The organism is Streptomyces ovatisporus, from assembly GCF_042653885.1.
Taxonomy (GTDB): Bacteria; Actinomycetota; Actinomycetes; order Streptomycetales; family Streptomycetaceae; genus Streptomyces; species Streptomyces ovatisporus.
Map to the genome: position 1 here is coordinate 228,606 of NZ_JBHSFH010000004.1, position 57,671 is coordinate 286,276.

The following is a 57,671-nucleotide window of genomic DNA, read 5'->3' on the forward strand; positions in this document are numbered from 1 at the left end:
CAGGCGCTGGGCATGACCAACGGGCAGAACATGCGCCGCATCGTGCTGCCGCAGGCGATGCGGGTCATCGTGCCGCCCACCGGCAACGAGTTCATCAACCTGCTGAAGACGTCCGCGCTCTGCGCCGTGGTGCAGTACGAGGAGGTGCTGCGCAAGTCGCAGAACATCGGCAACAACTCGGGCGCGGTGGTGGAGATGCTGTTCGTGGCGACTCTCTGGTTCCTCGTCATCACCACGGTCTTCAGCATCGGGCAGTTCTACCTGGAGCGTCACTACGCCCGCGGCTCGTCCCGTCAGCTGCCGGCGACACCGTGGCAGCGGGCGCGGCAGCTGGTCTTCACCTTCAGCCGCGGTACGGGATCGGGCTCCGGCTCGGGAGCGGGAGGCGCCGCATGAGCACGAACGGCAACGCGAAGTCGACCGCGATGGTGAAGGCCGAGGCGGTCCACAAGTCCTTCGGCCCGGTCGAGGTGCTCAAGGGCATCGACCTGGAGGTGGCGCCGCGCGAGGTCTTCTGCATCGTCGGGCCCTCGGGCTCGGGGAAGTCGACCTTCCTGCGGTGCATCAACCACCTGGAGAAGATCAACGCGGGCCGGCTCTACGTGGACGGCACCCTCGTCGGGTACCGCGAGCACGGCAACAAGCTCTACGAGCTGCGGGACCGTGAAGTCGCCTCGCAGCGGCGCGACATCGGCATGGTCTTCCAGCGCTTCAACCTCTTCCCGCACATGACAGCGGTGGAGAACGTCATGGAGGCGCCGGTACTGGTCAAGGGCGAGAGCAAGGCGAAGGCGCGGGAACGCGCCCGCGCCCTGCTCGACCGCGTCGGGCTCGCCGACAAGACCGACAGCTACCCCTCGCAGCTCTCGGGCGGCCAGCAGCAGCGCGTCGCCATCGCCCGTGCGCTGGCGATGGAGCCGAAGCTGATGCTCTTCGACGAGCCCACCTCCGCGCTCGACCCGGAGCTCGTCGGCGAGGTGCTCGACGTGATGCGGGACCTCGCCGAGGACGGCATGACGATGATCGTCGTCACCCACGAGATGGGCTTCGCACGCGAGGTCGGCGACTCGCTCGTCTTCATGGACGACGGAGTGGTCGTCGAGTACGGCAACCCCCGGGACGTACTGACGAATCCGCAGCACGAGCGGACGAAGTCCTTCCTGTCCAAGGTGCTCTAGGAGAGCGGGCGCGGGCGCGGCGTTCACGGCACGGCAACCGGTCTTCCGGGCGGTGCCCGAGCCGCGTGCCGCGCCCGCGCTCGTGAGATCTGTCGCTATGGCGGGGCGGGGCCTGGCTGGCCGTCGCCTTCCGGGAGTAGCGTCTGGATCATGTTTGCTGCTTACGCCGCGCGTATCGACAAGGATCAGCCGCTCGACGGCCTGGAGTTGGGCGACCGGCCCGAGCCGGACGTCCCGGCCGGCTGGACGACGGTCGACGTCAAGGCGGCCTCGCTCAACCACCACGACCTGTGGTCGCTGCGGGGGGTCGGCCTCAGCGAGGACCTGCTGCCCATGACCCTTGGCTGCGACGCCGCCGGTGTCGACGCCGACGGCAACGAGGTCGTGCTGCACTCCGTCATCGGCGCCACCGGCCACGGTGTCGGTCCGGCCGAGCGCAGGACCCTCCTCACCGAGAAGTACCAGGGCACCTTCGCCGAGCGGGTCGCCGTCCCCCGGTGGAACGTGCTGCCCAAGCCGGCCGAGCTCTCCTTCGAGGAGGCCGCCTGCCTGCCGACCGCCTGGCTGACCGCGTACCGCATGCTCTTCACGAACGCGGGCGTACGCCCCGGCGACAGCGTCCTGGTGCAGGGAGCCGGCGGCGGCGTCGCCACCGCCGCGATCGTGCTCGGGGCGGCGGCCGGACTCCGGATGTTCGCCACCAGCCGCCACGAGGACAAGCGCAAGCGCGCCGTCGAACTGGGCGCGGAGGCGGCCGTGGAGAGCGGCGCACGGCTGCCCCAGCGCGTCGACGCCGTGCTGGAGACCGTGGGTGCGGCGACCTGGTCGCACTCGCTGAAGTCGCTGAAGCCGGGCGGCACAGTCGTGATCTCCGGTGCGACCAGCGGCCCCAACCCGCCCGCCGCCGAACTCAACCGGGTCTTCTTCCTCGAACTGAAGATCGTCGGCTCCACGATGGGCAGCAAGGAGGAGCTGGCTTCGCTGCTGAGCTTCTGCGCGGCCAAGGGCGTACGTCCGGTCATCGACTCGACGCTGCCGCTGGACCGGGCGCGGGAGGGCTTCGCCAAGATGGCGGAGGGCGACCTGTTCGGCAAGGTCGTGCTCACGGTCTGACCCGGGGCGCGCGCCGGTCGCCCCGTCCTCGTCCGAGATGCAGGAACGTCCCCGGCGGCACGGTGAGATGACGATGCGCCGCGGCAGCCGTGGTAGCCGTCTGCTGATCGGCAGCGAGGCAGAAGAGGGGGCGGAGATGCCAGGGGTCACCCCGGCGTCCCTGCCCCCCGGTGTTCACTCCTTCAGGTGGCCGTAGCCGTCCGGGTCCTTCAGCAGGACCACCAGCCGGGCCGCCGTCGCCGACAAGTGGCGGCGCGCCTCGCGCAGTTGGTCCTCGGTCACGCCGTGGTCGCGGGCGGCGTCGCGTACGTCGTCGCGGAAGTGGTCGAGGAGCCTTTCGAGGTCGCGGCCCGGGTCGACGCTCGAAGTCCCCTTCTCCTCGGCCCAGTCGGGAAGCGGCGGTTCCTCGTCCGCCGTGCTGCTTCCGCCGGCGTCCGGCTCACCCCCCGCGTACGGAAACCAGGGAGTCGTGTAGGCCGAGAGGCGACCCAAGTTGCCCATCTCGCGGGCCAGTTGGGACATCCCGTCGCGGACGGCGCCCGGCCAGTCGCCGGACCTGGCCCGTGACTGGACCTGGTCCTGGACCTCCCTGGCGATGCGCTGAACCTCCTCGACCGCCGCGGCGCGCGCCTCGGCCTCCTTCACTCTGCGGTTGGCCTGCTGCGTCTCCCGCTTCGCGCGGCGGGCCTGTTCCTTCCATTCCTCCTTGGCCCGCTTCATCTCCTCCTTGGCCCTCTGCCACGCCTCCCGGTCGACCCACCCGTTCTCGGTGCGGGAGCCGTTCCCCGCGCCTGTTCCCGTACGGGCGCGCTCGGCCTGGGCGGCCATCTCGCGCCGCAGGTCGCGTGCGGAGCCGCTGACGTCCTCGCGGATCTCGGCGGCCAGGGCCGTCAGCGATTCGCTGATCTCGACTTCGAGCTCGGCCAGCTCGCCCTGTCGCTGCGCGAGTTCCTCACGTCCGGCGTCGGTGATCGAGTAGACCTTGCGGCCCCCGGCCTCCGTGGTGTGGCTCACCAGACCCTCGTCCCGCAGCTTCGCCAGGCGCGGGTAGACGGTGCCCGCGGAGGGCGCGTAGAGGCCCTGGAAGCGCTCCTCCAGCAGCCGGATCACTTCGTAACCGTGCCGTGGTGCCTCGTCGAGCAGCTTGAGCAGATAGAGGCGCAGACGGCCGTGGGCGAAGACGGGAGGCATGTCAGACGTCCTTGCTGAAGTGGGGGGTGTCGTCGTCATGCGGGGTGTGGCGGCGCAGCAGGGCGATGGAGCCGGAGACGCTGTCGGCCTTGAGCCTGCCGGCTCCGGAGCCGAGGGTGCCCGTCGCCTTCTGTGCTCCCCACATCCCTTCGACCTTCAACTCCTCGAAGGCGCTGGAGACTCCGCCGCTCGCGCTGCCCGCCTCGACGACGGCGTGCACGGGGGAGGGGAGCCGGACGGCGACCGATCCGGACACGGTGGCGAGGCCGACGTCCATGCCGGTGCCGGTGCCCTCGACGTCCTCGCCTCTGCCGGTGCCGGCCGGGTCGAGGTCGAGGATCATGTCGCCGCTGACCGAGTCCGCCCTGACCGCGCTTCCGTGACCGTCGATGAGGGTCAGATCGCCGGAGACCGAGTTGAAGTCGAGCTTGCCGGTCAGCCCCTGCGCCTCGATGTCGCCGGAGACCGTGTCCGCCCGTACCGGACCGGTCAGGCCCACGAGGGTGGTGTCGCCGCTGACTCCGCGGATGTCCGTACGTCCGGTGATGCCGGAGACGAACGCACTGGCCCCGACGACGCCGACCGAGAGCCGTACCTGCGCGGGCACGGACACCGACACCACGGCGCGCCTGTTCCAGCCTTTGCGGTCGAGCCACTTGAGGAAGCCCTTCCAGGGCACGTCCTCATAGGCGATGACCAGGGACGGGCCTTCACGCGTCACCACCAGGGGAGGGCCCTGGACCTCGCCGACCTCGACCCGGGCCCCCGGCCCGGCGGTGCCGACGACGTTGACCGTGCCGTTGACCACACGCACTTGGAGGTTCTCGACGGGGTCGTCGAAGTCGAGGGTCTGGGCCTCGGAGATCTGCCACGAGCTTTCTGCGGGCACGGCGGCCTCCTGGATTGACGTGCGACGACATATCGCGTCCGCTGGTAACACGATATGTCGTGTCTACCGGCGAGGCAAGCGCCGGAACCCCGCGAACCGGTCGACCGCCGCAATGGCAGGCCGCCGCACCGGTGGACCGCCGCACCGTGGACCGGCCGGCCCTCAGGGCGTCCGGTCGGTACGTGCTGCCAGGGCGATGAGCGCTGCCGTGGAGTCGAGCGAGGCGGCGTCGCCGGGGAGCCGTGTGATCGCGATGCGGATGTGGGGCGGGTGGTGGGAGGTGGAGAAGTGGCTGCCGGGCGAGGCGGTGGTGCCGCGTGCCGCGAGTGTGACCAGGGCGGAGGTCTCGTCGGCCACCGGGATCCACAGGGAGAGGCCGTCCCGGTTGCGCGTCACGATGCCGTGCTCCGCGAGCCGTTCCGCGAGTCCCTCGCGGCGCAGCCGGTAGTGGCGGACCGCGTTCTCCACGTGCGCGGCGGTGGCGGTGTCGGTCAGCAGGTGGGCGAGGGCGTCCTGGAGGATGCGGCTGGTCCAGCCCGTGCCGTACGTACGCAGGACACGGGCCCGCTCCACGATGCTCCGCGGTCCGCCCAGCACTGCCAGGCGCAGGTCGGGGCCGTACGCCTTGGAGTAGGAGCGCACGACGACGGTGCGGTCGGGGAGGTGGGAGCCGATGCTGTGCGCCGGAGCGGCGGCGAGCGGGCCGAGGCCGTCGTCCTCCACGACGGCCACGTTAGCCGCGGTCTCCAGGACGGCGGCCAGCTCCGCCGCGCGCCGCGCGCCGAGCGACCAGCCGCACGGCGTCTGCCCGCGCGGCTGGAGAAGGAACATCGCGGGGCGTGCGTTCAGTGCCTCGGTGAGGGACCCGGGCAGGGGGCCTTCGTCGTCGCAGGCCACCGGGACGGTACGGACCTCCAGTGCGTCGAGGATGTCCAGCAGCCGCACCGCGGTGGGCTCTTCGACGGCCACGCGGTCACCGGGGACGAGCAGCGCCTGGCACAGCAGGTGCACTCCCTCGAATCCGCCGCCGACGGCAAGCCACGCCTCCGGCGTGAACGGCCAGGTGCCGTCGACGGCTTCGAGCAGGGCGGGTGTGACCGCCGTACGTGAATAGTCGTTGAGGCGGGGCGTTCGGACCCCCGCGAGCAGCGCCGCTTCCAGCGGCGGCAGCAGTGCCGGGTCGGGGGCGGCGATGGCGAGGTCCTGAGTGAGGCGGTCACCCAGGTCTCCGAGTCGTTCGAAGCGGACGGGGTGTGCGATGGCCGGCGGCCCGCTGACCATGCTGCCGCGTCGCCCGAGTGTGGTGATCATGCGGTGCTTCCGCAGCACCCCCCACGCCTCGGCGACGGTTCCGGGGCTGACGCCGAGACGGGCGGCCAGGGCGCGGACTGTCGGCAGCGAGGCGCCCGGGGCGAGTTCGCCGCTGCGTATGAGGTCGGTCATGGCCGCGGCGATGCCGCGGGCGCTGGTCTCGGGCAGCTTGCCGGCGAGTTCGGCGGCCGAAGGTCCCGTCTGTTCCGGGCGGACTGCGGGGCTCTGAACCATGACGCAACTCCTGGTCTCGGTACGCGGCGCTCGCAGCGTAGTCGCCGGATCACCCTGGGAGAAAGCTGTGTTCGGAAACAAAAAGACTCTTGTGCGACGCGTCGGCTGAACAATAGCCTCCGTCACGTCCGGACCTGTACGCCCCAACGCGGCAAGCAGGACGAAAAGGTCACCAGTCCGAGCCGGGCCCGCGAACGTTCGGGCCGGCCCGGAAGCAAGGAGCACCGACGTGTCGCGAACCGCCCTCCGCCTCGCACTGCGCGACTGGGACCACCTCGTCCCGCTGGCGGCCGGCCGGGTCGGCACACCGGACTTCGACCTCCGGATCGACTCGCGGGACACGACGCCCGACGTGCTGGCGGAGCCCGGACTCGACGGCGGCGAGACGTCGTTCAGCCGCTATGTCCAGGCACGCGCCGCGGGCGACGACCGGCTCGTGGGTCTGCCCGCCTTCGTCATGCGCGGCTTCCGGCACCGCTGCGTACTCGTGCGCTCCGACAGCCCGCGCACCGCGCTCGCCGAACTCGCGGGAGCACGGGTGGGGCTGACCGGCTGGCCCGACTCGGGCAACACCTGGACACGGTCGCTGCTCCGGGCCGAAGGCGTCGAACTCGCCGGTGTGGATTGGCGGGTGGGCCCGCTGGTCCCGGGGGAGAGCGGCAAGGAGCGGCTGGGTCCGCGCAGGCCGCCGCCGAACGTCTCCGTCCTGCACGAGGGCGAGTCGCTCGTGGACGAGCTGGCGGCCGGTCGGCTGGACGCGGTACTCACCCCGTTCATGCCGCCGGAACTCTTCACCCGTGACAGCCGGTTCCGGCACCTGCTCGCGGACCACGCCGCCGCGGAGCGTGCCTACTGGGAACAGCACGGCTTCGTCCCCGGCATCCATCTCGTGACCCTGCGGCGGGAAACGGTGGACGCCGCCCCCGAGCTGCCGGGTGTGCTGCTCGCCGCGCTCGAGAAATCCAAACGGCACTGGGTGGCGCGGCGCCGCCTCCTCGCCGACACCACGCCGTGGCTGCTGCGCGAACTCACCGAGTCCGCCCAGCTGTTCGGCGACGACTGGATGCCCTACGGCACCGAGCGCAACGCCGGGATGATCCGCACCTTCTGCACGGAACTCCATCAGCAGGGCATCTGGCCCGATCCGATCGACCCGGGCGTGCTCTTCCCGGACCCCGCCCTCGCCGCTCCCGCCGTCCAGCCCGAAGCCCTGACAGCCCGATAGGGCACCGAAGTTCGGAGAAGTACGCCATGCGCACCGCCGTCGGACAGTTCACCGCCAGCCCCGACTGGAAGGAGAACCTCCTCGCCTGCCAGGACCTCACGGCCCAGGCGGAGCGCGGTGGTGCGGATCTGCTCGTGCTGCCCGAGGGCGTACTCGCGCGTTTCACCGAGGACCGGCACCGCATCCGGGAAGTCGCCCAGCCGCTCGACGGACCCTTCGTCTCGGCTCTGTGCGAGGCGACGGCGGGCGGACACACCACGGTGGTGGCCGGGATCCACGAACCCTCGGGCGACGGACGCGTGTTCAACACGCTGGTGGCGCTCAGGGACGGCCGGCTCGTCGCCCGCTACCGCAAGATCCACCTCTACGACGCCTTCGGCGACCAGGAGTCGGCCCATGTGAGGCCGGCCGACGAGCCCCCCGTGGTCGTCGATGTCGCCGGCACCCAGGTCGGCCTGATGACCTGCTACGACGTCCGCTTCCCCGAGCTGGCCCGGCTGCTGGTCGACGCCGGTGCCGAGGTCCTGGCCCTGCCCGCGGCCTGGGTACGCGGACCCGCGAAGGAACGCCACTGGGAAGTCATGCTCGCCGCGCGGGCGCTGGAGAACACCTGCTGGGTCGCCGCCAGCGGCGAGTGCGGGCCCCGCAACATCGGCAACAGCATGATCGTCGATCCGCTGGGCACCGTACGGGCCCGGCTCTCCCACAGCCCCGGCCTGGCCTGGGCGGAGACCGATCCCGAGACCACCCTCGCCGCCCGACGCACGCTCCCCGTGCTCGCCAACCGCCGCTTCGCCGTCAGCCCCCGACTCCTCGCCCCGGGAGAACTGCCATGAACACCGCTTCCGCTCACCGTCCCCTCACCCGTGCGCTGCTCGCCGGCGCCACCGCCCTCGCCTGCCTCACCCTCGGAGCCTGCGGCAGCAACCCGCCGCAGGCCGACGGCGGCAAGAAGGACTCGTCGGCGAAGGAGAGCAAGCTGCCCGAGCTCCGGAAGGATCCCGAGCTGCACAAGATGCTGCCCGAGAAGATCCGCGACGCGGGGAAGATGACGTCCGTCAACAACGGCTCCTTCCCGCCTTACGAGATCGCCGGCTCCGACGGGCGCAGCCTGACCGGCGCCTCCGCCGACATGGCCACCGCACTCGGTCAGCTCCTCGGCGTCAAGATCGACCACGTGACGGCCGACGGGCTGCCCAGCTCCCTCACCGGCATCAAGGCGGGACGGTACGACCTCGCGCTCGGCCCCGTCGGCGATTTCAAGGACCGCCAGAAGTCCAACGACTTCGTCGACTGGGTACGCGAGTACGTGGTCTTCGCCGTGAAGAAGGGCAACCCGGAGAAGATCGAGTCGCTGGGCGACACATGCGGGCTGCGCATCGCCGTCATGGCCGGCGGCTCGGCCGAGGGCGTCATCAAGGAACAGGCCCGCCGGTGCAAGAAGGACGGCGAGAAGGCCGTACGCGTCCAGTCCTACAAGGACCAGCCGGGCTCCGTGCTCGCCGTGCGCTCGGGACGCGCCGACGCGTTCTTCTCCTCCCAGGCACCGCTGACCTATTTCGTCAAGGAGGCCAAGGGCACACTCGAACTGGCGGGCACCGGCGAGTCCAACGGCTTCGACGACCTGTACCAGGGCGCCGTCGTCCCCAAGGACTCGCCGCTGCGGGACGTGCTCGTCAAGGCCCTGAAGAAGCTGATCGACAACGGCACGTACGGCGCCGTGATGAAGAAGTGGGGCACCAGCGACAACGCCCTGAAGGAGCCGGGGGTCAACCTCGGCGGCGAAGCCTGACCGACGCCCGGGGCGGAGCGTCCCCGGCGGCTTTCCAGCAGTGTCTCCGGCAGTGCTCCGGAGTTCCCGGCATCCGTCCTCCCCCTGCCAGAGCCGGGGGACCGCTGAACCACACAGGAGGTGACCCGACATGGCCACCGCGCACCCACAGGCCACCGAGCGCGACGATCCCGGGGAGGGAAGCGGGACCGCGGCCCCGTCCGGACAGGGCGGGCCGGCGGCCGACGACGTGGACGTGGCCGGCGCCGCCCCCGTACGCCACCCGCTGCGCTGGCTGGCCGTCGCCGTCCTCGCCGTGCTCGGGGCCCAGCTGTGCCACTTCCTCTTCACCAACCCCAACTTCGAATGGGGCACGGTCGGCAGCTACTTCACAGCCGAGATCATCGGCAAGGGCATCGCCACCACCATCGAACTCACCGTCGTCGCCATGGTGATCGGGATCGTCCTCGGCGTACTCGTGGCCGTCGGACGGATGTCGGCGAACCCGGTGCTCAGGTCCGTGTGCGGCGCGTACGTCTGGTTCTTCCGCGGTGTGCCGGTGCTGGTGCAGCTGGTGTTCTGGTACAACCTCTCCGCGCTGCTGCCCCGTATCTCCCTCGGGGTGCCCTTCGGACCGGAGTTCGTCAGCGGCCAGACGAACCACCTGATCACCCCGCTCTTCGCGGCCATCCTCGGCCTCGGTCTCAACGAGGCCGCGTACATGGCGGAGATCGTCCGCGGCGGACTCCTCGGCGTCGACCCCGGTCAGACCGAGGCGTCCGACGCGCTCGGCATGACCCGCGCACGCAGCCTCCGCCGGATCGTGCTGCCCCAGGCGATGCGCTTCATCGTCCCGCCGACCGGCAGCCAGGTCATCAACATGCTCAAGGCCACGTCGCTGGTCAGCGTGATCGCGCTGTCGGACCTGCTCTACACCGTGCAGTCCATCTACAACCGGACCTTCGAGACCATTCCGCTGCTCCTGGTCGCGTGTCTCTGGTACCTGGTCATGACGTCCGTCCTCTACGTCGGCCAGTCCTTCATCGAGCGCTACTACGCCCGTGGCGCCACCCGCAACGCCCCGCAGAGCTTCTGGGACTTCGCTCTCTTCAAGCGCCGCGTCCGTACACCGGCGGCTCCCGGACAGGACCAGGAGCCGGACCCGAAGGAGTCAGCATGAGCCGTCCCCCGGCCGATGAGGCCACCGTCGGCGCCCCGGCGGGCGCCGGAGCCGGGTCCGTCGCGCCCGACGGACCCGAGGGGACCGTCACGGCCGCCACGGCCACCGCGCCCGCCGCTGCCGCCGCCTCGGGGCAGCCGCCGATGCTGCGGGCGCGAGGCGTACGCAAGAGCTTCGGTTCCCTGGAGGTCCTCAAGGGCATCGACATGGACGTGGCCACCGGCGAGGTCGTGGTCCTGCTGGGCCCGTCGGGCTCCGGCAAGTCGACGTTCCTGCGCTGCATCAACCATCTCGAAGCACCCGACGGCGGTTCCATCCGCGTCGCGGGCGAACTCATCGGCTACCGCAGGCACAAGGGCCGTCTCCACCATCTGCGCCCCCGCGAGGTGACGCGTCAGCGCCGCGACATCGGCATGGTCTTCCAGCACTTCAACCTCTTTCCCCACCAGACCGTCCTGCAGAACGTCATCGAGGCGCCCGTCGGTGTGCGGCGCCGTCCGAAGGCGGAAGCGCTGGAGCGGGCGCACGAACTGCTGCACCGCGTGGGCCTGTCCGAGAAGGCCGCGTCCTACCCGCGGCAGCTGTCCGGCGGCCAGCAGCAGCGGGTCGCCATCGCACGGGCCCTGGCCATGCAGCCGAAGCTGATGCTCTTCGACGAGCCGACCTCGGCTCTCGACCCCGAACTGGTCGGGGAAGTGCTGGAGACGATGCGCGACCTGGTCCGCGACGGGCTCACCATGGTCGTGGTGACCCACGAGATCGCCTTCGCCAAGGAGGCCGCCGACCGCGTCGTCTTCATGGACGAGGGCCGCGTCCTGGAGAGCGGTCCCCCGTCCGTCCTGGACCGTCCGTCCAACCCGCGCACGCAGGCGTTCCTGAAGCGCTTCCTCTGACGACGCGACGCGCCCCGGCCCACGCGTGAACGGGCCGGTGCCGTACGGGGGACGGCACCGGCCCTCCCGGCCGTACGCCTGCGGCGCCCCCGGATCACTCGTGCGCGGCCAGCTCCACGGTCGTGGTGACGCGGGCGAGGGAGGGCCGGCGCGGTACGGAGGCGAAACCGAAACGGACGGGCGGATCGACGGGCGCGAGCGGCCCGAGGTCGTCCCCCGCCAGCGAGGCGGAAGCCGCGGTGACGGGCCGCAGGTCGTGTACGCCGTACCACTCCCGGCGCCCCCGGCCGGCGCTTCCGCGGGTCCGCACCCCGGGCAGCACGCGCGCGGGCACGTCCACGAGGGTGATCCAGGCCGGGTGTGCGGCAAGGGCACGCGGGACCGCGTGCAGCAGCAACCCGAGCGGGCCGCGTCCGCCGAGGGTGAAGCACATGCGCAGGTCTGCGGCCTGCACGTCCCACTGCCGGCCCGAGGACCGCACGGTCACCGGTACGACACGTACGTGGTCGAAGGTGTACGTGGCCGCGACGAAGTCGGCGGTCCGGCGGGTCGGGGCGAGCAAGGTGCGCCGCCCGTCGGCACGTTCGAGCATCACGTCGCTGAACGCGCCGAACGGCGAGCGTGACCAGTGGCCCAGCACCAGCCGTGTGCCCGACCCGGTTCCGATGCCGGCGATCACGCCCTCGAACTGCATCTGCGCACGTGTCACCCACCGAGCTTCCCACCCCCGTCCCGAACGGGAGCAGAGGCAGGACCCCGGACGCCGGACGTGGCTCCCCGCGGGCCGTGGGGCGCGGCGCCGGCCGTGCGGAGGGGGCAGGCCGGCGCCGCGCCGGTATCAGGGAGCGGCGTGGGACGCCATGACGTGCTTGACCCGTGTGTAGTCGTCGAAGCCGTAGCGGCTCAGGTCGCGGCCCATGCCCGACTGCTTGTAACCGCCGTGCGGCAGCTCCGGCAGGATCACCTGGTGGCAGTTGAGCCACACGGAGCCGAAGTCGAGCGAGGAGCTCAGCCGCATCGCCCGGCCCAGGTCGGCCGTCCAGACGCTGGAGGCGAGGCCGTAGTCGACGCCGCAGGCCAGCTCCAGGGCCTCCGCCTCCGTCTCGAAGGGCTGGACCGTCACGACGGGCCCGAAGATCTCCCGCTGGACGATCGCGTCGTCCTGGCGTACCCCCGAGACGACGGTCGGCCGGAAGAAGAAGCCGGGCCGCTCCAGCGGAATTCCGCCCGTCTCCAGCACGGCGTGCGCGGGCAGTTCGGAGAGGGCGCCCGCGACGCGGCCCAGATGCGCCTCGCTGTTGAGCGGTCCGAGGAAGGCGTCCTCCTGCGGGCCGCCCACGGGAGTCGCCCGCGCGGCGGCCACCAGTTCCCGCAACAGCGGTTCGTACGCGCCGCGTTCGACGAGCACCCGGGTCACGGCCGTGCAGTCCTGCCCGGCGTTGAAGAAGGCGGCGTCCGCCAGGGCGCGGGCGGTACGTGCCGTGTCGACGTCGGCGAACACCAACGCCGGTGCCTTGCCGCCCAGTTCGAGGTGGACGTTCGTGAGCCGGGCGGCCGCCGACGTCATCACCTCGGAGCCTGCGCGGGTGCTGCCGGTGATGGCCACCATGTCGACGCCGGCGTGCTCGGCCAGGGCCCTGCCCGTCTCGCGGTCGCCGCACACGACGTTGACCACACCCGGCGGGAAGACGCGTGCGGCCAGTTCGCCCAGCAGCACCGTGGAGGCAGGCGTGGTGTCGGAGGGCTTGAGCACCACGGTGTTGCCCGCCGCCAGCGCCGGGGCCAGCTTCCAGACGGCCATCATGAACGGGTAGTTCCACGGCGTGACTTGAGCGACCACACCGACGGGTTCGCGGCGCACGTACGAGGTGTGCCCCTCCGTGTACTCGGTCGCGGCCACGCCCTCCAGCACACGGGCGGCTCCCGCGAAGAAGCGCAACTGGTCGACGCCGCGGTCGATTTCGAGAGTTCTGGTCACTGCCGGCGGCTTGCCGGTCGCGCGGACCTCGGCTGCCAGGAGCCGGTCCGCGTTCGAGGACACCAGATCGGCCAGTTGCAGCAGGGCACGCTGCCGGTCGGCGGGCGTGCTGCGGCGCCAGCCGCCGAAGGCACGGCGGGCCGCCGCCACTGCCGCGTCCACTTCGGCGGTCGAGGAGCGTGGGGCGGTGCCGTAACTCTCGCCCGTGGCAGGGTCGGTGAGATCCATGCGCGACGGTACGGGCACGCTCCCGCCGTCCACGACGTTGTGCAGCTCGACGGGGCCCGGGGCGGGCTCGAGTACGTCAGTCACGCTGGAACTCCTCTCGCAGGGAATCGACCGTCACGCCCGGTGCGAGCCGGCCGTCCGCGGGGCGCACCGCGATCAGAGCGGCTCTTCCCTTCCGGCAGTGGGCAAGGCCGCGGGCCAGCGCCGGAGCGAACTCCTCGGTGCGGCTGACCGTTTCGCCGTGTGCGCCGAACGCCTGGGCATACGCGGCGAAGTCGGGGTTGACCAGGCCGGTGCCGCTGACCCGCCCGGGGTAATGCATCTCCTGGTGCTTGCGGATGGTGCCGTAGGTTCCGTTGTCGACGACCAGGATCAGCGGATTCCCGCCCTCGGCCGCCGCCGTCGCCAGTTCCTGCCCGTTCATGAGGAAGCAGCCGTCGCCGGCGACCGAGACCACCTGACGGCCGGGGTACGTCACGCTTGCGGCGACCGCCGCCGGGATGCCGTAGCCCATCGACCCGTTGCGCGGGGCGAGTTGGCGCATGGCTTCCCGGTAGCCGACGAAGCGCTGTGCCCACAGTGCGTGGTTGCCCGCGCCGAAGGTGACGACGGCGTCGCTCTCCAGACGTTCGTCCAGCTCGGCGAAGACGGCACCCAGGTCGAGCGGTTCGTCGTCGTGGAGGGTGCGGCGGAAGTCGAGGTGGGCGGCGCGGTCGGCAGCGGTGACGTCCTTCCACGGCACCGGCCGCTCGGGCTTCGAGTGGGCGACCGCCCTGCCGAAGGCCCCGGGCGAGGCGAGCAGCGCGAGGTCGGCGCGGTGCTGCGAACCGGGAGGCTGCGGCTCCGGCAGCACGTGGACGATGCGCCGGGCGTCGCCGCCTGCCGCGTCGTGCGGCTCCAGCAGGGTGTAGCCGTCGGTGGCGACGTCGCCGGGGGCCGCACCCACGCAGATCACCAGGTCGGCGCTGTCCAGGCGCCCGGCGAGCGCTTCGGACCGCCCGTACCCCAGGGCGCCGGCGAAGACCTCGCACTCCTCGGGCACCAGGTCCTGGCAGCGGAAGTCGACGGCCAGCGGCAGCGACCAGGCTTCGGCCCACGCCCGTACGTCCGCGCGTGCCGTGTCCGTCCAGCGGCTGCCGCCCAGCAGCACCAGTGGCCGCTCCGCCTGGGCCAGCATCGCGGTCAGCTCGTCGACTTGAGCGGCCGAGACCGCGCCCTCGGGCACCGGCAGCGGAACCGCGTCCGGCACCCGGGCCGTGTCGGTGAGCATGTCCTCGGGCAGGCCCAGCACCACGGGCCCCGGGCGTCCGCCTGCCGCCACGGCGAAGGCACGGGCGACGAACTCCGGCAGCCGGGCCGCGTCGTCGACGGTCTCGACGAGTTTCGCCGTGGCTCCGAACGTCCCCCGCAGGTCGAGTTCCTGGAACGCCTGCCGGTCCCTGTGGCCGCGCGGCACCAGGCCGACGAAGAGCACGAGCGGCGTGGCGTCCTGGCAGGCGGTGTGCAGTGCGACGAGCGCGTTCGATGCGCCCGGTCCCCGGGTGGTGAAGCAGACTCCGGGACGTCCCGTGAGTTTGCCCGACGCCTCGGCCATGTACGCGGCGCCGCCCTCGTGGCGGCACACGACCATCCGCACCGGAGCGTCGTACAGGGCGTCCAGCGCGTCCAGATAACTCTCGCCGGGGACGCCGTAGACGGTCTCCACACCGTGGGCCGTCAACTGGTCGACGAGTATCCGTCCGCCACTGCGGGCGGGCCGCTGGTCCGGGCCCGCGGCAGGTGGTTCCTCGGTCATGCGATGGCCTTCGAGGTCTCGTGCTGCTTGCTGGGGTCGTGTCCGAGGCGGCGGCGCAGCTGCGGCCCCGCGAGGTACGAACCGGCCGTCGTACAGGCCGCGATGAAGATGAGCAGCAGGGCCGCGCTCCACGAGGCGCCGCCGGAGAGCCCGAGCAGCGAGGCGGCGGCCAGCGGTACGAAGCCCGCCAGCACCCCGGCCAGGTTGTAGGACATCGCGACGGCGCTGTAGCGGAAGTTCTCGGGGAACATGCCGGAGACGACGGCCCCGATGGGCGCGTACGGGATGGAGATCGCGCCGATGCCCAGCGAGACGCCGAGGATCACCAGTCCCGTCCGGCCCGTGTCCACGAGCCAGAAGGCGGGGAACGCGGCCAGTACGGAGACGACACCGCCGACGGCGCAGACCTTCCACGGACCGGCCTTGTTGGCGATCTTCCCCGCCACGACGAGTACGGCGATCTCGACGACCGAGCCGACGAGCGTGGCGTTGAGCATCACCGACTTGTCCACGCCGAGCTGTTCGGTGCCGTAGGAGATGATGAACGTCGTCAGCAGGAAGAAGCCGCCGATGCCGAGGAAGGCCGCGGCGATGCCGATGAGGATGCGCCCCCAGGTGCGGCGGAACGCCTCGACGAGAGGCGCGGGCGGAGGTCCGTTCTTCTCGCTGTCCGCCATCATCGCCTTGAAGACGGGCGACTCCTCGATACGCAGCCGCATGTACAGCGCGACGAACAGCAGCACGAAGGCGAACAGGAACGGTATCCGCCAGCCCCAGGAGTAGAAGGCGTCGTCGTCGAGCATCCCCACCAGCGCGAAGGCGCCGCTGGAGAGCAACGTGCCCACGGGAGAGCCGAGTTGGGGTACGGCGGAGTAGCTGCCGTGCTTCTCCTTCGGCGTGTGTTCCAGCGTCAGCAGCATCGCGCCGCTCCACTCGCCGCCCACCGAGATGCCCTGCAGGAACCTCAGCGTCGCCAGCAGCGCCGGCGCCCAGATGCCGATGGTGTCGTAGCCGGGCAGGAGGCCGATGCAGCCGGTGGTGAGGCCCATCAGCACCACGGTCGCGATCAGGGCTGTCTTACGCCCGAGCCTGTCGCCTATGTGACCGAAGATCGCCGCACCGATGGGACGCGCCACGAAGCCCACCGCGAAGGTGATGAACGAGGCGATGGTGCCGACGGCCGGGTCGAGATCGGGGAAGAAGAGCTTGTTGAAGACCAGGGCGGCGGCCGTGCCGTAGAGGAAGTAGTCGTACCACTCCAGTGCGGTGCCGACGAAGGCGGCGGAGAGCAGCCGCTTGATGTCCGCCGGGCGGACCGTGGTCTTCGGAGCGGGTGGAGGTGATTCCTCACCCTTGGTGATCGGTGTCTCGTGGTTCACGAGGTCTCCTCGGGGAACGGCGGCCGCTCACGCGGCGCGGGAGTTCGGGGACAGGGTGCTGACGAGCAGCGGGGACGCGCGCCGCGGACAGGTCCGCGGCGCGGGTGGGGAGTTCCTGCTGCGCTGTTCACCGGCGTTGCACCAGACCGTGCGGGTCGTGGGCGGCCTCACCGCCGACGAGGGTGGCCAGTACGCCGGTCGAGCCGATGCGTTCCGGCCCGGCTGCGAGGGGGTCCGCGTCGAGCACGGCGAGATCGGCGAGCAGCCCGGGCGTGAGGCTGCCTCTGCTCCGCGCGGTGCCGCCGGCGTGCGCCGATCCGACCGTCCAGGCGCGCAGCGCGGTCCGGGCGGCCACCCGTTCGTCCGGAACGAACGGCGTGCCCGAGTCGGTCAGCCGCCGCACCATCGCCTCCATGGCGGGGAGCGGTGCTCCGGGGGCGACGGGACGGTCGGAGGACCCCGGCACGGTCAGTCCCGCGTCCACGAACGAACGCATCCGGTACAGCCGCCCGGCTCGTTCAGGGCCGAGGGCGGCGGCCATCGCGTCGCCGAACGCGGGCAGGAAGTTCAGCTGCGGCACCGGCACGACGCCCAGGTCGGCGAAACGTTCCAGCTGCTCGGGCCGGACGATGCCCGCGTGCTCGACGCGGTGGGTCACGCGCGGACGGGGGTGTTCGCGCTGCGCACGGGCGTACGCGTCGAGGGCGAGGTCGACGGCGCGGTCGCCGATGGCGTGGGCCGCGACGCTCCAGCCGCCGCGGTGGGCGGCGACGACGAGCTCGGTCATGGCGTCCGGGTCGTTCTGGAAGTAGCCGTTGCCGGGGGAGCCCGCACCTGCGTGGCAGCCGCAGAAGGGTTCGGTCACGGCAGCCGTGCGTCCCAGCAGCGAACCGTCGAGGAAGATCTTCACCGGCCCGACCGAGAGCCGGTCGTCGCCCAGGCCCGTTCGCAGGCCGAGGTCGAGGCCCGCGGTGATCCCGTCGTCCGGGTGTGCCGTCAGGGGGTGCAGGGCGTCGGAGGCGACCATCACCTGTGCACGCGCGTGCAGCCTTCCGGTGTCCAGGGCGAGTTGGTAGGCGGCGAGCTCGACGGGCGTCTGGCCGATCCACCCGCCGCCGATCCCGGCCTCGGTGAAGCTGGTGACACCCTCGGCGAGATAACGGCGGGTGGCCGCCTGCAACGCGTCGGCGACGGTCTCGGCGGAGTACGGCAGGACCTGGTCCTGCACGAGTCGCTGAGCGGTCTCCTCCAGCAGCCCGTTGGGACGTCCGTCCGCGTCCCTGGCGACCACACCGCCGGGCGGCGCCTCGAAACCGGGAGCCAGCGCACCGGCCCTCTCCAGTACCTCCGTGCTGACGTAACAGGCGTGTCCGGAGGTGTGCTTGAGCCATACCGGCCGCCCGCCTCCGGCGCGGTCGAGCGCGTCGCGGTGCGGCGGTACGCCCCCCGCCTTGTGATGGTCGAGGCCCGCGCCCACGACCCAGGCGTCCTCGGGGAGGGTGCGCGCGTGGCGGGCCACGGCGTCGTGGACGTCCTGAAGCGAACGGGCCGGGGAGAGGTCGAGCTGGGCGAGGGTGAGTCCGAACCACGCGGTGTGGCAGTGCGCGTCGTTGAACCCCGGCACCACGGTCGCGCCGTCCGCGTGCAGGACATGTTCCGCGTCCAGTCCTTCGATCTCCTCGTCGAGGCCGACGACGCGCCCGTGGAGGACGCCGAGGCTGTGCGCGGCCGGCCGGCGCTCGTCCATCGTGTGGACGTTCGCGTCCCGCACGATCAGATCAAGGCGCATGGGTGACCTCCCCTTGTCGGCTTCACGTCGGCTCCGTCGCCTCCGGTCGGTTGCGGGCACCGGCGCTCACGCCAGGTGGTGGAGCTGGGCCAGCGGAAGACCGGTGGCGGCTTCGGTCGCGGTGGGCGTCCCGTCGACGAGGACGGGGCCCGGGTCACGGGGGACCTCGACCACCGGGGTCGCGGTGTTGTGCAGCATGTCGGCACGGCTGAGCCCGCGGCTGTCCCGTACGGGCGCGTAACGCAGCCCGCGCGGCAGGGAGTTGCGTGCCGCGGAGTCCGAGAGCGCCTCGGCGCCGACGAAGACGCGGGCGAGCTGTGCGGCGGCGTCGCCCAGTGCGCCGTAGTACGGCCGGTAGCGGCGCGGCTGCGTGAGACGGGTCGAGCCCGAGCCGGAACCGGTGTTCCCCCAGGCCACGAAGCCGCTCTTGATGACGAGTTCGGGTTTCGTGCCGAACCAGGCCGGATGCCACAGCACGATGTCCGCGAGCTGACCCGGTGCGACGCTGCCCACCTCGTGGGAGATGCCGTGTGCGACGGCCGGGTTGAGCGTGATCTTGGCCAGGTAGCGCAACACCCGTGCGTTCGCGGAGTGTTCGACGCCGTCCTCACCGCTGCGTACCGCCTGTACGTGCGCGAGCTGCCAGGTGCGGCGGACGGTCTCGGCGATGCGGCCCATGCCCATCGAGTCGGAGTTGACGATGCTGATGGCGCCCTGGTCGTGCAGTGAGTTCTCCGCCGCGATGGCGTGGGCGCGGATGCGTCCCCGGGAGACCTCGACGTCGCTGTCGATGTGGTGGTTCTGACGGTGGACGGTCATCGTCATCGGGAAGAGTTCGTCGACGGTGTTGACCGTGTACGGGATGGTCGGAGTCGTCGAGGAGGGCAGGATGTTGCCCTCGGAGAGGATCTGGAGCAGGTCGGGATGGCCTCCTCCTCCCTCGACGTGGTACGCGTGCACGGTGCGCCCGCGCGTCGCGCCGACGGTGTCGCGCAGATAGCCGGATTCGTTCATCGAGTCGGTGTGCAGCGCGACGGGCAGGTCGGCCTGGTCGGCGGCGTCAAGGCAGGTGTCGACGATGCGCGGGGTCGCTCCGAAGTCCTCGTGGACCTTGAAACCGCCGGCGCCGGCCAGCACGATCTCGTCCAGCTGGCGGCGTGAGCTGGACGAACCACGTGCCAGGAACGCCACGTTGAGAGGCGTCCCCCGCCAGGCGCTCATCAGCGTGTGCAGGTTGTGGGCGGGGTTGCAGCCGATCTCCCACATGCCGCCGAGGCCCATTCCCACCACCGTGGTCACTCCGGAGGAGAGCGCGGCGGGCGCGATCTCGGGGGAGGAGAGGTGCACGTGGCTGTCGACGATGCCGGGGGTGGCCAGCAGCCCCTCGCCCGGCACCATCGAGGTGTGCGAGTCCACGGCGAAGTCGACGGGCATGACGTCCGGGTTGCCCACTCCTCCGACCGCCACGACACGGCCGTCCTTGACGCCGATGTCCGTCTTCCGCACGCCCGAACGCGGGTCGAGCAGCACCACGTTGGTGATCACCAGGTCGAGTGCGGACTCCCGGTCGGAACGGGGTGAGGCCAGCAGCCCGTCCCGTACGGTCTTGCCGCAGCCGCCCAGGAGTTCGTCGCCCGGGCTTCCGTCGTCGTGCTCGACCTCCACCCACAGGCCGGTGTCGCCGAGCCGGATCCTGTCGCCCGTCGTGGGTCCGTAGAGTGCGTTGTACGTGCGCCGGTCGATCTCGCGCGGCGGACGGTCCGCGCTGTTTCCGGGAGCACTCATGGCCGGGCCTCCTTCTCCCCCTGGTCGTACGGGCTGCCTGCCTGCGGCGGCCGCACTCCTTCGTGACGGGCCTCGACCACGTCGACCTCGCGTTCGGTGCCCGGCTCGAAGACGAGGGCGGTACCGGCCGGGACGTCCAGCCGCATGCCCGCGGCGGCCTCGCGGTCGAAGCGGAGCGCCGCGTTGGCCTCGGAGAGCGGGAAGTGCGAGGAGATGTAGACGGCCTGGTCTCCCGTGTTGCGTACGGTCAGGCGCTGCCTGCGGTGGCCCTCGTTGATGCGTACGGGGCCGGGTGCCGTGCGTACCGCGCCCGGTCCGGGCGCCGTGCCCCGGGCCGTGATCGGGTCGTCGACGGCGACGAGCGCCGTCCCGCTCGGGAAGAGGGCCTCGACCTGGACGGTGGGCACCATCGCGGGCACCCCTTCCAGCACGTCGTCCTCGCTGAGCACCGAGCGCCCCACCTGGATGACCTCGTCCATGCCGAGCCCGTCCCAGGCGGCTTCGAGTATTTCGTCGCAGATGAGCGCGATGGCCTCGGGCGCGTTGAGCCGGCGGCCGCGGCTGCGGCGGCGCCGGGCGAGTTCGGCGGCGGTGAACAGTTGAAGCCGCTCGTTCTCGCGGGGAGTCAGATGCACTGTCGGGCCTCCGGGGTCGACCGACTCGGCTGAGGGCACAAAGCGATCGCCCCAGGATTGCGCGACTGAGGAGGCAGACCAACGTTGAAGTATCGCGGACTGAGGGTCCACGATTGTGCAGATGCACACTCAGTCCGCCTCTTCCCTGCCCGGCCCCCGCGCTGCGGAGCTCGCCGTGGAGTGCCTTCAGGAGCTCGACGTCCTCCTCGGCGACTGGATGGAGACCGTCCGGCCGCTGCGCGCCGAGTACGCCGGAGCCGTGCCCGACGAGGACTTCCGGGAGAGCGCGCTCCTGGCCTTCGAACTGCTGCTGCGTACGGTGGCGGAGCTGCCCGTACCGGCGGAGCTGGCGGGCGTCTCGGAACGCATCGGCGAGCGGCGTGCCCGCCAGGGCGTACCGCTGGACTCACTGCTCGCGGCAGCCCGGCTGGACTTCCGGGTGGTCTGGGCCGCACTGGTCGCCAGGGCCGACGACGCGGACAAAGTGCTGCTCGTCGCCTCCGCCTACCACGTGTGGGAGGCCGTGGAAGCCCATGTCACCGGCATCATGACCGCGTACCAGCGGACCGTCCTGGAGATGGGCAGGCAGCGCGAGGACGAGCGCCGGCTGTGGTTCGACCGCCTGCTGGAGACCGGCGGCCGCAACCCGACAGTGGTACGAGACGTGTCCCTCGCGCTCGGCTTCCAGGCCACGGGACGCTTCCTGTGCGTCGCCGCCCTTCCGGAAGCCGGGGCCGCGCTCCACGAGGCGGCCGCCACGCTGCGTTCCGCCGGCGCGACGCTTCAACGGCAGACGGTGTCCTCGGCGTCACTGCTGGTCGTGCAGCTGGCCCGGCGCATGAGCGAGGCGGAGGTCCTGGACATGCTGGGGGGAGTGCCGTGCGGAGTGTCACCCGCGGTGGACGGCCTGGCGGAGGTGCCCCGGGCTGTCGAACTGGCCACCGCGACCGCCCGGGCGCTTCCGGACTCGGCGGCGGGGCCGCTCCGTCTGGCGGACGCGTGGCTCCAGGTACTGGTGCACCGTGCGGAATCCTTCGCCGGGTATCTGGCCGAAGACGTCCTGGGAGGCGTCCGCCGGGACAACGTCCCCGTCGCCGAGACCGAGCGGCTTCTGCAGACGGCACGGGTGCACCTCGCCGGGAGCGGCTCGATCGCCGAGACCGCGGAAGCCCTCTACTGCCACCGCAACACCGTCCAGCAGCGTTTCACCCGTCTCTTCGAACTGACCGGCCGCGACATCCGCCGTCCCGGGGACGCCGCGCTGCTCGCCCTCGCCCTGCACGCACAGGAGCAAGGCGACAGGTAGAGACGGCAGGCGCGACCGGCGGGGACGGACAGGACCGGCGGGGTGCCGGGCGAGCTCAGACGTCGTCCTCGTCCTCGTCGTCGAGCCGCGCGAGCCAGGTCGCCAGCCGCTCGACGGGGACCTCGAAGTCGGGGTTGAGATCCACGAACGCCCGGAGCTGCTCGGCCAGCCACTCGAAGGTGACCTCTTCTTCGCCGCGTCGGCTCGTCAGCTCTTCGATGCCGCGGTCGGTGAAGTACACGGAGCGCTCCTGGGGGACGGTCGACGGTGCGGTCCCCAGAATATGCGGGTGCGGAGGAGCTCTTTCCGCGGGGCGGACAGGTCACGGACAGCGGTCGGCTCCCGGTCGCGCGGCACGGGCGGAGGTACGAAGGGGAGAGACGCGCCCGACGGGAGGCGGATGCGTCTCTCCCCTCAGACGTCGGTCCGGGGGACCGGCGCCGTGCACCGCGAGCCTTCCCGGTCGCCGGCGTGAAGCGGGAGAGACCGCTCAGCCGGGACGACCGCGGACCGCGGAGCTGTCCCACTCCCAGGCGGGAGAGTCACCGGAGCGGAGCGGTCAGGCCCCGTTCCGTCCTGCCATGCCGGCCTTGGTGCCGGAGCCGTTCTCCGCGCTGTCGGCTTCCTCGCCGCCGCCGTTGCCGGCTTCCTCGGGAAGAACGAGGTTCACGTTGATGTCCGGGTTCACGTTGGTGATCGTGTTGCCGATGCCGGTCTGGCAGAAGGTGGCGCGGTGGCCGTTGTTCGCCTGCTCGGCTGCGGCGGCGAGTGCCTCCTCGGCCTCGGCCTCGTTCTCCTGCTGCGTGTTGCCGCAGAAGTTCACCTGATGGGACCCGCCCTCCTCGCCGTGGCCGTATCCGGGGGCGGCCGACGCGGCGGTGGCCGAGGCGCCGAGCATCGCGGCGGCCATGACGGCGAGAGCGGAGACCCTGAGTGATTTGCGCATGTTCTCTCCAATCTGGATTCTCCCCACGGTGGGAGAACTAATGTGACTATTCCTCCGCATACGTGACCGATGCTGCGATGACGCCGACTCGACCCTGACGCGTATGAAAGTCATACAGTCAGAGCAATTGCTTCGACCGGGGCGGGCCGGGCGTCCGGGATGATGCGTTCGTCGGGGCGTGGGCGCACGACTGGAGCAGCAACGGAGGAGTGTGCGGTGGAGCGGGGTATTCAGGAGATCGAGCTGCCGAACGGGGAGACGGTGCTCGCCGCCGTCCGCGTGGTCGCGCCGGAGCAACTGCCGGACGGGAGGGGCGAGGACCCGGACTTCGAGTTCGAGGACACGGGAGCGGCCGACGGCCTCGCGGCACGTGTGGAGCGGCTCAACGAGCTGGTCTCCGGCGTGGGTTCGGCCGTACTGGAGGCGGCGCGGGAGGCGCAGCCCGACGAGGTGAGCGCGACCTTCGGCGTCGAGATCCTGGTCAAGCCGGGCAAGGCCGTCGCACTGCTCGCGGACGGTGAGGTCAAGGGGGCGATCTCGGTCACGCTGACCTGGAAACGGGGGGATCCGGCGCAGCAGCAAGAGCAGTAATCTTGTTGCTCACTTGCCTCACGCGAGGTGGAACCGGGGGGACGGGGTGCGGGTGGTCAGCGTCTCCGGCGGCAGAGCCGGGTTGTCCGCGTGGGCGCAGCGGAGCAGGAGGGCACATGCCGGTCTGCTGCTGTGCGCCGTGCGTGTCTCGTGAGCGCCGTCGAGAGCGCCGTGCGAGCGGCGGTCGTACGGATTGGTGCAGTGGACGAGGGGTATGACGCCCGGTACGAGAGCGGGCACGGGGTCTTCTGGGGAAGCGGCTTCTTCATCGCTCCGGGCTGGGTACTGACCAGTGCGCACGTCGTGGGCAAGGGGAGGGGTGCCGTGTGGAGGGGTGAGCACGTCATCGGCATCACCACTGAGAGCGGTGCGACATTCACCGGTCTGCTCGCCTGCGGGCTCCCGCGCCCCCACGATGCCGAACGTCCTCCCTCTCCCTGGGGCGACCCCGACCTGGCGCTCGTACGCGTGCCGGATGCGGAGGAGGTGAACTGCCTCTGGCTCAGCGACCGTTCGCAGGTCGCCTCCGACCAGGTCGAACTGCACGGGTATTCCTCGGCGTTCGGCGGCGGCGCGGAGGTGTACGTGCACGGTGCGGGCGCGGCGACCGGCGGCCCCGGCGGTCCGCTGATGCTTCAGGGCAGCTACCTGCCCGCGGGATGCTCGGGAGGCCCCGTCGTCGACCGCAACCGGGGCAGCGTCATCGGTGTCAACAAGGGCCGCGCGAAAGGCCGCGGCGAGTCGGCGGCGCTCGCCACGGCCGTCACGGAGCTGCGTCGCTTCTGCGACGACGGGCCGGACGCCGCCGGCGTGTGGTCGCAGGTGCTGCGCGCACACGACCGGCACCATCTCCAGCGCTATCTCAGTCCCGGCTGGAGCTGGCCGCGGGAGCAGTTCGACCTGGAGGCGCAGCGTACGAAGCCTGGGTACTCGAGCGGCTTCACGGCCTACGACCGGGCCGAACTGTACGGACGCTTCGCCGAGTTGCCGCCGCCGCTCAGCACGGGGCAGGTGCTGGAGATGGTCAACGAGGCACGACGTGAGGTGCTTCGCGAGTCCTATCGGCTCGACGTGCACGCGCCCCGCAGCTGGCGGGAGGGCGCGGGGCTGCTGTACTCGCCGCGCGACGGGCGTGCCGACGGCGGTGACACGGGGCGTGACCTGGAGCGGGAAGCGGTGCTGCTGTACGCGGCGAAGGTGTGCGCCGCGCTGTCGGGAGCGGGAACCGGGGCGCGGGCCGCGACCGGGGAGATCCGCGCGGTGCCGCCCGTACAGCGGGAGGCGCCGTCCGGGAAGTGCGCCGAGGCAGAGCCGGACGCGGTGGGCGAGCTGAAGGCATGGGTGAAGAACGCCGCAGTGACCCTGCGCAACGACATCATCCGGCAGCGCGTCCCCGACATCGTGGACGGTCTCGCGACGGCCGCGGCGACCACGCACCCGTCCGGCGCGGTGCGCTCCGTGCATGCCGACGTACTCGTGGAGATCGACCCGGACTTCTACGGTACGCACGCCTGGCGGATCAAACTGATCGATGCCGAGGGCCAGATCACGCCCGTACGCAACAGCGAGATCGGCGTCCCGCGCGCGAAGCTGGAAGGGGACATCCGCGCCGCGCTCGCCGACGCCCTGGACAGGGGAGACATCGGAGAACATCTGGCGGCGCTCGACTTCATGCTGCCCCGCGCGCTGTTCGACGAGCCCGTGGAGACATGGCGGGCCAGGGAGGCAGACCCCGGCGAGGGGTTCAGCGAGCACAGTCTGCCGCTCGGACACCGCCGTACGGTCGCAGTCCGCGATCTGCAACGCAGGTGCAAGGTCACTCCCGAGTGGCGCAGCCGCTGGAGCGGTATCGCGCAGGGACCGCTCTCCGCGATCCCGCTGTGCAGCGACGTGCCCGAGGCCGGACACGAGAGCGCTGCCCCGGAGACCGACATGGCGGCGTACGGGCGGCTGCGCGCCGCGGAGCGCCACGCGGTCCCTGTGCACTGCGCGCGGGCGGGCAGCGGACGCGGCGCGGCGGCTCTGGGCGTGGCGCTGGCGGCGGGACACCCGGCGGCCCTGTGGCGGCGCTGCGACGAACGGCACGACGACTGCGAGGAGTTCTACTCGGGTGCGGCGGATCTGCTGCGCGCGGTGGGCGCCGCCGACGGACCGGACGGACTGCGCGAACTCGTCCTCAACCTGCGCAACCGGATGGTCGATCCCGGCGGCACCGACACCGCTGCGGCCTGGGCAGAACAGCTGATCCTCCTCTACGATCCGCCCGACGGACCCCAGCTCTCCGACCATCCACTGCGCGCACCGCAGCTCCGCCCCTAGACGCCCCTTCCCGAGCGGCAACGACACCACAGGCCCCGCTACATCGCTGAACCGCACCGAGTCACCAGGAGCATGAGGAGCCCACAGTGAGCGATTGGCGCATCTACCGGGGGGCGGGCCTCCCGCACGACGGCGTACGGCAGTTACCGGATCCGCCCCCCTGGCGGGACTTCACTCTCACGCAGACCGCGGACACCGGTGAGGGAGGGGACGGCGACCGCGCAGGTGCATCCGTGGAGGGGGACGCGGCCCGACGGCTGGGCGTGCAGCGCCAGTTGGTGGAGAACCTGCATCCGCGTCCCGAAGAGGTCGAGGCGGTCAACGCCGCGCTGTACCTGCGCCGTCCACTGCTGGTGACCGGCAATCCGGGCACCGGCAAGTCGACGCTCGCACACGCCGTCGCCCACGAGCTCGGTCTCGGCCGGGTGCTGCGATGGCCCATCCTCAGCCGCACCACCCTCCAGGACGGGCTCTACCACTACGACGCCATCGGCAGGCTCCAGGACGTACAGCTGGACCGGGCCGTGGAGGGCGAGCAGGCCGAACGGCCGCCCATCGGCTCGTACATCAGGCTGGGGCCGCTCGGCACGGCGCTGCTGCCCGCGCACGGCGAACAGGAAGCAAGGCCCCGTGTGCTGCTCGTCGACGAGCTGGACAAGAGCGACATCGACCTCCCCAACGACCTCCTCAACGTCCTGGAGGAGGGCGAGTTCACGATCCGGGAGCTGGAGCGCAGCGCCGACCGTGAGCCGGTCACCGACGTGCTCACCGACGACGGGACCAAGGTGCCCGTGACCGGCGGCCGGGTGCACTGCACGACTTTCCCGTTCATCGTCCTCACCTCCAACGGCGAGCGGGACTTCCCGGCCGCGCTGCTGCGACGCTGCATCCAGCTGGAGCTGAAGCCGCCCACCGAGAAGCAGTTGGCGGCGATGGTCAAGGCGCACCTCGGCGAGGAGGCACTCGCGGAGGGCGAGGAGTACATCCAGCGCTTCCTCGCCCGCGATCCCGGCCAGGTCGTCGCCACGGACCAGCTCCTCAACGCCCTGTTCCTCACCCAGCGTGCCGCGGGAGCAGAGCGGGTGACGCGCAGTCGTCTCGCCGAGATGCTGCTGCGGCCGCTGGACCGCCCGAGGTGATGGCTGATGCGCAGCAGGGGGGTTCCGGACCGGCCCGGCCGGCAGCCGGCCCGACCGCACGCGAGTTCCGAGGGCGTGCCGACGAGCACTGAGGCGGGGCTGGACGGCTTCATCGGACGCCTGCGCGAAGCGGGTTTCGACCCGACAGCCGAAGAGGTCGCAGAGGCACTCTGGCTCGCCCGCCGGCAGTCCGTGGCCGCCCAGGGTGCGGCGGCACCGCCCCCCGGCGGGGAAGAGCGAGAGGCCAAGGGGCCCTCACCTCGGCCTCCTTCAGGGTCCGTCCCGCCTCCGGCCCCGGACGGCGGCGACGAGCCGCCCGCCCACGCCGGTGCCGAGCGCTCCGCCCCGGTGTCGCTCTACGCGCCCGGCCGGCACGGCGATGACGCGCCCCCGCGGGCCTTCGCGGTACGGGCCCCGGCCGCGAGCACGCTGCCGGGACTGCTCGGACTGCAGCGCGCGCTGCGCCCCCTGCACGGGTACCGGCCCCAACCGGTCCCTGTGCCGGGCCCGTTGGACGAGGCCGCAACAGCGGAGCTGAGTGCGCGGAGCGCCGCTGTGCTCCCCGTGTTCGGTGCGGGGGCGCGGCCGGACGCCCAGGTGCTGCTGCTGATGGACGCCTCCACGACCACGTCCGTCTGGCAGCTGACGTTCGACCAGCTGCGGCAGACCTGCGAACAACTCGGTGCGTTCCGCGACGTGCAGGCCCTCTACCTGCACTACGCCGCGGACGGTTCACCGCTGATAGGCACCGGCCCCGAGCCCGCTGCGACTCGCTTACGCCCCGCCGACCAGTACCGCGACACCACGGGGCGTCAGCTCACCCTCGTCGTGAGCGACTGCGTGGGGCCGCTCTGGCAGGGCGGCGGAGCACAGCGGCTGCTGCACCGCTGGTCCGGCAGTTCACCGCTGGCAGTGGTGCAGCCGCTGCCGCCGCGGCTGTGGCACCGTACGGCCCTGCCCGCCGAACCGGGGACGCTGGTGCGCGACCGCGGGGCGGGCGGCCGTGTCGAGTTCCAGCCGGACGGATACGGCGCCCCGCAGCCGGACGACGCGCTGCCCGTGCCCGTACTGCTTCCCACGCCCGCCGCGCTGGGGAGCTGGGCGCGCCTCCTGGGCGGCAACGGACGGCGTGCCGTGCGCGGTGCGGCCGCCTGGGTGCGCCCCCGCCACCACGTGATGCCCGCACCCGGCACGCAGGACGGGGCAGGCCCGCGCGAACTGCTCGGCGCCTTCCGCGCCTCGGCCTCGCCCGGAGCGCTGGACCTTGTCGTGCATCTGGCCGCCGTGCCCCTCGTGCTGCCGGTGATCCAGCTCGTACAGGAGGCGATGCTGCCCGACACCGGGCCGATGGAGCTGGCCGAAGTCCTGCTCAGCGGGCTGCTGGAGCGGCTGCCCGACATCGAGGGGTCGCCGGGGCCGCGTTACGCCTTCGCTCCCGGCGTGGCGGAGCTGCTGATGCAGTCCCTCGACCAGGACGCGGCCGTGCTGGTGCTGAAGTACCTCTCCGAGTACGTCACCCGGCACTTCGGGAAGGGCACACGCAACTTCCCCGCGCTCGCCGTCGCCAGACTCTCCGGCCACGACGCGCCGGAAGAGCAGGGCGAGGAGTGGCAGGAGAACCCGGAAACCGTCTCCGACGACCTCTTCGCCCAGGTCCCCGCCCGCGTAGTGCGCTGGTACGACCCGGAGACAGCGGCTCCCGGCGGACTCGCCGAGGCCGAACGGCTGTTGAACCGCTGGCGGGCACTGGGCGATCCGAGGCTGCTGGAGGAGGCACGTGCGCATGCCGAGTCCGCGCTCGCCGCGGCCCGGAGCGACGGCAGCGGCGGCGAGGGTGACGCCGAAGGCGAAGCCGGTGCGACGCGTGCCGCGGACGGTGAGACCGCGGCCACCGAACAGCTGACCCGCACCAAGCTCGTACTCGGCAAGGCGCTGCGCGCACTGACGGCGACCGGTGAGGTTCAGCGTGACCCCGCCCGGGCGCGCGGTCTCCTGCACGAGGCCGGGCGTCAGCTCACCGGCGCCGACCCCGAGACGCGCTTCGAACTCGCGGCGGTCCAGCGTGACTTGTGGCGGGCCGAGAGCGACCCCCGGCATCTGCGGGCCGCGGTGCGGACACTGCGCACCATGGCCGAGGATGCGGACGCGGCAGGCAGCCCGCTGACCGGTCCGCTCGAGGCCAGGCGCAGGCTGTGGCTGGGCCGGCTCCTGCTGGCCCTGGGCCGGCTCGACGGCCGTACGGGCGCCGAGCTGCGCTCCTTCGCGGCGGAGGCCGCCGCCGAACTGCGCGTGGCCGGCGACCTGCTGGCGTCGGCCGGTGCGGACGACCGGCAGCTGTGCGGGGCTCTCCTCGACCTCGGTACGGCACTGCGCACCGCGGGCGCCGGAAGCGACGAACGGCTGGCGAACCTGGACCGTGCCCGGGCCGCCGCGGGGGACGACCCGGCTCTGCGGCTGCGTTGCGCCCGTGCACGCGCCCGGGTCCTGCGCGACGCCGGTGACCGTCAGGGTGCGGACGAGGCGTACGCCGCGGCGGAAGCCTTCGCCGGACGCGACAGCCGGGAGCGCGCCGAACTCCTCGGCGAATGGGGCAGGATGCTGCTGGAGAGCGGCACCGAGGTCACTCGCGCCGAAGGTCTGCTGCGTGAAGCTCTCACCACCGCGCCGTCAGGAGACGTCCTGGCCCACCGCCTCCAGTTGCAGCTCGGCCGGGCCCTGGTGACGCGCTTCGAGCGCGAGGGGTTCCTGCCGGACCTCTACGAGGGATGCCATCTGCTGGAGCAGACCGCCCGTAAGGCAGGGGACGGTGAACTCCGCGCCGAGGCATGGCTGTTGCTGGGCGGCGCCCGTCAGCAGTTCCCGGCCGGGCACGGGCCCGCCGAGCGTGCGCAGGAAGCCTTCACCCGCTCGCTCACCGAGGCGCGGCCGCATGACGACACTCCCGCATCCGTGTCGGCCGCACGCGCCCTGATGGGACGGGGCACGTTCCACGAGCGCTTCGCGCGTCCACGGGAGGCCCTCGAGGACTATCGCGCGGCAGCCGCCGAATGGCAGCGTCTCGCCGGAGAACTGAGGGAGGACATCCCCTGGGACGAGGTCCGTGAGACGCGTGGGCGCATCGCCGCACTGGAGGCCGAATGAGCGGCGGTGTCCATGGGGCTGCCGGGCCGAACGGGTTTCTCGGGCAGGGCACTTGGGAAGAACCCTGCACCGTTGTCGGCCGCCTCCCGCGAGAGGGGGCAGGGAGGAGAACAGCGTGCCGAAGCAGGGCCGTGGCACGTCCGCCGGGGCGGACCTGGACCACGGGGGAAGACCGCCGTTGCCCGATCTCACCGGTGTCGACCTGCGCCTTCTGCGCGTCACGGACGATCCGGCGGTCCATGCCGCGGTCGACGACGTGCTGCGGGGTCCCGAGCGGTTCACCGGCAAGTGGTGGGGGACGGACACCGGCAACGGCGGGTGAACCCTCCCGCGGCACCGGGTGCCCACGACTGGGCGGAGGGGCGGCCGAGCGGCGGATTCGGGCCAATTCCGAGTACGCAGAAGGGGGAACGATGCAGCCTGCGACGGCCTCCTTCGGCATACCCTCCGGAGTCCTGGCCTCGCTGGCCCGGACCCGTCCCGCCCCCGCTGATCTCCGCCTCCTGCACGCCGGCCTGCACAGCAGACGGCTGGTGCTGCTCAGATCTCTTCTCACACGCGCCGAGCGGCACGCCGTGCCGCCGAGCGTGCTGCAACGCCTCGACGAGCACTGGCGGTTACTGGAACGCGCCGAGGCGCGCGACCCGATCGCCGTGCGCCGGGCGCTGGCCTATCCGTCCGTCGGCAACTGGCTCCTGCGGACGCTGAGCACTCCCGGGGGCGACCCGGCGGCCTTCGAGAACTCGCTCGGTGGTCTCGGGGCTCTCGCTGCCGCCGTGGCCCTCCGCACCGGTACGGGCTTCCGTACGACGCTCCCCGCCCCGGGCGGGCGCCTGGCTCTCCCCGGTATCGGCGTGTACGACGCGCACGCCACGCAGGTGCGTGTCGTCGCCGGTCCGCGCAGCCTCCGGCTCACACCGGGAGACCGCCGCTCCGGCACCGTGCTGCACGCTCCCTACACCCGTGCCACCGGGGCGGGTTGGTACGGGCTCCGGTCGCTGCCCGGCAGCGGCGCCGTGCTCGACGACCTCGACCCGTACCGCGCGGGTACCGCTCCCGTCGGCAGGTTCCCGTCCCCCGCCACCACCGGCGGACGGGGCCGGGGCCGGGCGCGGGCCTGGACGGCGCGGTGGGCCGGGGCTCTGATGCTGCTGGGGTCGGCAGACCCGGCCCGGCGGGCGGAGCTCCTCTCGCTGGTGCGTTCCGTGGTGCCGCTGGCCGGAACCCCGGGCGGCACGTGCAGCGGGACACTGCGATCGGCGCCCTGGGCAGTGCTCACCGAACTCCCGGGCAGCGCGACGGAGATGACGACCGTCCTGGTGCACGAGGTCCAGCACAGCAAGCTCGCGGTGCTCTGCGACCTGACGCCTCTGCACCACGCCGAAGGCGCCCCCGTGCACCATGTGCCGTGGCGCGCCGACGCGCGCCCCCTCGACGCCGTGCTCCAGGGAACGTACGCGCATCTCGCGCTCGCCGACCTGTGGTATCGCATCGCCGACCGCAGGGGCGCCGTGCCCGCCACCCGAAGACAGGCCCGCGCACGCTGTGAGGACTACCGCGAACAGGTCGCCCACGCCCTCACCGTGCTGCGGACCTCCGGTGAACTCACCGTCGCAGGTCGAGAGTTCACAGAAGGCATGGCCGGGCATCTGGTGAGCCTGCGCGGCGCGCCCGCACCCTGCCGTCCCGTTCCTCCGCCGCTGGGCAGTGACGTAAAGTAATCACGTCACTGCGCCCCCGGCGCCGGCGGTGACCCGGGACCACCACGAGAACAAGGGAGACGCGTCCATGGTCGAGTTACGGCCCCCGGAGGGGAGTGGCGGCCCGGGCGGCACCGGGCAGCCGTCGCAGCACTTCGTAGTGGCCTTCCCCGGCTACCACCGCTCCTGGGCCACTTGGCTCGCCCATCGGCTGGAGAGCCACGGGCACCGGGCCATACTGCAACGTTGGGGCCCGTCCCGTGAGCAGCCGCTGGAAGAGGCCCTCGGTGATCTGCTGCTGGCCCGGGGCCGGGTACTCCTGGTGCTGAGCGACTGGTTCTTCCAGCTCGGCCCCCGGCCCGAGGGCGAATGGAACGCGGTGCTCCGCGGCTTCGTGAACGAGAACGCGGAATCGTTCGCCGCCGTCAACCTCACCAACCGAACGCTTCTGCCCGCGACGGCCGTTCTGAGGCCCGTCGATCTGTGGGGTGTGGGCGAGGACGAGGCGGAGCGGAGACTCCTGGACAGGCTCGACCTCACCCCGGCGGCCGGGCGTACGCCACCCGCAGGGCCGGGGTCCCGCTACCCGAACGACCCGGTGGCCGTATGGGGTGAAGTGCCCCGGCGCAACAGCCAGTTCACGGGGCGCGACGAGCTGCTCAACGACGTCCAGCAGCGCCTGACCGACGCCGGACCGGGAGCGTCCGCGTGCGCGCTGATCGGCATGTCCGGCATCGGCAAGACCCAGATCGCCGCCGAGTACGCCCACCGCTTCAGCCCCGACTACGACGTGGTCTGGTGGGTCAACTCGGACCAGCGCAACACGCAGAGGGACCGGTTCGGTGAACTGGCCGTCGAACTCGGCCTGACCGAGAGCTCGGAGCCGGGCGAACGTATCCGCGCCGTACGGGACGCCCTCCGGCGCGGCAAGCCCTACAGCCGCTGGCTGCTCGTCTTCGACGGCTGGGAGGAGACCGACGAGATCGCGCAGTATCTTCCCCAGGGCGGCACCGGGCACGTACTGATCACCTCCCGCAACCGCTCCTGGGGCGAGCACACCGAGCACGTGGATGTCGCGGGCTTCCGGCGCGCCGAGTCCACCGGCTACCTGATGCGGAGGGCGCCGCACGTCAGCGCCGCCGAAGCGGACCAGGTCGCGGTCGAGTTCAACGACGTCCCGCTGCAGATGGCACAGGCCGCGGCATGGCTCGGCGAGTCGCGCATGGAGGTCTCCGAGTACCTGCGGATGGTGCGGCAGGGCGGCGCGGGAGGTACGGGCGGGCGTGCGGCGCTCGCGGAGTACCCCGAGTCCTCGCTGACCTCCTGGTCGATACTCATCAACAAGCTCCGGCAGACGGAACCGCACACCGTCGAACTCCTCACCCTGTGCTGTGCGTTCGCACCCGGCCGCATCCCGCTCGGGCTGGTGCGCGGGCTGAACGCCACGGATCTGCCGGACGAACTGCAGTGGATCGCCACCGACCGGCCGGCATGGGCGCGGGCCATCGAGTCCCTGGTCAACTACTCGGTCCTGACGAGGGAATCGCGCGGCAACGCCAACAGCGAGGGCGGCCCGGAACGGGAGTCCGTCCACATGCACCGCGTCGTGCACGGCATCGTCGACGAACTGACCGCTTCCGCCGACCGCGAGGTGTACCGGAAGGTCGTCCGCCGGCTGCTGTCCGCAGCCGATCCCGGCACCCCGAAGGACAGCAGGAGCTGGCCGCAGTACGCCGAACTGCTGCCCCACCTGGCCAGATCGGGCTCGCTGACCAGCAACGAGCCCCGCACACAGCGGCTGTTGCTGAACTGCATGCGCTACTGCCAGTCCGGTGGCGAGTACCGTGCCGGTGCCGAACTGGCCGATCAGATCCGGGAGCAGTGGTCGCAGATCCTGGAGCCCGACGCGGCGCCCGTACTCGAACTCGCCACGATCCAGGGCAACATCCTGCGTGCCGCCGGGCGGTTCCGGGAGGCGTACGACCTGGACAGCAGCCGTCTGGAGCTGCTGCGCGGCGCTCCGGCCGCGGACGAGGAAGCTCTGATGACGGCGACCAGCTGCCTCGCGGCCGATCAGCGTCTCCTCGGGCAGTACGCCGAGGCGCTGCACAAGCAGCGCGAAGTCGTCAGCACGGCCCAGCGGCTGCTGGGCCCCGACGACTGGACCACGCTGCTCGCCCGGAACAACCTCGCCGGTGGGCTCAGGCTGCTGGGCCGTTACGCCGAGGCGTACGAGGTCGACCTCGACACGCTGCGGAAGCGCGAGACACTGCTGCGCAACCGGCACCCCGACACCCTCGGGTCCGTCAACGCCTGCGCCCGCGACCTGCGCCTGATGGGCCGATACCAGGAGGCACTCGCCCGCCAGGAGCTCGGCGTGAGACGGCACGTGCAGGTGCTCGGGCCCCAGCATCCGCAGACCCTGTGGGCCCGGCACAACCTCGTGCTCTGCGAACGCCGGGCGGGGACGTCGAGGCAGGACAGCGGGGTGGTCCTCGCCGAGCTGCTCGAACAGCAGGAACAAGCGTACGGGCGCCGCCACTTCAACACCCTTGCCCTGATCGCCGACTACGGGAACTACCTGCGTGCTCGCGGCGAGCTCACCCGGGCACGGGAGCTGATCACCGAGGCCGAGAACGGCTACCGCAGGCTGCTCGGACAGGCGCACCCGGTACCGACCGGCATGCAGTCCAACGTGGGACTCGTACTTCAGGCGGAGGGTGACCGCGACGGTGCGCTGAACATGTTCGAACAGGCCCTGGTCGGACTGCGCACCCTGCTCGGGGCGGACCACCCCGCGACTCTTGGATGCGCCCTGAACGCCGCCTGCGGACGCAACTTCACCGGACGACTGGACGAGGCCGTGGAGCTCAGCCGGGAGACGCTGCAACGTGCCCGGCGCGCCCTGAGCGACGACCACCCGCTCACCCTTTCCTGCCAGGTCGCCCTGGCGGCGGATCTGCGGGCAGTACGGGAGCGTACGGAGGCGGGCAAGCAGGAGGAGGACGCGCTGCAACGGCTCACCCGCTCGCTGGGCGCCCAGCACCCCCATACCCTCTCGGCCCGTCAACGGGTCCGCCCCTACTGGGACTTCGAGCCCTACCTGGGCTGAGCACATCGGCCACCCGGCCCACGGTCACCGGGTACAGCACGGAGGGCCCGCCGGATACCGGCGGGCCCTCCGTGTACTTCAGCGGCTGAGGCTCAGAGGTCGAAGACCTCCTGGATCAGCAGCTGCTGCTCCTCCTGGTGCCGCTTGCCGGAGCCGACGGCCGGCGAGGAGGACGAGGGCCGGGAGACCCGGCGCAGCCGGTCCGCGTTGGGGACCGGGTCGGAGCCGATGATCAGGTCCAGGTGGTCGACCAGGTTGAGTGCGATGAACGGCCATGCACCCTGGTTGGCCGGCTCCTCCTGGGCCCACAGGAACTTCGAGGCCCCGCTGTACTTCGCCATCTCGGCCTGGATCTCCGTGCCGGGCAGCGGGTAGAGCCGCTCCAGCCGGATGATCGCGGTGTCGGTGAGACCGCGCTTCTGACGCTCGGCGTTCAGGTCGTAGTAGACCTTGCCGGAGCAGAAGACGACCTTGCGGACGTCGCCCGGGTCCACGGAGTCGTCGCCGATGACCGGACGGAATCCACCCGTGGTGAACTCGGAGGCCTTCGACGCCGCCGCCTTCAGCCGGAGCATCGACTTCGGGGTGAAGACGACCAGCGGCTTGTGGTGCGGGTTGTGGACCTGCCAGCGCAGCAGGTGGAAGTAGTTCGACGGCAGGGACGGCATCGCGACCGTCATGCTGTTCTGCGCGCACAGCTGGAGGAACCGTTCGATGCGGGCCGAGGAGTGGTCCGGGCCCTGGCCCTCGTAGCCGTGCGGGAGCAGCAGCGTCACGCCGGACGTCTGGTTCCACTTCTGCTCGGCGGAGGTGATGAACTCGTCGATCACCGTCTGTGCGCCGTTGGCGAAGTCGCCGAACTGCGCCTCCCACATGACCAGCGCCTCGGGGCGGGCGAGGGAGTAGCCGTACTCGAAGCCCATCGCCGCGTACTCGCTCAGCAGCGAGTCGTAGACGTTGTAGCGGGCCTGGTCCTCGGAGAGGTAGAGCAGCGGCGTGTAGTCGTTGCCGGTGTTCTGGTCGAGCAGCACCGCGTGACGCTGACCGAAGGTGCCGCGGCGGGAGTCCTGGCCGGCGAGCCGGACGGGCGTGCCCTCCATCAGCAGCGAGCCGATGGCCAGGGTCTCGCCCATGCCCCAGTCGATGGTGCCGTCCTCGATCATCGCCGCGCGCCGCTGGAGCTGCGGGAGCAGCCGCGGGTGGACGGTGACGTGGTCGGGGATGTTCACCTGCGACTCGGCGATCCGCTTGACGACCTCCTGGCCGACGCCCGTCTCGACGTGGACCGGGAACTCCGGCTCGGGCTGCGGGACTTCGGCCGGGGCGGGGGAGTCGGTGACGTCCCGGACCTCGGTGAAGACCTTCTCCAGCTGACCCTGGAAGTCCTGCAGAGCCTGCTCGGCCTCTTCCAGCGTGATGTCGCCGCGGCCGATCAGGGACTCGGTGTAGAGCTTGCGCACCGAGCGCTTCTTGTCGACCAGGTTGTACATCAGCGGCTGCGTGAACTGCGGGTTGTCGGTCTCGTTGTGCCCGCGGCGCCGGTAGCAGATCAGGTCGATGACGACGTCCTTGTTGAACGCCTGGCGGTACTCGAAGGCCAGCCGCGCGACGCGGACCACGGCCTCCGGGTCGTCACCGTTCACGTGGAAGATCGGAGCCTCGATCATCCGCGCGACGTCCGTGGAGTACATCGACGAGCGCGCCGACTCCGGGGCCGCGGTGAAGCCGACCTGGTTGTTGATGATGATGTGCACCGTGCCGCCGGTGCGGTAGCCGCGCAGCTGCGACATGTTGAGCGTCTCGGCCACCACGCCCTGGCCGGCGAAGGCCGCGTCACCGTGCAGCTGAACGGGCAGGACGGTGAAGTCCGTGCCGCCCTTGCCGATGATGTCCTGCTTGGCGCGTGCGACGCCCTCGACGATCGGGTCGACGGCCTCCAGGTGCGACGGGTTGGCGGTGAGCGTGACCTTGATCTGCTCGCCGTCCAGGCCGGTGAAGGTGCCCTCGTTGCCCAGGTGGTACTTCACGTCGCCGGAGCCGTGCATCGACTTCGGGTCGAGGTTGCCCTCGAACTCGCGGAAGATCTGGGCGTACGACTTGCCGACGATGTTGGCCAGCACGTTCAGCCGGCCGCGGTGGGCCATGCCGATCACGCACTCGTCCAGGCGCGACTCGGCGGCGGCGTCGAGGACCGCGTCCAGCATCGGGATGACGGACTCGCCGCCCTCCAGCGAGAACCGCTTCTGCCCCACGTACTTGGTCTGGAGGAACGTCTCGAAGGCCTCGGCCGCGTTCAGCCTGCGCAGGATCCGCAGCTGCTCGTCACGCTCCGGCTTGGAGTGCGGACGCTCCACGCGGTCCTGGATCCACTTGCGCTCCTTCGGGTCCTGGATGTGCATGTACTCGATGCCGGTGGTGCGGCAGTACGAGTCGCGCAGGACGCCGAGGATGTCGCGCAGCTTCATCATCGACTTGTTGGCGAATCCGCCGACCGCGAACTCCCGCTCGAGGTCCCACAGCGTGAGCCCGTGCTCGGTGATGTCCAGGTCGGGGTGCTTGCGCTGCTTGTACTCCAGCGGGTCGGTGTCGGCCATGATGTGGCCGCGCACCCGGTAGGAGTGGATCAGGTCGAAGACGCGGGCGGCCTTGGTGACGTCGTCGTCGTGGGAGGCGTCGATGTCCTGGTTCCAGCGCACCGGCTCGTACGGGATGCGCAGCGCCTTGAAGATCTCGTCGTAGAACCGCTCCTCGCCGAGCAGCAGCTTGCTGACGACGCGCAGGAACTCGCCGGAGGCGGCACCCTGGATCACGCGGTGGTCGTACGTGCTCGTGAGCGTCATCACCTTCGAGACGCCGAGCCTGTTGAGCGTGTCCTGCGAGGTGCCCTGGAACTCCGCCGGGTACTCCATCGCGCCCACACCCAGGATCAGACCCTGACCGGGCATGAGCCGCGGCACGGAGTGGACGGTGCCGATGCCGCCCGGGTTGGTCAGCGAGCAGGTGACGCCGGAGAAGTCCTCCATCGTCAGCTTGTTCTGCCGGGCGCGGCGGACGATGTCCTCGTACGCCTGCCAGAACTCGAAGAAGGTGAGGGTCTCCGCCTTCTTGATCGCGGCGACGACGAGCTGGCGGTCGCCGTTCGGCTTCACCAGGTCGATGGCCAGACCGAGGTTCACGTGGTCGGGCTTGACCAGCGTCGGCTTGCCGTCCTTCTCCGTGTAGGAGTGGTTCATCGACGGCATCGCCTTCAGCGCCTGCACCATGGCGTAGCCGATCAGGTGCGTGAAGGACACCTTGCCGCCGCGGGCGCGCTTGAGGTGGTTGTTGATGACGATGCGGTTGTCGAAGAGCAGCTTCACCGGGACCGCACGCACCGACGTGGCGGTGGGCAGCTCCAGCGAGGCGTTCATGTTCTTCGCCACGGCGGCGGAGGGGCCGCGCATGGGCACGTACTCCGGACCTGCCGGCTCCTCGGTCCCGGCACCGCCCTCGTCGCCCTTCGCGGCGGCGGCCTTGGCCTGCGACGCCTTCGCGGGTGCGGTGGCGGGCTTCGCGCCGGCCGGCTTGTCCGCGGGCTTCGCCGTGGCGGGCTTCGCGGGCGCCGGCGCCTTGGGCGCGGCCTGGGCGGCACCCGGCTTCGCCGGGGCCTGCTTCGCGCCGCCCGCCGCCGGTCCCGGCGGGGCCGTGGGCGGGGCGGCGGAGGCGGCTCCCGAAGTGCCGGCTGCCGCGGCCGGTGAGGCGGCGGAGTCGGCCGTCGGTGTTCCGACGGCTCCGACGGCCTCGGAGCCCGGCTTGTAATCGGCGAAGAAGTCCCACCAGGCTCGGTCTACCGAGTTCGGGTCCTGGAGGTACTGCTGGTAGATCTCGTCGACGAGCCACTCGTTTGGCCCGAAGACGGCGGCGGGATCCGATCCCTGACCGTCCTGCTGGGTCGAGACGCTCGAGCTGTTGGGGGACTGTGACGACACGGCGGCAACCGCCCTCTTCCGCGTTCCTTAGATGGTGGACAGCGGAAATAAAGGCTACGCCCCTACCGGCGTTACTTGCAGTCCGGCCGGGGTTGTCGTCGTGCAAGTCACATCAAGCGTCCGGTTTCAGCGCAGTATTTGGCGGGAAACAAACAGGGTTTGCCGCGGTAAGGAACCGGCGCTCCCGGTTCCGGCGTCCTACGGCTGCGGGTCTCCGCTGTTCTCCCTGTTCGTTCCTCCCCTGACGCGTCGCCGATGCTTCGAGCGTACGTCAACCCTGCGGAGCTCCCAGGCCCGGAAGGGTGACCTGGATCCGGCAGCCGCGAGGAGATTCGGCCACGCGTATCCAGCCACCGTGCAGATCCACCGCCCAGCGGGCGATCGCCAGGCCCAGGCCCGTACCGCCGTCGCCGCCGGTTCCGCCGCCGCGCTGCGAGGACGCCTCGGAGCTCTTCGTGCGGTTGAAGCGTTCGAACACGCGGGCACGTTCGGACGCGGGGATGCCGGGCCCCTCGTCCAGTACCTCCACCTCCAGGCTCTCCTCGCTCGCACCGGGACGCGCCCGCACCGTCACGCGGCCGTGCGGAGGGCTGTGCTTGACCGCGTTGTCGATGAGGTTCGCGACGACCTGGTGCAGACGCTCGGCGTCCGCGTAGGCCGTCAGTTCGGGCGGGGAGACGTCGAGATGCAGGTGGACGTCCGTGCGGGCGTGCCCCTGGCCCTTGCTCATGTTGGCCTCTTTGAGCACGCCCGCCAGATAGGGCCAGACCTCGAAGCGCCGGGAGTGCAGCGGGACGACACCGTTGTCCAGGCGCGAGAGGTCGAGCAGGGTCGCCACGAGTCTGCCCAGCCGGTCCGTCTGCTGGAGCGCCGTGCGCATCGTCTCCGGATCGGCTTCGGAGACGCCGTCCACCACGTTCTCCAGCACCGCGCGCAGGGCGGCGATGGGCGTGCGCAGTTCGTGCGAGACGTTGGCCACCAGCTCCTTGCGGTGCTGGTCGACGGCTTCCAGGTCGGCGGCCATGCGGTTGAAGGTCTCCGCGAGCTCGCCGAACTCGTCGCGCCGGTCGCCCCGTACACGGCGTGAGTAGTCGCCGTCGGCCATCGCCCTGGCCGCGGCCGTCATCTCGTCGAGCGGCGCCGTGAGCGACTGGGCGACGAACTGGGTGATCAGCAGCGAGGCGATGATCGAGATGATGGTGATCACCCGCAGCTCTGTCGCGGAGTTGACCGCGAAGAGCGCGAGCAGCGTGGTGATCACCACGGAGACGATCACGAGTGCCCCGAGCGCCGCCTTCACCGAGCGGTACGGGTCCAGCGGGCGCAGCCCTTCCCAGATCCTGTCGATCCAGCCCGTCCAGACGGGCTCCCAGCGGCGCCGCAGCCTCCGGTGCAGGCGGACCAGCGCACGCAGGACGAGCCCCAGGAACGTCCTGGCGGTGCGCAGCGCGGCCCTGGCGCGGGCCGCGCGGTCGGTGCGGGGACCCCTGCGGGTATCCCTGCGGGGACCCCTGCGGGAAGAGGCCACCGAAGAGGTGTCAGGCACGTCTGTCACGCCCGGCCGCCACCGTCAGGACCCGTCGAAGGCGGAGGTCGGGGAGCTTCCCGCCGCCGTCGACGACGCAGACGCCGGTGTGGGCCCGTCGCCCGGACCCGACGACGGCGTCTCCAGCGCGTAGCCCACGCCGTGCACCGTACGGATGCGGTCGGCGCCGATCTTGCGGCGGAGCGCCTTGATGTGGCTGTCGACGGTGCGCGTACCGGAGGCGTCCGCCCAGTCCCACACCTCGGCGAGCAGCTGTTCGCGCGAGAGCACCGCGCGGGGGGAGTGCGCGAGGCAGACGAGCAGGTCGAACTCGGTGGGCGTGAGATGCACGTCCTCGCCGGTGACCCGGACGCGGCGCTGCGCGTGGTCGATCTCCAGCTCGCCGAGGCGGAGTATCCCGCTGCGCGGTGTGTGCGCGGCGAGGGTGGCCCGCTCGACGCGGCGCAGCAGTACGTGCACCCGTGCGGCGACCTCGCGCATGGAGAACGGCTTCGTCATGTAGTCGTCCGCGCCGACGCCGAGCCCGACGAGCATGTCCGTCTCGTCGTCGCGTGCCGTCAGCATCAGCACGGGCACCGGCCGCTGGGCCTGGACTCTGCGGCAGACCTCGAGGCCGTCGAAGCCCGGCAGCATGACGTCGAGCACGATCAGATCGGGCTGCCAGGCCTCGGCGGTGTCCACCGCGGCAGGGCCGTCGCCGGCCGTCTGCACCTGGAAGCCCTCGGCCCGGAGGCGCATGGCGATCGCGTCCACGATCGTCGGATCGTCCTCCACGACCAGGATTCGGCGCTGAGCGCCGGGGGTGGTCGCCGCGGAGGCGTTGCTGCTCTGTGCTGGTGTGATGTTCTTCTGGTCCATTCGACCCCGCCCCTGGATGGCACCGTGGCTTGTTTGTATACGTGCTTGCAGAAGCGTAAAGGGCCCGAGTCGGCCTCGGCTATGCCGGTTTGATTGCGAAGTGAACCACGTCGGGGACGCCTCGGACGACGGGGACCTCATGGGTGCGAACCCCCTCGAATCCGGCATTGCGCAACGCATCGTCGAATGTCGGGTCGGCTTGAGCGGACCAGACGGCCAGTACGCCGCCCGGCGCCAGCCGTGCTCCGCAGGCCGCCAGTCCGGCGGGGGAGTAGAGGGACTCGTTGTCCTCCGTGACGGTCCAGCCCGGGCCGTTGTCGATGTCCAGGCAGAGGACGTCGAAGAGGTCGAAGAAGTCGAAGAAGTCGAAGAGGGGGCCGCCGGGGGTGGCGTCGTCCCCGCGCAGGTACTCCACGAGGTCCGCGTGGACGATCTCCGTACGCGGGTCGCGCAGGGCCTCGGCCGACAGCGGGGAGAGGGGGCCGCCGGGGCGGTGCCAGTCGATCACCGCTTCCTCGCGTTCCACGACAGTGATACGGCCCCAGGCCGGTTCGGCCGCCGCCTCGACGAGGGAGAAGCCGACGCCGAGCCCTCCGACGAGCAGGCGCGGGCCCGTGGACGGGCCGTGCCCGAGGCGCCCGGAACCCGGCTCCTGGCCGGAGGTTGCGGCAGTTTCCGGACTCTTCCGCCCTCGTAGCTCCTCCAGTGCCGCCCGTACGAGGAGCCGCTCGGACCGGCCGTCGGAGGTGTCCATCAGGAACGTCCCGTTGGAGATGATCTGCAGCAGCTCGCCGTGGCGCCGCAGTACGACCTCGCCGTGCGGGCCTTCGCGGCGGTCGAGCACGACGGGCGGTTCGGCGGCGGGTGCGACGGGGGATGCGGAGCCGGCTTCCAGGTGCATCCCCTGATTCTGCCGCGTGCCGCGTGCCGCGTGCCGCGTCGGCGGTCCGTCCCGGCGTTCGCTGCCCGTGCGGGGAAGCCCCGAGCGCCCTGCGGGGTTCAACAGAGGGGACTGCGGCCGTCTCACCCGTGCCGTTGCCTGCCGCCCGGTGCCGTCGCATGCCGTCGCGTCCCGCCGGGTCGGCCCGGCGATCGCTGCTGGCGAACAGAGGCTCCGGCGCGGAACATTCCTCGGGGTACATGCATTGAGTGGGCATAGCTCAACTTGCCTGCCTAGGGAGAGATCATGGCGTCGAAGTCCACAACGCTCACCCTGCCCGTGCTGCCCCTCGACGACGAGGTCGTGCTGCCGGGAATGGTGGTGCCAATGGACCTGTCCGACAGCGAGGTGCGGGCTGCGGTCGAGGCCGCGCAGGCCGCCGCCCCCGACGGTGAGAAACCGCGGGTCCTGCTCGTGCCGCGGGTCGGGGGAAGCTACGCGGGCATCGGCGTGCTCGGCCGCGTCGAGCAGGTCGGCCGGCTCGCCGACGGCGATCCCGGCGCCCTGATCCGCGGCCGGCTGCGCGTCCGGATCGGGGCCGGGACGACGGGTCCCGGCGCCGCGCTGTGGGTCGAGGGCACCGTCGTCGAGGAGTCCGCATCCCAGCCGGACGACCAGAGCGACACCGCGGCCGACCTGATGACGGAGTACAAGGCGCTCGCCGCCGACTGGCTCCGCAAGCGAGGTGCATGGCAGGTCGTCGACCGCCTTCAGCAGATCGACGACGTGGGCCAGCTCGCCGACAACGCCGGGTACTCCCCGTTCCTGTCGACCGAGCAGAAGCTGACACTGCTGGAGACCTCCGACCCGGTCGACCGGCTGCGCTTCGCGGTCGCCTCGCTGCGCGACCACCTGGCCGAGCAGAACGTCGCCGAGTCGATCGCGAAGGACGTCCAGGAAGGCGTCGACAAGCAGCAGCGGGAGTTCCTGCTGCGCCGCCAGCTGGAGGCCGTGCGCAAGGAGCTGGCCGAGCTGAACGGCGACCCGGAGGACGAGGGCGAGGACTACCGCGCCCGCGTCGAGGCCGCGGCCCTTCCCGAGCACGTGCACAAGGCGGCGCTCAAGGAGGTCGAGAAGCTGGAGCGCTCCTCCGACCAGTCGCCGGAGGGCAGCTGGATCCGTACCTGGCTCGACACCGTCCTGGAACTGCCCTGGAACGAGCGGACGGAGGACGCCTACGACGTGGCCGGGGCCCAGGCCGTCCTCGACGCCGACCACGCGGGTCTGCAGGACGTGAAGGAGCGCATCACCGAGTACCTCGCGGTGCGCAAGCGCCGCGACGAGCGCGGTCTCGGCGTGGTCGGAGGGCGGCGTGGCGGTGCGGTCCTCGCACTGGTCGGCCCGCCGGGCGTCGGCAAGACCTCCCTCGGCGAATCAGTGGCGAGGGCCATGGGGCGCAAGTTCGTCCGCGTCGCGCTCGGCGGCGTCCGGGACGAGGCGGAGATCCGGGGCCACCGGCGTACGTACGTCGGGGCGCTGCCCGGACGTGTCGTGCGGGCGGTGAAGGAAGCCGGCTCGATGAACCCGGTGGTGCTGCTGGACGAGGTCGACAAGGTCGGCTCCGATTTCCGCGGCGACCCGGCCGCGGCACTGCTCGAAGTGCTCGACCCGGCCCAGAACCACACGTTCCGCGACCACTACCTGGAGGTCGAACTCGACCTGTCGGACGTGGTGTTCCTCGCGACCGCCAACGTCCTCGAAGCGATCCCCGAGGCACTGCTGGACCGCATGGAGGTCGTGCAGCTCGACGGCTACACCGAGGACGAGAAGGTCACCATCGCCCGCGACCACCTGCTGCCCCGCCAGCTGGAGCGGACCGGCCTCGAGAGCGGTGAGGTCCGGCTGGAGGACGGCGCGCTGCGCAAGCTGGCCGCCGAGTACACGCGGGAGGCCGGCGTCCGCAACCTGGAGCGTGCGGTCTCCCGGGTGCTGCGCAAGGTGGCGGCCCAGCACGAACTGGGCGAACGGGAACTGCCCTTCGTGGTGGGCCCGGACGAGCTGCGCGGTCTGATCGGACGTCCGCACCACACCCCCGAGTCCGCCCAGGACCCGGCCGAGCGGCGTACGTCCGTGCCGGGTGTCGCCACGGGCCTGGCGGTCACGGGCGCAGGCGGTGATGTGCTCTTCGTCGAGGCGTCGCTCGCCGACCCCGAGACGGGTGGCTCCGGACTGACCCTGACCGGGCAGCTCGGCGACGTGATGAAGGAGTCCGCGCACATCGCGCTGTCGTATCTGCGGTCGCGCGGCGCGGAGTTGGAGCTGCCGGTCGCCGATCTGAAGGACCGGGGCATCCACCTGCACGTGCCGGCGGGCGCCGTGCCCAAGGACGGCCCGAGCGCGGGCGTCACCATGACCACGGCTCTGGCGTCGCTGCTGAGCGGCCGTCAGGTGCGTACGGACGTGGCGATGACGGGTGAGGTCTCCCTGACGGGACGGGTGCTGCCCATCGGCGGCGTCAAGCAGAAGCTGCTGGCGGCGCACCGGGCCGGGATCAGCACGGTGATCATCCCCAAGCGGAACGAGCCCGACCTCGACGATGTGCCCGAGGAGGTGCTGGAGAGGCTCGACGTCCGTCCCCTCTCCGACATCCGCCAGGTGCTGGAACTGGCCCTGACGCCGGCCGGGTCCGGTTGCCTGGACGGCGAACGGGAGCTCCCGGTGGCTGCCTGACCGGCCCCGAACACACCGGCCCAGAGCCGGAGTTGAGAGTGTCTCGCATCCCCCGTGCTCGGGGCGGCAGCCGTCGACGCGGCGAACGGGAGCTCCCGGTGACGGCCGTGCAGCCGTCACCGGGCACCCCCTCCCGGCTGGGAGCGCCGCGCCGGGGCCGGAACTCCGGCGCGGCGCGGGGCGCGGGCTCCCGTGACTGTCGGCCGGCCGCCGTCAGCCGTTGGCGAGCGCCTTCAGACGGTCCATCGAACCGTTGAAGGAGTTGTGGTCACCCACGATCGGGCCGGTCGAGGTGTACTGCCAGAAGGTGTGGAAGCCCCAGCCGTTCGGCAGCGTGCCGGGCGCGGACGCGTACCGGGCGATCCACAGCGGGTTGGTGTTCCCGAAGCCGCCGTTGTTGCCGGTGCAGGTCGTCCACCAGTCCGTGGTCGTGTAGATGACGGCGTCGCGGCCGGTGCGCGCCTTGTAGGTGTTCGTGAAGTCCCTGATCCAGTTGACCATCGCGGACTGGCTGAGCCCGTAGCAGGTGGCCCCGTACGGGTTGTACTCGATGTCGAGCACCCCGGGGAGCGTCTTGCCGTCCCTGCTCCAGCCGCCGCCGTGGTCGGCGAAGTAGTTGGCCTGGGCGGCACCGCTCGAGTTGTTCGGCAGAGCGAAGTGGTACGCGCCGCGGATCATGCCGATGTTGTACGAGCCGTTGTACTGCTGCGTGAAGTACGGGTTCGTGTACGACGTGCCCTCGGTCGCCTTGACGTAGGCGAACTTCACGCCGCTGCTCCACAGGGACGACCAGTTCACGTTCCCCTGATGGCTGCTCACGTCGACGCCTTCGACGGTCGCGGTGAGGGACTCGGGCGGGGTGCCGTCCGTGGGGTCGCCGCCTTCGTGCATCCGTACGCCGACGCCCATCGACGCCTCTCCGGGCTTGACGGGCGTCTCGTCCTGGGGAGCCGCGTTCGCCGCACCGGGAGAAGTGAGGACGAGTGCGAGTGCAGAGATGAACATTCCGGCCGCAGTGAGGATGCTGCGTCTGCGGCGGGCCGTGCCGGATCTGTAACCGGGCATCGCTGCCTCCGAAACCGTGGGTGGGGGTGGGGCGACCTGCCACCTGGTGTGGGCATGTCAGATTGACCGTACGCGCGTAGACAGAGGTGTGGAAGAGCACAGGTCGCCGCCGGTGGTCCAGACCTGCGAAATACTTCCGTAGCTGGGACGATCCCCGTCATCGACGGGAACTTTCTGCACGGAAACCTGGGAGAGGGCGCATACGTGGACGAGTCCATGCGGAAGTACGCACCCGAAGTACTGGAACTGGAGCGGGAACTGGCGGTCTTTCTGCGGCGTGCCCGCGCCTTCTCGGGGGAGTTGTCCCGCGAGGTGCATCCCGAACTCGAGCCCGCCGCCTACGGACTCTTCGTGCGCCTGGAGGAGACCGGGGCCCAGCGCGCCACGGAGCTCGCGGCGTTCTTCGGCGTCGGCAAGGCCACCGTCAGCCGTCAGCTCCGCGCCCTGGAGGAGCTCGGACTGATCGCCCGTTCCCCCGACCCCGCCGACGGCCGCGCCTCCCTCGTCCATCTCACGGCCGACGGGCGCGAGCGCTTCGCGCAGGTGCGGGACGCGCGGCGGGCCGAGTACGTGCGCAAGCTGGCGGCCTGGGACCCGGCCGAGGTCGCCGAGCTGGCGAGGCTGCTCCACCAGCTCAACGGGCTTGTCGACGCGGGAAGTGACGCCTGACGGGTGGAGGAGCCCCCCGGTGGGACGGCCGGCCGCCTCCCGCCCGGGAGCGCCGGCCCCGTCTAGCGGAATACCGCGAGCACGGCTGACGCGTCGTCATGTGCCTTGCCGCGAGGATGCGCTGAGCCCTCCGGGTCGTCCCGCTCGGCCTTGCGTACCTGCCCCACCAGTGAACCCGTCCCCTTTTCCCGTACGAGCCGCAGGAGTCCGGCCCAGTCGCCGAGGCCGAAGACCTCGCTCCAGCGTGCCGCCCCGTCGGTGAGGGCGAGCAGTGCGCGTACATCCGCCCGCGGCGCGCTTCCTGTCACGGTGCGCGAGGCGACAGCCGGGTCCGCGGCCGCCGTGTAGAAGCCCGTGCCGTCGGGGGAGTTGCGCAGCGCTTCGACGGCACGGACGTATTCGTCCCTGGCCGCGGCCCGTTCGGGGGAGCCCCCGGGCAGCGCGCGCACGCGGTCGCGCAACGCGGTGACGTGCGCCGGGAGTTGACCGAGCCGGGGGTCGCGCAGGGCTTCGACGGTGCCGTCCAGGTGCTCCATCAGCAGCGCCGAGTCCGAGAGCACCAGGTGCTCGACCCGCTCCTCGTCCCAGCGGGCGGCGACCACGGTCGACTGAGGCGTCCGCTTGTGAGAAAGGTCACAAGTCGCACAATGTGCCGCGGCTGTCCGGGAGATGGCCGACTCCAGGCATTCGGCCAGCGTCAGATCCCGTCGGCTCGCGGAGAGTTCGAGCAGCGAGCCGCCGAGCCGCGCCGTGAACCAGGGGACGCCGTGCAGGCACCCGGTGTCCTCCTGAGGGGGCGTCACGCCGTCTAGCACGACCAGCGCGCCGCCCTGTCCGGACGAGGGCAGAGCCGCCGACGCGTAGTCCTCGTTGGGGTGCCGGGGATCGCCGGGCTCGCTGGTCATCTCGATGCGCATGGGCGTCAGTCTGCCGGAGCGTGCGCAGGGCGGACGGGCCGGTGACGGCGGTGTCAAGGGGTTGGACCCGGCCGGTACCGGCAGGTCAGAGGCGTGCGCGGTGCGGAGTTGACCGGAATGCGTGGGTCCGGAAGTATGCGAGCGCGCATCTTGCCAGGACCCTCCCGGGATTTCCAACCGGCGCCCCGGGACAGGGCCGTTGGCGTGCGTGGACGGAGTTGTTCGCCGACTCCCGAGTGGGGTTCACTCCTTCGGGTGGCCCGGCAGGAGATCGTCGTCCGCCTCTCATCCGTGCTTGAAAGGGTCGGAAGGGGGCCGGGGGCGCACGGGGGCGGAGCCCACTCCTGCAACAAGAGGTTGGTATGCGCCACCCTGGCTGGCCCGGGGGGAGGCCCCGACGAGATTGCGAGTACGGGTGCGGACGAAGCTACTGCGGAAACCGGCCGGACCAGCTGGGTCCCCGGCCCAGACCGCGAGCCCGGAGAAGGCTTCCGGCTCCCGGGCCCGGGCTGCCGGACGCCGCTCACGGGTACGCAACCGGCTGCTGGCCGGCGTCGCGCTGTGTTCCCTGGCCGTCATCGGTGCCGGTACGCCCGCCGTGCTCAACGGCACCGACAACCTCGCCGAATCGCAGGAGCTGGTCGAGCGGGCCGAGCTCGGCAAGCGCTCCGTCGCCCTCGCGCACGCCCTCGCCGACGAACGTGACGGCATGGTCGAGTACGTCGCCGCGGGGCGCACGAGCCGGGACGGCGCGGGAATAACGGAGGAGCAGCGCGCCCGCGTCGACCGCCAGGTCACCGAGATCAGGCAGACCGCGCCCGCGAAGGTGAAGAGCACCCTGGACCAGCTCTCCCGCATCCGGCAGGACGCCCAGGCGGGGCAGAGCAACGCGCAGGACATCTACGAGGCCTACACCGGGACGATCGGACGGCTCCAGGACGTGAGCCTCACCGTCGCGCGCTCCCTGCCCGCCCGCGCGCAGGCCGCCGACGCGCCGGGTGGGCTCGGCAGCGCGCACGCCCTGCCGGACCTGGGCCGCGCCGTCGAGCAGGCGTCCGCCGTGCGCGGCCTGCTGCGTGCAGCACTCGCCGGCGACGGGGCGCAGCAGCGTCTGACGGCCGAGGCCCAGCGGGCGAACGTACGGGAGCAGGCCGCCCTGGAGGACTTCGGCGACGCCGCGGGCACGCAGGCGTCCGAACGGTTCGCCAAGACGGTCACGGGTGCCGACGTCACGCTCGCCGAGCGGTACCTGGCCAGGCTCACCGATCAGCCGTACCTGGACGCCCGCGACCGCGCGATGAACGGCGAGCGCATCGACGCGGCGCTGTCCGCGCGCATCGACAGCATGCGCGGCGTCCATTCGTCGTTCGCCGCCGAGGAGTTGAGGCGGCTGGAGCAGCTGCGCGACGACGACGTGACGGCCCTGGAGCTGCGCATCGCCCTCGTCGCCGGCTGTCTGCTGCTCGCGGTCGGCATCAGCGTGCAGACGGCGCGCTCGATGGCCCGTCCGCTCTCCGTGCTTAAGCGCGGGTCGCGAAGGCTCGCCACCGACCCGGTGGGGGAGAAGGCGGTCGCCTACCGCGGCAGGAACGACGAGTTCGCCGAGGTCGTGGAGGCGCTCAACCAGCTCCGCGAGTCTGTCGTCGCGGCCCACGAGCGCGCCGGTGAGGCGGAGGCCGACAACGCCTATCTCGTCCGCTCCAAGGACACGCTCACCGCCGAACGTGACCGGCTGCGCGGCGAGTACGCGGCGCTCAAGGAGCACGTCGACTCCCTGTCGGGCGCCGTGCACGGCACGTTCGTGAATCTCGCCCTGCGCACCCTCGGCCTCGTCGAACGCCAACTCGGCGTCATCGAGGGGCTGGAGGACCAGGAGAGCGACCCCGGGCGGCTGAGCACCCTCTTCAAGCTCGACCATCTGGCGACCCGTATGCGGCGGTACAGCGAGAACCTGCTGCTGCTCGCCGGCTCCGAACACGTCACGTCGCACCATTCGGGCCCTGTACCGCTGCTGGACGTGCTGCGGGCCGCCATCAGTGAGATAGAGCGCTACGAGCGTGTGGAGCTCGGCTCCCTGCCTCCGCACATCCAGGTCTCCGGCTTCGCGGCCGACGACTTGAGCCACCTCGTCGCCGAACTCCTCGACAACGCTGCCACGTTCTCCCCGCCGGAGGCCCATGTGCAGCTCTCCGGCTGGCTGCTGGAGAGCGGGGAGGTCATGCTCTCGGTCGAGGACGAGGGGATCGGAGTGACCGGCAGACGGCTCTCCGCGCTCAACGCCCGGCTGAGCACGCCGGACGACCAGGAACCACCGCGGCTGGAGGAGCCGGAGCCGCAGTCGCAGGACCGCAGGCCCGAGGCAGGCCTCGGCATGGGGCTGTACGTCGTGGCCCGGCTGGCGGCGCGGCACGGGCTCCGCGTGCAGCTGCGGGAACGCAAGAACGGCGGCATCGCGGCTGTCGTGGCGGTGCCCGGCACGCTGCTCCCGTCCCGGCCGAGTCCGGTCGCCGCCGCGTCGGGCGAAGACCAGCGTGCCTCCGCCCGTACGTCGCCTTCGCTGCCCGGCTCCGTCGCCGAGGCCAACTCCAACGCGCTGCCCGTCCGTCGCGTACCCGGCGCCCGCGGTGACGCCCGGGACGCCGCCGGACGCCTCCCGGACGGCGCCTCCACGCGGGAGCCGTCCGGCGGCGGCCCGGTGGGAGAGACGGAGCGGACGCCGGAGGACCCGCTGGTCACCGCTGCCGAACAGACCATCAGGGACGCCGGCGGGACTCAGCCGGCCCCCGCTCCCGCGCCGGCCCCCGCTCCCGCATCCGGAGACGCGGCCCCCAGGCCGCAGTCCGTCCCCGAGCAGCACGGACGGGCACCCGGCGATGGATTCGCCGGGGAGGCGGCGCGTCCCGGCCCGACGGCCGGTCCGCCCGGCCCGGAGCACGAGCCTGCGCCGACTCCACTGGGCCGCACGGAGAGCCGAGCGGGAGCAGCCCCCGAGGCCGCCCCCGCAACCGGCGGGGAACGCACCGGCGAAGAGGCGGAAGCCCCGCAGCCGAGGCTCACCGACAAGGGACTGCCCAAGCGCACCCCGCGGCAGGTGGCCGCCCAGACCGGCCCGGTGCAGCCGCGCAGCCAGAGCGCCAACGCGGACGAACTGCGCAGGCGCCTGGGCGGTTTCCAGCAGGGTGCTCAGCACGGACGTCGTGACGCGGCGGCCGAGACAGGCGCTGAAAGGGATGTGACTGATCAACCGGGGGCGCAGTCAGAGGGTGGGACCGCCGAGGAGGCTCGTACGTGAACGCGTCCACTACGCGCACGACCGGCAGCAGGCAGGCGCGCAATCTGCGCTGGCTGTTGGACAACCTTGTCGACGAGGTGCCGGGCATCCTGTCCGTCGCCGTCGTCTCCTCGGACGGACTGCTGCTGCTGTCCTCCGACCCCAAGCTGGACGAAGCGGCGGACGAAGCGGCGACCGCAGCAGAGACCGCCGCAGAGAACTCACCCGCGGGCTCCGGGCCGGGAGCGGACGGCGACGAGGCCGTCTCCGGCAGTGGGAACGCGGCCCCGCCCGTCCGCAACGAGAGCAGGCACGGGGGCCCGAAGGGCTCCAGCGCCGACCTGGCCACCATCGTCTCGGGCCTCGGGTCGCTGACACTCGGCGCCGCGAAGCTGATGGACGGCGGCGAGATCCGCCAGACGATGATCGCCATGGACGAGGGCTCGCTCTTCGTGATGTCGATCAGCGACGGCTCGCTGCTCGGTGTGCACGCCACACCCGACTGCGACATGAGCGTCATCGCCTACCACATGGCGCTGTTCGTCGGCCGTGCCGGCCACGTCCTCACCCCCGAACTCCGCAACGAACTGCGCACGTCGATGGAGCTGGACCAGTGACACCTGCTGCTTCCTCCCCGCCCCCCTTGCCCGCCCGGCGCGGCGAGACCGGAAAATCCAAACGCGTACGTCCGTACACCCTCACCGGGGGCCGTACGCGCTTCGGCCATGTGCTGCTCGTCGAGACGATCGTCGCGGCCATCGAAGCGCCGGAGGAACGCCCGGAGTTGACTTCGGGCGGCCTGCGTGACCGGGTGATGCCGGAGATGCGGGCCATTGTCGAACTCTGCCGCCGCATGCGGTCGGTGGCGGAGATCGCTGCACTTCTGAAGATGCCGCTGGGCGTGGTAAGGGTGCTGCTCAGCGATCTCGCCGATCAAGGACGTGTGCGCGTACACGGCACCGGGCACGGCACGGACCGTCCCGACCGGGCGCTGCTGGAAAGGGTGCTGGGTGGACTTCGCAGGCTCTGAGCCGGTCGTGGAAGGGACGCGGGCCGAGCGCCGGGTTCCGCAGGATTCTCCCGGGACACAGGACTGGCAGGAGGATCTCTCCCGTGCCCCCATATCCACCAAGATCGTGGTGGCGGGAGGCTTCGGCGTCGGCAAGACGACGCTCGTCGGATCGGTCTCGGAGATCGAGCCCCTGACGACCGAGGCGCTGATGACGCAGGCGAGCGAGGCGACGGACGATCTCGCCGCGACCCCGGAGAAGACCACCACCACGGTGGCCATGGACTTCGGGCGGATCACGCTGGAGGACGACCTCGTCCTCTATCTCTTCGGAACCCCGGGCCAGCAGCGCTTCTGGTTCATGTGGGACGACCTCGTGCGCGGCGCGATCGGCGCCGTCGTCATGGCGGACACACGCCGGCTCGAGGACTGCTTCCCGGCTCTGGACTATTTCGAGAGCTGCGGATTCCCGTACGTGGTGGCGGTGAACCACTTCGAGGGGACCACTGCCTACGCCGCGGAGGACGTGCGAGAAGCTCTGTCGGTCCCCGCCCGGGTGCCAGTGGTGATCATGGATGCGCGGGAGCGGCCGACGGTCGTCAAGTCGCTGCTGGCACTGGTCAGTCACGCCCTGGACGTCGCGCCCGCCTGAGCGGCGCGGGAACGCACGGACGCACGTACGTACGCACGGAGAAGAGAGACCGCCATGCGAAAGATACTCATCGTAGGAGCCGGCCAGGCAGGGCTTCAGATCGCGCTCGGACTGCAGTCGCACGGCTATGAAGTCACCGTGATGTCGAACCGCACGGCGGAGGAGATACGCAGCGGCCGTGTCATGTCGACGCAGATGCAGTTCGACCAGGCGCTCCAGCACGAGCGCGACATCCAGGCCAACTTCTGGGAGAGCCAGGCCCCGAAGGTCGAGGGCCTCGGCGTCTCCGTGGCCGACCCGGAGTCCGTGCACGGTCCCGGTGAGACTCAGCGCGCCATCAACTGGCTGGGAAAGCTGGACGGTTACGCCCAGTCCGTGGACCAGCGGGTGAAGATGGCCGGCTGGATGGAGACGTTCGCACAGCGAGGCGGCCAGCTGGTCATCCACGGAGCGGCCGTCTCCGATCTGGACTTCTTCGCCGGCAGGTACGACCTCGTCCTCGTCGCGGCCGGCAAGGGCGAACTGGTGTCGATGTTCGAGCGCGACGCTTCGCGCTCGCCGTACGACGCACCCCAGCGAGCCCTGGCCGTCAGCTACGTCAACGGACTCGGGCAGCGGCCGGAGCACCCGGACACCGAAGCCGTGCGCTGCAACCTCGTCCCGGGTGTCGGCGAGATGTTCGTGATGCCCTGCCTGACCACGTCCGGCCGCTGCGACATCCTCTTCTGGGAGGGCATCCCGGGCGGGCCGCTCGACGTCTTCCAGGGCATCAAGGACCCCGGCGAGCAGCTGGCGAAGACCCTCGAGCTGATGGAGGAGTTCCTCCCCTGGGAGTACGCGCGGGCGACCAAGGTCGAACTGACCGACGCCAACGGCACGCTCTCCGGCCGCTACGCCCCGACCGTGCGCAAGCCCGTGGGCCGGCTCCCCAGCGGCGGATCGGTGCTGGGCGTGGCGGACGTCGTCGTCGCCAACGACCCCATCACCGGGCAGGGTTCGAACTCGGCGTCGAAGTGCGCCGCGGCCTACACGGCGGCGATCCTGGAGCGGGGCGAGGAGCCCTTCGACGAGGCGTGGATGCAGCAGACCTTCGACCGCTTCTGGGCGACCGTGCAGCACACCACGAAGTGGACCAACGCGATGCTGGCCCCGCCCCCGGAGCACGTCCTGAACCTCATCGGCGCCGCCGGCGAACTCCAGCCGGTCGCCGACCGGTTCGCCAACGGGTTCAACAACCCCGCGGACTTCGAGGAGTACTTCTACGACCCGGAGAAGACCGAGGCGTACCTGCGCAGCGTCACCGGAGGCTGACGGCCCGCGGGGTGACGCCCGGCGGCCCCCGGTGCCCGGGGCGCCCGGGCCCGTACGGAGGGCGGCCGCCGCGTCCGGGCACTCCCGGTTCGCGGCGGCCGCCACCTCGTCCGTCCGGGCGGCGCGCCGCGGACGGAGGCGGACGGGGAAGGGGAACCCGTCCGCGGCTCGTGGAGGCGGGCTGCCTCTCGGCCGCGCGGCCCGTGGAGGTGCGCGGTCAGATGGACCGCAGCAGCTTCGGCAGGCTGTACCCGCTCGACGGCCGCGCACCGGAGTCGGGCCGTACCGCACCGAGTACGGGACGCATGCTGCGTACGGGCGCGAGCTTCACGTCCCTCCCGGGCCTGGGAGCGTGGACGACCTTGCCCCGGCCGACATAGAGCGCCACGTGCCCCGCGTTCCTGTAGTAGACGACGAGGTCGCCGGGGCGGAGCTTCTTCATCTTGACGCGGCGCAGCTGATTCCACTGGCCCTGACTCGTACGCGGAATGTTCCGTCCCGCCTTGCGCCATGCCTTGGACGTCAGGCCCGAGCAGTCGAAGGCGTTCGGACCGGCCGCACCGAAACGGTAGGGCTTGCCGATCTGCCGCAGTGCGAACTTCACTGCCTGCGCACCCGCCGAAGACGGCATGCGGCGCTTCTTCGAGGCGGCGACCGTCACCGCGGACATCGGCGTGTGCTGCGCGACGGTGTGCGCGACGGTGTTCTGCGGAGTCTCCAGATTGCGCAGTCGCGACAGCTCGTCCTGCGACAGCGAGGCGAGCATGCCCTCGACGTCGTCCAGGCGTTCCCGCACCTCGTCCCGCTGCTGTCTCTGCCGCTTCGCCAGCCGCTTCTGCTTCGCCAGCGCCGAGCGTGCCTGCGTGGTCAGTTCCCGCTGCCGGCGTTCGCTGGCCACCAGCCGCTGCACTGTGCGGGCTTGATGCCCCGCGACACGAGTGACCACGTGCACGCCCTCGAGGACGTTCCGCGGATCGCGCGTCAGAAGGAGCTGTACGAGCGGGGGCAGCCCGATGTCGCCGCGACGGTACTGCTGCCGGGCCAGCTGCCCCGCCTCCCGCCGGCTCTTCGCCAGCACGGAGCGCACCGACGTCAGGGCCTGCTCCGCGTCCTCGGCCTTCTCACGCTGCCGGTCGAGCTTCGCTGCCGTCTGCCGGTAGGCATCGGTGGCCGTCTCCGTCTTGGAATAGAGGATCTGCAGCTCCCGCAGCAGTTCGCTGACGGGCTTCCCGGACGGGTCCGCGATGCTCGGCGTCGGCTGGAGGGCGAGCGCCGCAATGGCTGCGGCGGCCAACGCCCCGGCGCCGACGGCGCGTAGGTGAGGTGGATGTGACACGGGCTCGCCTCCGATCCGACTCGATACCGGAGCGATCGTGCACGGCGGGAGGCGTTACCGATGAGGTTGGGAGCGCCGGGGCCTCGTCCGTCACCCGAAGGGTGCGGGGCCGTCGCCCGAGCGGCAGAGCCACGAGGGGCATGACGGCGGGGCCCCGGCGGAGGTCCTGCTCGCTTCCGCCGGGGTGGTCAGCGGCCGAAGAGACGCCGCGACGTCAGACGCCTCGCCGCCTCCGTCATCGCCCGGATCTCCAGGACGCAGGGCTCGGGAAGCCATTCCCCGGCGGGCTGCTCGGCGGTGTCCGCGAGGTCCAGCGCATGGGCCAGCACCTTCGGGGACGGGCGGGACTCAGGCGTTTTGTGCAGGCAGGCGAACAGCGCGGGACACAGCCCGTCCGGAACGCCCGTCAGATCGGGGTCCTCCCGGGCCATCGGGAGCATGTTCCCCGCGAAGGGCCGGTGGCCGCTGGAGGCGAAGACCAGGGTGGCGCCGAGGTCGAAGACGTCGTCGGCCTGTTCGTCGGTGCCGGGTCCGGACATGCGGCCCAGCGCCAGCCCGTAGTCGACGACACGTGGTGTGTCGTTGGTGAGCAGCACGTTGTGTGCGCCCAGATCGCGGTGGGAGACCTGCACGGCGTGCAGAGCCGTCAGCGCGCGGGCGAGCGCGCCGCCCAGGGCACGGACCGCATGTTCGGGCAGCGGCCCGTACAGGGCGACGAGGGCTTCCAGCGAGACTCCCGGAACGAAGGCGCCCGCGATCCACGGCTGGTCGCTGTCCAGCTCGCAGCCGGCCGAGTCGGCGACGTACGCACTGCGGACGCCCATCGCGACCGCCTGCATCTCCTGCCGCAGCCTGGCGCGCAGGGGACGGTCGCGCAGCAGCTCCCGTCGCAGCGTGCGTACGGCGACCAACTGCTTGCGCGCCCCGCGCTGCGGTGCTCCGCGCCCGAGGTAGACGGTCCCCATGCGGCCGCTGCCGAGCACCCCGTGCAGCCGGTACGGGCCCAACTGCTGGGGATCTGTGCTGCGCAGGCCGGTCATCCCTTGGATCACGCGTAGCAGACTAGGCGCACAGCGTGTTCAAGGGGATAGGCGGGACAGAACCTGTGAAGTTCTTCGCAAACTTCACGTGGGGCCCGGAAATTGTCACCGAACACACAGATGTTCCTTCTGCGGGGGAGTGTCCGGTCAGGTTCGCGCCCCCGGACCGTCCGTCTCGCCGGAGCGTGTCAGGTGCGGCTCCAGGGCCACTTGAGCTTACCGCGCGGCCTCGCGTCGGGTTCGTGGACGTAGCGCCAGCCGCGCGGCAGCCGCAGCCGGGGGGTGAAGACGGCGGGTTCGAGGCGGTACACGTGCACGGTTTCGCGGCCGGTCTCCCCGGAGGGGACCGGTACTTCGTAGGTCTTCGGGGGCCGTCCGTTCGCGCCGACCAGGACGGGCAGCACCCGGCCGTCCATCGGGCCGCCGACGAAGACCGTCTCCTCGCTTCGCACAGTGCTCCTGTCCGTCAGGCGTCGCCGGCGTCGCAGCAGGGGCGTGCGAGCGAACGCGCACCGGGGCCCTCTTCGCCGAGCTTGTCGTGGGGGTTGGCCAGGGCGCAGTGGCTCAGGGAGAGGCAGCCGCACCCGATGCACTCGGTGAGGTGGTCGCGCAGCTGCGTCATCAGCCTGATGCGCTGGTTGAGATCTTCGCGCCAGCACTCCGAGACCCGCGCCCAGTCCTCCCGGGTGGGTGTGCGGTTGTCGGGGAGCAGCGCGAGTGCGGAGCGGATGGCTGCCAGGGGGATGCCCAGACGCTGGGACGCGCGGATGAACGCGACGCGGCGCAGGGTGTCACGGCTGTAGCGGCGCTGATTGCCGGAGGTGCGGCGGCTCTGGATCAGGCCCTCGCGTTCGTAGAAGCGCAGCGCGGACGTCGCCACGCCTGCCCGCTCGGCGAGTTCGCCGACGGTCGCCTCCTTGGCCTGCCAGGACAGATGGGTGGACATGAAGCCAGCCTACGCGGGCTTCAAGCTCGCTTTAAGTTGACCGGGAGAATTCGCGACCTTTCCGTGGCGGCCGGGCCGGACCGGGCGGGACCGGGCAGGGGTGCAGACGGCGCGAAAAGCCGGGCCGCAAGGGGCGGGGCCCGGCGGCGGGATCACAGCAGGTGTGCCTTGTCCGTGACGACGGGCAGCATGCGGCGTGCCAACTCCCCGACCGGGCCGTCCCGTTCCTCCAGGTCGAGGGCGTGCCGCACGATGCCTGCCGTCTCGGCGTCGCGGGTGGCGGACGCCATCAGCAGGGCGACGAAGTGGTCCAGGAGCCAGTCGCGCAGTTCATCGACCGGCGGCTGCTTGTCCTCGTCGAGCCAGATCAGCGACGCGGCCTCGACGACGGTGATCCAGGTGCTCACCGTCATCCGGAGCCGGGGCCCCGCCTGGCGGCCAGGGGGAGGGGGGTCTGCCGGCAGGTCATCCGCCCCGCCGGGCTCGCTGCGGGAGTCCTCGGTGCGGAAACCGAGGTGGACGAGGATCTGGTCGGCTGCCGCGCGCCGTACCTCGTCGACGATCGCGTGGGTGCGGGAGGTCTGTACGACGCTGCCGCCCTGCAGCAGGGCCATGAAGCCGGCGTCGTGCTCGTCGACGAAGGCG

At 71.4% G+C, this 57,671-nt stretch carries 46 protein-coding genes (2 of these 46 cut by a window edge); 23 read left to right on the forward strand and 23 right to left on the reverse strand.

Annotated elements, in window-relative coordinates:
* From ACFPA8_RS05895 to ACFPA8_RS05905, 3 genes are all read left to right on the forward strand, one after another.
* Positions 1-396, forward strand: partial view of an amino acid ABC transporter permease gene (locus ACFPA8_RS05895; protein WP_386443334.1) — the 3' end only. 570 nt of this gene lie to the left of the window's left edge; the window shows 396 of its 966 coding nt (coding positions 571-966); the start codon falls outside the window, past its left edge; the stop codon is at positions 394-396.
* Positions 397-425: 29 nt separating this feature from the next.
* Positions 426-1,178 (forward strand): amino acid ABC transporter ATP-binding protein, encoded by a 753-nt coding sequence (locus ACFPA8_RS05900; protein WP_386444637.1) that lies wholly within the window; start codon positions 426-428, stop codon positions 1,176-1,178.
* 150 nt (positions 1,179-1,328) lie between these two features.
* On the forward strand, positions 1,329-2,291 hold the full coding sequence (locus tag ACFPA8_RS05905; protein WP_386443337.1) for a zinc-binding dehydrogenase: 963 nt from the start codon (positions 1,329-1,331) through the stop codon (positions 2,289-2,291).
* 174 nt (positions 2,292-2,465) lie between these two features.
* Here ACFPA8_RS05905 and ACFPA8_RS05910 read toward each other — a convergent pair whose 3' ends face one another.
* The 3 genes from ACFPA8_RS05910 to ACFPA8_RS05920 all read right to left on the reverse strand — a co-directional run bounded on the left by ACFPA8_RS05910 (position 2,466) and on the right by ACFPA8_RS05920 (position 5,916).
* Entirely contained in the window at positions 2,466-3,482 is a 1,017-nt protein-coding gene (locus ACFPA8_RS05910) for a helix-turn-helix transcriptional regulator (protein ID WP_386443340.1), read from the reverse strand.
* Position 3,483: 1 nt separating this feature from the next.
* Positions 3,484-4,371, reverse strand: coding sequence for a DUF4097 family beta strand repeat-containing protein (locus ACFPA8_RS05915; RefSeq protein WP_386443343.1), 888 nt, complete (start codon positions 4,369-4,371; stop codon positions 3,484-3,486).
* A 162-nt stretch (positions 4,372-4,533) separates the two neighbouring features.
* The gene (locus ACFPA8_RS05920) at positions 4,534-5,916 is read right to left on the reverse strand and encodes an aminotransferase class I/II-fold pyridoxal phosphate-dependent enzyme (protein ID WP_386443345.1); all 1,383 of its coding nucleotides are present in this window, start codon (positions 5,914-5,916) and stop codon (positions 4,534-4,536) included.
* A 229-nt stretch (positions 5,917-6,145) separates the two neighbouring features.
* Here ACFPA8_RS05920 and ACFPA8_RS05925 point away from each other — a divergent pair, with 229 nt between their 5' ends.
* The 5 genes from ACFPA8_RS05925 (at position 6,146) to ACFPA8_RS05945 (ending at position 10,985) form a co-directional block, all read left to right on the forward strand.
* Positions 6,146-7,141 carry a type 2 periplasmic-binding domain-containing protein gene (locus tag ACFPA8_RS05925; protein ID WP_386443348.1) on the forward strand — a complete coding sequence of 332 codons (996 nt, stop codon included), beginning with the start codon at positions 6,146-6,148 and terminating at the stop codon, positions 7,139-7,141.
* 26 nt (positions 7,142-7,167) lie between these two features.
* Positions 7,168-7,977, forward strand: a complete 810-nt coding sequence (locus tag ACFPA8_RS05930; protein ID WP_386443351.1) for a deaminated glutathione amidase — start codon at positions 7,168-7,170, stop codon at positions 7,975-7,977.
* Positions 7,974-8,933, forward strand: a complete 960-nt coding sequence (locus tag ACFPA8_RS05935) for an ABC transporter substrate-binding protein (protein ID WP_386443353.1) — start codon at positions 7,974-7,976, stop codon at positions 8,931-8,933. The genes ACFPA8_RS05930 and ACFPA8_RS05935 overlap by 4 nt, the downstream gene beginning before the upstream one ends.
* A gap of 130 nt (positions 8,934-9,063) precedes the next feature.
* Positions 9,064-10,092 (forward strand): amino acid ABC transporter permease, encoded by a 1,029-nt coding sequence (locus tag ACFPA8_RS05940; protein WP_386443356.1) that lies wholly within the window; start codon positions 9,064-9,066, stop codon positions 10,090-10,092.
* 143 nt (positions 10,093-10,235) lie between these two features.
* Positions 10,236-10,985, forward strand: coding sequence for an amino acid ABC transporter ATP-binding protein (locus ACFPA8_RS05945; protein WP_386444640.1), 750 nt, complete (start codon positions 10,236-10,238; stop codon positions 10,983-10,985).
* A 94-nt stretch (positions 10,986-11,079) separates the two neighbouring features.
* Here ACFPA8_RS05945 and ACFPA8_RS05950 read toward each other — a convergent pair whose 3' ends face one another.
* The 7 genes from ACFPA8_RS05950 to ureA all read right to left on the reverse strand — a co-directional run bounded on the left by ACFPA8_RS05950 (position 11,080) and on the right by ureA (position 20,574).
* Entirely contained in the window at positions 11,080-11,679 is a 600-nt protein-coding gene (locus ACFPA8_RS05950) for a hypothetical protein (protein WP_386444643.1), read from the reverse strand.
* Positions 11,680-11,823: 144 nt separating this feature from the next.
* Positions 11,824-13,236 (reverse strand): aminobutyraldehyde dehydrogenase, encoded by a 1,413-nt coding sequence (locus tag ACFPA8_RS05955; RefSeq protein WP_386444646.1) that lies wholly within the window; start codon positions 13,234-13,236, stop codon positions 11,824-11,826.
* 31 nt (positions 13,237-13,267) lie between these two features.
* Positions 13,268-14,986 carry a thiamine pyrophosphate-dependent enzyme gene (locus ACFPA8_RS05960; protein WP_386443359.1) on the reverse strand — a complete coding sequence of 573 codons (1,719 nt, stop codon included), beginning with the start codon at positions 14,984-14,986 and terminating at the stop codon, positions 13,268-13,270.
* Complete coding sequence (locus tag ACFPA8_RS05965) at positions 14,983-16,365, reverse strand: MFS transporter (protein WP_386443362.1); 1,383 nt, start codon at positions 16,363-16,365, stop codon at positions 14,983-14,985. The genes ACFPA8_RS05960 and ACFPA8_RS05965 overlap by 4 nt, the downstream gene beginning before the upstream one ends.
* A gap of 127 nt (positions 16,366-16,492) precedes the next feature.
* Complete coding sequence (locus tag ACFPA8_RS05970) at positions 16,493-18,154, reverse strand: amidohydrolase (protein ID WP_386443365.1); 1,662 nt, start codon at positions 18,152-18,154, stop codon at positions 16,493-16,495.
* Positions 18,155-18,220: 66 nt separating this feature from the next.
* A complete protein-coding gene (locus ACFPA8_RS05975; RefSeq protein ID WP_386443368.1) occupies positions 18,221-19,939 on the reverse strand; it encodes an urease subunit alpha in 1,719 nt (572 codons plus the stop codon).
* Positions 19,936-20,574 carry an urease subunit gamma gene (gene ureA, locus ACFPA8_RS05980; RefSeq protein WP_386443371.1) on the reverse strand — a complete coding sequence of 213 codons (639 nt, stop codon included), beginning with the start codon at positions 20,572-20,574 and terminating at the stop codon, positions 19,936-19,938. Before ureA ends, ACFPA8_RS05975 begins: the two co-directional genes overlap by 4 nt.
* Before the next feature lie 121 nt (positions 20,575-20,695).
* Here ureA and ACFPA8_RS05985 point away from each other — a divergent pair, with 121 nt between their 5' ends.
* A complete protein-coding gene (locus ACFPA8_RS05985) occupies positions 20,696-21,880 on the forward strand; it encodes a PucR family transcriptional regulator (protein WP_386443374.1) in 1,185 nt (394 codons plus the stop codon).
* A gap of 55 nt (positions 21,881-21,935) precedes the next feature.
* Here the strand turns inward: ACFPA8_RS05985 and ACFPA8_RS05990 are convergent, their stop codons facing one another.
* Both ACFPA8_RS05990 and ACFPA8_RS05995 read right to left on the reverse strand, forming a co-directional pair.
* Entirely contained in the window at positions 21,936-22,121 is a 186-nt protein-coding gene (locus ACFPA8_RS05990) for a DUF6104 family protein (RefSeq protein WP_386443376.1), read from the reverse strand.
* A gap of 318 nt (positions 22,122-22,439) precedes the next feature.
* A complete protein-coding gene (locus ACFPA8_RS05995; protein ID WP_386443379.1) occupies positions 22,440-22,826 on the reverse strand; it encodes a hypothetical protein in 387 nt (128 codons plus the stop codon).
* A gap of 216 nt (positions 22,827-23,042) precedes the next feature.
* Between ACFPA8_RS05995 and ACFPA8_RS06000 the strand changes: the two genes are divergently transcribed.
* The 7 genes from ACFPA8_RS06000 to fxsT all read left to right on the forward strand — a co-directional run bounded on the left by ACFPA8_RS06000 (position 23,043) and on the right by fxsT (position 34,828).
* On the forward strand, positions 23,043-23,417 hold the full coding sequence (locus ACFPA8_RS06000; protein ID WP_386443382.1) for a CU044_2847 family protein: 375 nt from the start codon (positions 23,043-23,045) through the stop codon (positions 23,415-23,417).
* A gap of 201 nt (positions 23,418-23,618) precedes the next feature.
* Complete coding sequence (locus tag ACFPA8_RS06005; RefSeq protein WP_386443385.1) at positions 23,619-25,736, forward strand: VMAP-C domain-containing protein; 2,118 nt, start codon at positions 23,619-23,621, stop codon at positions 25,734-25,736.
* Positions 25,737-25,822: 86 nt separating this feature from the next.
* Positions 25,823-26,875, forward strand: coding sequence for an AAA family ATPase (locus ACFPA8_RS06010; protein ID WP_386443388.1), 1,053 nt, complete (start codon positions 25,823-25,825; stop codon positions 26,873-26,875).
* A 75-nt stretch (positions 26,876-26,950) separates the two neighbouring features.
* Positions 26,951-30,016 carry an SAV_2336 N-terminal domain-related protein gene (locus tag ACFPA8_RS06015; RefSeq protein ID WP_386443391.1) on the forward strand — a complete coding sequence of 1,022 codons (3,066 nt, stop codon included), beginning with the start codon at positions 26,951-26,953 and terminating at the stop codon, positions 30,014-30,016.
* Positions 30,017-30,131: 115 nt separating this feature from the next.
* Positions 30,132-30,338, forward strand: a complete 207-nt coding sequence (locus ACFPA8_RS06020; protein WP_386443393.1) for a hypothetical protein — start codon at positions 30,132-30,134, stop codon at positions 30,336-30,338.
* A gap of 91 nt (positions 30,339-30,429) precedes the next feature.
* On the forward strand, positions 30,430-31,737 hold the full coding sequence (locus tag ACFPA8_RS06025) for an aKG-HExxH-type peptide beta-hydroxylase (protein WP_386443396.1): 1,308 nt from the start codon (positions 30,430-30,432) through the stop codon (positions 31,735-31,737).
* 67 nt (positions 31,738-31,804) lie between these two features.
* Entirely contained in the window at positions 31,805-34,828 is a 3,024-nt protein-coding gene (gene fxsT, locus ACFPA8_RS06030) for an FxSxx-COOH system tetratricopeptide repeat protein (RefSeq protein ID WP_386443398.1), read from the forward strand.
* A 92-nt stretch (positions 34,829-34,920) separates the two neighbouring features.
* On the opposite strand, the gene ACFPA8_RS06035 is transcribed toward fxsT, so the two are convergent.
* The 4 genes from ACFPA8_RS06035 to ACFPA8_RS06050 form a co-directional block, all read right to left on the reverse strand.
* Positions 34,921-38,796 (reverse strand): multifunctional oxoglutarate decarboxylase/oxoglutarate dehydrogenase thiamine pyrophosphate-binding subunit/dihydrolipoyllysine-residue succinyltransferase subunit, encoded by a 3,876-nt coding sequence (locus ACFPA8_RS06035; RefSeq protein WP_386443401.1) that lies wholly within the window; start codon positions 38,794-38,796, stop codon positions 34,921-34,923.
* Positions 38,797-39,067: 271 nt separating this feature from the next.
* A complete protein-coding gene (locus tag ACFPA8_RS06040) occupies positions 39,068-40,180 on the reverse strand; it encodes a HAMP domain-containing sensor histidine kinase (protein WP_386444649.1) in 1,113 nt (370 codons plus the stop codon).
* 186 nt (positions 40,181-40,366) lie between these two features.
* Positions 40,367-41,200, reverse strand: a complete 834-nt coding sequence (locus ACFPA8_RS06045) for a response regulator transcription factor (protein ID WP_386443404.1) — start codon at positions 41,198-41,200, stop codon at positions 40,367-40,369.
* Between the two features lie 79 nt (positions 41,201-41,279).
* Positions 41,280-42,101: a spermidine synthase family protein gene (locus ACFPA8_RS06050; RefSeq protein ID WP_386443407.1), complete on the reverse strand. Its 822-nt coding sequence runs from the start codon at positions 42,099-42,101 to the stop codon at positions 41,280-41,282.
* 285 nt (positions 42,102-42,386) lie between these two features.
* Here ACFPA8_RS06050 and lon point away from each other — a divergent pair, with 285 nt between their 5' ends.
* A complete protein-coding gene (gene lon / locus ACFPA8_RS06055; protein ID WP_386443410.1) occupies positions 42,387-44,810 on the forward strand; it encodes an endopeptidase La in 2,424 nt (807 codons plus the stop codon).
* 213 nt (positions 44,811-45,023) lie between these two features.
* On the opposite strand, the gene ACFPA8_RS06060 is transcribed toward lon, so the two are convergent.
* Positions 45,024-45,875 carry a lysozyme gene (locus tag ACFPA8_RS06060; RefSeq protein WP_386443413.1) on the reverse strand — a complete coding sequence of 284 codons (852 nt, stop codon included), beginning with the start codon at positions 45,873-45,875 and terminating at the stop codon, positions 45,024-45,026.
* Positions 45,876-46,091: 216 nt separating this feature from the next.
* On the opposite strand from ACFPA8_RS06060, the gene ACFPA8_RS06065 reads away from it, so the two are divergent.
* Positions 46,092-46,544 (forward strand): MarR family winged helix-turn-helix transcriptional regulator, encoded by a 453-nt coding sequence (locus tag ACFPA8_RS06065; RefSeq protein WP_386444652.1) that lies wholly within the window; start codon positions 46,092-46,094, stop codon positions 46,542-46,544.
* Positions 46,545-46,606: 62 nt separating this feature from the next.
* Here ACFPA8_RS06065 and ACFPA8_RS06070 read toward each other — a convergent pair whose 3' ends face one another.
* The gene (locus ACFPA8_RS06070; RefSeq protein ID WP_386443416.1) at positions 46,607-47,461 is read right to left on the reverse strand and encodes a protein phosphatase 2C domain-containing protein; all 855 of its coding nucleotides are present in this window, start codon (positions 47,459-47,461) and stop codon (positions 46,607-46,609) included.
* A gap of 415 nt (positions 47,462-47,876) precedes the next feature.
* Here ACFPA8_RS06070 and ACFPA8_RS06075 point away from each other — a divergent pair, with 415 nt between their 5' ends.
* Genes ACFPA8_RS06075 through ACFPA8_RS06095 form a run of 5 tightly spaced genes read left to right on the forward strand, consistent with a single transcriptional unit; the run spans position 47,877 to position 53,704 of the window.
* Positions 47,877-50,753 carry a sensor histidine kinase gene (locus tag ACFPA8_RS06075; protein WP_386443419.1) on the forward strand — a complete coding sequence of 959 codons (2,877 nt, stop codon included), beginning with the start codon at positions 47,877-47,879 and terminating at the stop codon, positions 50,751-50,753.
* A complete protein-coding gene (locus ACFPA8_RS06080) occupies positions 50,750-51,349 on the forward strand; it encodes a roadblock/LC7 domain-containing protein (RefSeq protein WP_386443422.1) in 600 nt (199 codons plus the stop codon). Before ACFPA8_RS06075 ends, ACFPA8_RS06080 begins: the two co-directional genes overlap by 4 nt.
* Positions 51,346-51,762 (forward strand): DUF742 domain-containing protein, encoded by a 417-nt coding sequence (locus ACFPA8_RS06085; RefSeq protein ID WP_386443425.1) that lies wholly within the window; start codon positions 51,346-51,348, stop codon positions 51,760-51,762. The genes ACFPA8_RS06080 and ACFPA8_RS06085 overlap by 4 nt, the downstream gene beginning before the upstream one ends.
* Before the next feature lie 7 nt (positions 51,763-51,769).
* The gene (locus ACFPA8_RS06090; protein WP_386444655.1) at positions 51,770-52,393 is read left to right on the forward strand and encodes a GTP-binding protein; all 624 of its coding nucleotides are present in this window, start codon (positions 51,770-51,772) and stop codon (positions 52,391-52,393) included.
* A gap of 54 nt (positions 52,394-52,447) precedes the next feature.
* Positions 52,448-53,704: a styrene monooxygenase/indole monooxygenase family protein gene (locus ACFPA8_RS06095; RefSeq protein WP_386443428.1), complete on the forward strand. Its 1,257-nt coding sequence runs from the start codon at positions 52,448-52,450 to the stop codon at positions 53,702-53,704.
* Positions 53,705-53,921: 217 nt separating this feature from the next.
* On the opposite strand, the gene ACFPA8_RS06100 is transcribed toward ACFPA8_RS06095, so the two are convergent.
* The 5 genes from ACFPA8_RS06100 to ACFPA8_RS06120 form a co-directional block, all read right to left on the reverse strand.
* Entirely contained in the window at positions 53,922-55,040 is a 1,119-nt protein-coding gene (locus ACFPA8_RS06100) for a C40 family peptidase (RefSeq protein WP_386443431.1), read from the reverse strand.
* A gap of 188 nt (positions 55,041-55,228) precedes the next feature.
* Positions 55,229-56,092: a protein kinase domain-containing protein gene (locus ACFPA8_RS06105; protein ID WP_386443433.1), complete on the reverse strand. Its 864-nt coding sequence runs from the start codon at positions 56,090-56,092 to the stop codon at positions 55,229-55,231.
* 176 nt (positions 56,093-56,268) lie between these two features.
* Positions 56,269-56,532, reverse strand: a complete 264-nt coding sequence (locus ACFPA8_RS06110) for a hypothetical protein (protein WP_386443436.1) — start codon at positions 56,530-56,532, stop codon at positions 56,269-56,271.
* A 14-nt stretch (positions 56,533-56,546) separates the two neighbouring features.
* A complete protein-coding gene (soxR, locus tag ACFPA8_RS06115; RefSeq protein WP_386443439.1) occupies positions 56,547-57,026 on the reverse strand; it encodes a redox-sensitive transcriptional activator SoxR in 480 nt (159 codons plus the stop codon).
* A gap of 152 nt (positions 57,027-57,178) precedes the next feature.
* A protein-coding gene (locus ACFPA8_RS06120; protein WP_386443442.1) for a TetR/AcrR family transcriptional regulator crosses the window boundary here: on the reverse strand, positions 57,179-57,671 show its 3' portion. The gene runs 302 nt beyond the window's last position; 493 of the gene's 795 nt are visible here — the last part of the coding sequence; the start codon falls outside the window, past its right edge; it ends in the stop codon at positions 57,179-57,181.

Bases quoted from the DNA above. Each gene is read 5' to 3' on its own strand.
- ACFPA8_RS05920 (WP_386443345.1), bottom strand. From the start codon at position 5,916: ATGGTTCAGAGCCCCGCAGTCCGCCCGGAACAGACGGGACCTTCGGCC.
- ACFPA8_RS06045 (WP_386443404.1), bottom strand. From the start codon at position 41,200: ATGGACCAGAAGAACATCACACCAGCACAGAGCAGCAACGCCTCCGCG.
- soxR (WP_386443439.1), bottom strand. From the start codon at position 57,026: ATGTCCACCCATCTGTCCTGGCAGGCCAAGGAGGCGACCGTCGGCGAA.
- ACFPA8_RS05975 (WP_386443368.1), bottom strand. From the start codon at position 19,939: ATGAGTGCTCCCGGAAACAGCGCGGACCGTCCGCCGCGCGAGATCGAC.
- ACFPA8_RS05995 (WP_386443379.1), bottom strand. From the start codon at position 22,826: ATGCGCAAATCACTCAGGGTCTCCGCTCTCGCCGTCATGGCCGCCGCG.
- ACFPA8_RS06060 (WP_386443413.1), bottom strand. From the start codon at position 45,875: ATGCCCGGTTACAGATCCGGCACGGCCCGCCGCAGACGCAGCATCCTC.
- ACFPA8_RS05950 (WP_386444643.1), bottom strand. From the start codon at position 11,679: ATGCAGTTCGAGGGCGTGATCGCCGGCATCGGAACCGGGTCGGGCACA.
- ACFPA8_RS06070 (WP_386443416.1), bottom strand. From the start codon at position 47,461: ATGCGCATCGAGATGACCAGCGAGCCCGGCGATCCCCGGCACCCCAAC.
- ACFPA8_RS05910 (WP_386443340.1), bottom strand. From the start codon at position 3,482: ATGCCTCCCGTCTTCGCCCACGGCCGTCTGCGCCTCTATCTGCTCAAG.
- ACFPA8_RS06095 (WP_386443428.1), top strand. From the start codon at position 52,448: ATGCGAAAGATACTCATCGTAGGAGCCGGCCAGGCAGGGCTTCAGATC.
- ACFPA8_RS06065 (WP_386444652.1), top strand. From the start codon at position 46,092: ATGCGGAAGTACGCACCCGAAGTACTGGAACTGGAGCGGGAACTGGCG.
- ACFPA8_RS05945 (WP_386444640.1), top strand. From the start codon at position 10,236: ATGCTGCGGGCGCGAGGCGTACGCAAGAGCTTCGGTTCCCTGGAGGTC.
- ACFPA8_RS05930 (WP_386443351.1), top strand. From the start codon at position 7,168: ATGCGCACCGCCGTCGGACAGTTCACCGCCAGCCCCGACTGGAAGGAG.
- ACFPA8_RS06050 (WP_386443407.1), bottom strand. From the start codon at position 42,101: ATGCACCTGGAAGCCGGCTCCGCATCCCCCGTCGCACCCGCCGCCGAA.
- ACFPA8_RS05900 (WP_386444637.1), top strand. From the start codon at position 426: ATGGTGAAGGCCGAGGCGGTCCACAAGTCCTTCGGCCCGGTCGAGGTG.
- ACFPA8_RS05985 (WP_386443374.1), top strand. From the start codon at position 20,696: ATGCACACTCAGTCCGCCTCTTCCCTGCCCGGCCCCCGCGCTGCGGAG.
- ACFPA8_RS06025 (WP_386443396.1), top strand. From the start codon at position 30,430: ATGCAGCCTGCGACGGCCTCCTTCGGCATACCCTCCGGAGTCCTGGCC.
- ACFPA8_RS05970 (WP_386443365.1), bottom strand. From the start codon at position 18,154: ATGCGCCTTGATCTGATCGTGCGGGACGCGAACGTCCACACGATGGAC.
- ACFPA8_RS05940 (WP_386443356.1), top strand. From the start codon at position 9,064: ATGGCCACCGCGCACCCACAGGCCACCGAGCGCGACGATCCCGGGGAG.
- fxsT (WP_386443398.1), top strand. From the start codon at position 31,805: ATGGTCGAGTTACGGCCCCCGGAGGGGAGTGGCGGCCCGGGCGGCACC.
- ACFPA8_RS05960 (WP_386443359.1), bottom strand. From the start codon at position 14,986: ATGACCGAGGAACCACCTGCCGCGGGCCCGGACCAGCGGCCCGCCCGC.
- lon (WP_386443410.1), top strand. From the start codon at position 42,387: ATGGCGTCGAAGTCCACAACGCTCACCCTGCCCGTGCTGCCCCTCGAC.
- ACFPA8_RS05935 (WP_386443353.1), top strand. From the start codon at position 7,974: ATGAACACCGCTTCCGCTCACCGTCCCCTCACCCGTGCGCTGCTCGCC.
- ACFPA8_RS05905 (WP_386443337.1), top strand. From the start codon at position 1,329: ATGTTTGCTGCTTACGCCGCGCGTATCGACAAGGATCAGCCGCTCGAC.